Source organism: Pseudomonas sp. PvP028 (assembly GCF_017832255.1).
Taxonomy (GTDB): domain Bacteria; phylum Pseudomonadota; class Gammaproteobacteria; order Pseudomonadales; family Pseudomonadaceae; genus Aquipseudomonas; species Aquipseudomonas syringae.
In genome coordinates this window covers 3,179,468-3,236,778 of record NZ_JAFIBL010000001.1, presented here as the reverse complement: position 1 = coordinate 3,236,778, position 57,311 = coordinate 3,179,468, and the positions used below count along the sequence as shown (strand labels likewise).

Here is a 57,311-nt window from a genome sequence, read left to right as displayed (position 1 = left end):
CAGGCGCGCCGGATGCGGCCAGAAATCGCTCCAGCGTGCGCTGCGCGGCCCAATGAATCCCCACACCACGCGCACCGCCAGCCAGGCAACCGCGTAATAGCCCAGCCAGATGTGCCAGTCGCCACCTGCTTCATTGAAGAAATAATTGGCAACAAAAACACCCGCGATCGAGACGTGAAACAGCCTGACCAGCGGGTCCCACAGGCGCAGGGAAACACGGCTCATTACTTGGTCTCGGTCTTCACCGCTTTACCCGTCACCGGATCGTGATAGATCTCGACCTTGCGCTTGTCCTTGTCGAAACCATAGATTTCGTAGCAGTTGCCGTCAGTCACCTTGAACTTGCTGATCTCGTAACCCTGAGCCTTGAGCTGCTCCTGGAATTTGGCCTGATCCTGCCATTGGGACTTGTCAGCCGTGGTGCATTGCGGCCCGGCAAGTGCCAGCGGGCTGGCCAGACACAGGGAAATCAGCAGGACTTTACGCATGACAGATACTCGCAAGCAGTTAAGGAGCGCCTACTGTGCGAAACGAATCTTAGGAAAAGCTTAATACGTAATAGCTCGTAACATCTTCCCGGACACACGGCACTTCGCGCTGCTGCCTGCTGACGGCATCATGGCGCCCTTCTTCCCACACTCACCGGTCAAACCCTATGCGCCTGCTTCTCGTCGAGGATGATCGAGCCATTGGTCAAGGCATCCGCGTGGCCCTGAATACCGAGGGCTACACCCTTGACTGGCTGGAGGACGGACTGAGCGCGCTGCACGCCTTGCGCAGCGAGCCATTCGACCTGTTGCTGCTCGACCTCGGATTGCCACGCATGGATGGCCTGGACCTGCTGCGCCAGTTGCGCGCCGAAGCACTCACCCTGCCGGTGCTGATCCTGACTGCACGCGACGGGACTGCCGACCGTATTGCCGGTCTGGATGCCGGTGCGGACGACTACCTGATCAAGCCCTTCGACGTCGATGAATTGAAAGCCCGGGTCCGCGCCCTGCTCAGGCGCAGCCAGGGCCGTGCGCAACCGCTGCTGGAGCACGCGGGCATCAGCCTCGACCCGACGTCGCAACAGGTCAGCTTTAAGGGCAGCGAAGTACCGATGACGCCGATGGAGTACCAGCTGCTGCATCAACTGATGATCCGCCCCGGCAAAGTGGTCACCCGCGAGCGTTTGTCCAATACCCTGTACGGCTGGCAGGACAAGGTCGAAAGCAACACCTTGGAAGTGCTGATTCACAACCTGCGCAAGAAACTGTCTACCGAGCTGATCCGTACCGTGCGCGGCGTCGGCTACCTGCTGGAGCTCAAGGCATGACCTCGGTACGCGCGCGCATTCTGATCCCGGTACTGATGCTGCTGCTGCTCGGCGACCTGACCATCAGCCTGCTCGCCCTGCGCGACAGCCATCACGAAATCGAAGAAGTCTACGATGCACAGCTGGCCCAGAGCGCGCGCCTGCTGCAAGGTGTGCTGCGTCAGCGCGCAGCGGGTGAGCAGGACCTCGACAAGCTGTATCAGGCGTTCGATCAGGCCATGAGCCGGGTCGGCACCAGCGGCGTAGCCCATCCCTACGAAACCCGGCTGACCTTTCAGGTCTGGCGTACCTCGGGCGAGCTGCTGGTGCGCTCGGCCGAAGCGCCGCTGCTCAGTGCACCTCCGGCAACCGAAGGCTCCCATGATCTGGTCGAGAACGGGCACGAGTGGTGCGGCTTTCTCCTCGCCGATCCACAGCAGGGTTTTCTGATCTGGGTGGGTGAGCGCGATGACGTGCGCCAGGACCTGATTCAGCGCATTGTCAGTCACACGCTGTGGCCAACGCTGATCGGTGTGCCACTGCTGGTGGTCGCGATCTGGCTGGCCATCGGTTGGGGCCTGCGCCCGCTGCAAGCGATGGCCAGGGTCATCCGCAAGCGCGATGCCGAAAGCCTCGAACCGCTTGATGTAACGCCCCTGCCCAAAGAACTGGAGCCCATGCAGTACGCGCTCAACCGCCTGCTGACCCAGATCGAGAGTGTGCTGGAGCGCGAGCGACGCTTCATCGCCGACGCGGCCCACGAACTGCGTACACCGCTGACCATTCTGCGCATCCACGCGCAGAACGCACGCCAGGCCGAAACCCCGGAGCAACGCCTGGAAGCACTGGATTTCCTCGTGCATGGCGTCGACCGCGCCGCCCGCCTGGCCAGTCAGTTATTGACCATGGCACGCCTGGAACCGCGTCTTGAAGTCAGCCAGTTACAGACCTTCGAGCTGAACACGCTGGTACGCGAGGAAATGGCCGAACTCACGCCGCTGGCCCTGGAGAAGCGCGTCGATCTGGTGTTCGAGGAAGGCGAGGATTGCGTGATCCGCAGCGACCCGGCAGCCATCACCATTGCCCTGCAGAACCTGCTGACCAATGCGCTGAATTTCGCCCCGACCGCCAGCGAGATTCGCGTCGCCCTGCACGCTCAGGAAGATGGCAGCGCGCACCTGTCAGTCGAAGACGCAGGGCCGGGTATCGACGAACAACAGAAGGCGCGCCTGTTCGAACGCTTTTACAGTCAGGGTCACAGCAATGGCGCAGGGCTGGGGCTGGCGATCGTCGACATGATCGTGCGCAAACTTGAAAGCAGTCTGCACCTGCGCAACTCGGCGCAGGGTGGACTGTGTGCAGAGCTGCGCATCAAGAGCAGGACGAGCTGAACCCTGCTCGGCTCAAAGCACCACGCGCAGGCATTGCCCGGCGTGATACAGGGTGAAGCCCGCGTCGTAGGCCAGGCTGCGCAACGAACTGCCCGAGACCTTTTTGCCGCTTGAAAAACTCATCGGCAACGCAGTTGCATCGTTAGTCAGCAGGTAATCGGCAAAGCACTTGCCCACCAGCGTCCCGGTGGTCACCCCCCGACCATTGAAACCGGTCGCCGCCAGCAAGCCTGGCGCTGGTTCGAAGAGGCGCAACAAGTGGTCCGGCGTGAAGCCGATGCGCCCGGTCCAGGTGCTCTGCCACTCGACCCGGCCCAGTTGCGGGAAGTAATGCTGCTGGACGCGATCCGCCCACTGACGAATGAACCACAGCGGATAATTGCCGGCGTTACCCAGGCTGCCCAGTAGCAGGCGCCCATGGGCATCACGACGAATGTTGCTGAGCACCGTGCGCGTATCCCACGAACCCTGCCCGCCGCGCAGAATCTGCGCCTGCTCGGCACCGCTGAGTGGCTGCGAAGCGACCTGATAGTAGTAACCCGTGAAGATGTGATCCTTGATATCGGTCCACTCGCCTTCGGTGTAGGCATTGGACGCGATGATCACTTTCTCGGCGCTCACACTGCCCGCAGCAGTAGAGACCTTCCAGCCGTCAGCGGTGCGTTGCAAGCCGTTGACAGGAGAATCACCGAACACTTGCCCACCCTGCGCCACCACGTTAAGCGCCATGCCCGAGACATAGGCCATCGGGTTCACCGTGCCGGCGCGGTGATCGAGCAAGGCACCGCTGACCTTGTCGGTACCACAGGCATCTTCGCAGGGTTTGCCGGTCAGTAATTCGACGTTGGCACCGCGCCGCTGCCACTGTGCGGCGCGGCTGCGCAGGTCAGCCAGGCCCTTGGCGTTATGCGCCATGTGCAGGTTGCCGGTGCGCGTGTCCTGGCAATCGATGCGGTACTGGTCGATGGTCGCGAACACCAGTGCCGGTGCCGCGCCCAATGCGCCATTCAGTCGGCTGGCCTCGACGCTGCCCAGTGCCTTGTCCAACTGATCGGGCGCCACCCAGGTCCCGGCATTCACCAGACCGACGTTGCGTCCGGAACCGCCATTCCCGACCTGGTGCGCTTCGACCACGCACACCGACTTGCCGCCTTCCAGCAAGCGCAACGCCGCTGACAGACCGGTGAAACCGGCGCCGATGATGCATACATCGGCGCTCCGCTCGCCGCTCAGGGCCGGGCTGACCGGACGTTGCGGAGTCAATTGTTCCCACAGACAGCCTTCAGCAAACTGCACCATCGAAAAACTCCAGCAATGTCGGCGATAAGCGCCCGGTTCACATCAGTCGAAAACGATGCCCTGAGCCAGCGGCAACTCGCGGGAGTAGTTGACGGTGTTGGTCTGCCGGCGCATGTAGGCGCGCCACGAATCGGAGCCGGACTCGCGGCCGCCACCGGTTTCCTTCTCGCCGCCAAATGCCCCGCCGATTTCCGCACCGCTGGTGCCGATATTGACGTTGGCAATCCCGCAATCGCTGCCCGCGGCGCTCTGGAAAGCCTCGGCCTCGCGCAGGTCGGTAGTGAAAATGCACGACGACAGGCCCTGCGGCACTTCGTTGTTCAGGCGCAGGGCCTCTTCGAAGTCGTCGTAGGCCAGCACGTAGAGAATCGGCGCGAAGGTTTCGTGACGCACGACGTCGCTCTGGCCAGGCATTTCGGCAATGGCCGGCGTGACGTAGTAGCCGTTCGGGTATTTGTCCTGCAACTGACGCTCGCCACCGAACACCTGTCCGCCTTCGTCACGGGCCTTGGTCAGCGCGTTCTGCATGGCCGAAAACGCTTGCTGGTCAATCAGCGGACCGATCAGATTGCCTTCGCGCGGATCACCGACGCGCACCTTGGCGTAGGCCGCCTTGACGCGGGCGACCACTTCGTCCTTGATCGAACGGTGCACAATCAGGCGGCGCAACGTGGTGCAACGCTGACCGGCGGTGCCTACCGCACTGAACAGAATGCCGCGCACGGCCAGGTCCAGATCGGCGCTCGGGGCCAGAATCATCGCGTTGTTGCCACCCAACTCCAGAATGCTGCGCCCGAAACGGGCGGCGACACGCGGACCGACTTCACGGCCCATGCGGGTGCTGCCGGTGGCGCTGATCAGCGGCACGCGCGGGTCATCGACCAGCGCTTCGCCTGCGTCACGATCACCAATCACCAATTGCGCCAGTGCTGCGGGTGCATCACCGAAAATCTTCAGCGCCTTGTCGAACAGCGCCTGACAGGCCAGTGCCGTCAGCGGGGTCTTTTCCGAAGGCTTCCAGATCACCGGATTGCCGCAGACCAGCGCCAGCGTGGTGTTCCAGGCCCAGACCGCGACCGGGAAGTTGAACGCGCTGATTACACCGACCACACCCAGCGGGTGCCAGGTTTCGCGCATATGATGACCGGGGCGCTCGGAGGCGATGGTCAGACCGTACAGCTGACGCGACAGACCGACGGCAAAGTCGCAGATGTCGATCATTTCCTGCACTTCACCCAGACCTTCCTGAGTGATCTTGCCGGCCTCGACCGACACCAGTTCGCCCAGATCAGCCTTATGCTCACGCAGCACATCACCAAAGATCCGCACCAGCTCGCCACGCCGTGGGGCCGGCACTGTGCGCCACTTCAGAAACGCGCTGTGGGCGCTGTCGATACGCGCCACGACCTGTGCCTTGTCTTCAAGCGTGACCGAGGCAATGCGGCTGCCATCAATCGGGGTGTAAACCGGATAGTCCCCTTGTGTGTGGGCACTGTTCGCCACGCCCAGACGTGCTAGTAACTCGGCAACCATGTTGATTCTCCTGTCATGAAACCACGGTGGAAATCATCGATGACCTCAGTATCAAGCCACTCAGGGTCGGGCTACAAACGACGTTTTTGAAAAACATGATTCCTTTTAGGAATGAACTTCTGATCATTAGCAGCCAGAAAAGCCATTACATCGGGAATTATTGGAATGACCCGGTGATTTTATTTCGTTTGCGAGCGCTGCCCGATGTTTGTTTGGATAAGGCCATCATGATCACCCGGAGTCAGGGCCAGGCCGATGAGCGAACACATCAGCGAATCCATTTCGTTTGTCCACAACATCACGCTGTCCCACGGCCGCAACGCTGAAGTCTGGGACACCGCCGGCAAACGCTATATCGACTTCGTCGGCGGCATCGGGGTGCTCAATCTGGGGCATTGCAACCCGCAGGTGGTCACGGCCATTCAGGATCAGGCGGCAAAGCTGACCCACTACTGCTTCAACGCCACGCCTCATGACCCGTACATCCGCTTCATGGAGCAGCTCACGCAGTTCGTGCCGGTCAGTTATCCCCTCAGCGGCATGCTCACCAACAGCGGTGCGGAAGCGGCCGAAAATGCCCTGAAGATCGTACGTGGCGCCACCGGCCGCACGGCGGTCATCGCCTTCGACGGTGGCTTTCATGGCCGAACGCTGGCGACCCTGAACCTCAACGGCAAGGTAGCGCCCTATAAACAGAAAGTCGGCGTGCTGCCCGGTCCGGTCTTTCACGTTCCGTTCCCCAGCAAGGATAACGGCGTGTCCACCGAGCAGGCACTCAAGGCCATGGACCGGCTGTTCAGCGTCGAGATCGACGTCAACGACGTGGGCTGCATCATCTTCGAACCAGTTCAGGGCGAAGGCGGTTTTCTGGCCATGCAGCCGGACTTTGCCCAGGTATTACGAGCGTTCTGCGATAAGCACGGGATCGTGCTGATCGCCGATGAAATCCAGTCCGGCTTCGGCCGTACCGGGCAGCGTTTTGCGTTCAGTCGTCTGGGCATCGAGCCCGATCTGATTCTGCTGGGCAAAAGCATTGCGGGCGGCATCCCGCTGGGCGCAGTGGTAGGTCGCAAGCCGTTGCTGGACAACCTGCCCAAGGGCGGCCTGGGCGGTACCTATTCCGGTAACCCGATTGGCTGCGCAGCGGGCCTTGCGTCACTGGCGCAGATGACCGATGCCAACCTGTCCAGTTGGGGCGAGCAGCAGGAACACGCCATCGTTTCACGCTATGAAGCCTGGCAGGCGAGCAGACTGTCGCCGTACCTGGGCAGGCTGACCGGTGTTGGCTGCATGCGCGGTATCGAATTGATCACGGCGGAGGGCGAGCCCGGCACCCGACAGCTCGCCGAGCTGCTGAGCTCAGCCAGGGACGCCGGGCTGCTGCTGATGCCCAGCGGCAAGTCACGGCACATTATCCGCCTGCTGATTCCGCTGACCATTGAGCCCGATGTGCTGCACGAAGGGCTGGATATTTTCGAGCGCTGCCTGGCGGCGCTGGCTTGAACCCGTACGGAGAAAACACCCTGATGAGCACAGCACGCTTTGCCGACCCGGATCAGATCCGCGCGGGTTTTTCTCGCGCCATGTCGCAGATGTACAAGCACGAAGTGCCGCTGTACGGCACGCTGATGGCGCTGGTGAGTGAAGTCAACGAACAGGTCATGAGCCATGACAGCAGTGTGCTGGACAGCCTGCGCCAGACCGGTGAAATCCAGCGCCTGGACATGGAACGGCACGGTGCGATCCGCGTCGGCACGGCACAGGAACTGGCCACCCTCGCCCGCCTGTTCGCGGTCATGGGCATGCAGCCGGTGGGTTACTACGACCTGAGCGCGGCCGGCGTGCCGGTTCACTCCACCGCCTTTCGCGCCGTGCATGAGCAGGCGCTGCAGGTCAGTCCGTTTCGGGTGTTCACCTCGTTGCTGCGCCTGGAGCTGATCGAAAGCGACGGCCTGCGTGAGTTCGCCAGTCAGGTGCTGGGCAAGCGTAGTATCTTCACGCCCGGCGCCCTGGCGTTAATCGACAAGCATGAAGCAGACGGCGGTTTGAGCGAAGCCGATGCGTCCGAGTTCATCCAGCAGGCGCTGGAAACCTTTCGCTGGCACAACACAGCGACGGTTTCGCTGGACGACTATCAGAAGCTGAACACTCAGCATCGCCTTATCGCTGATGTGGTGGCGTTTCGAGGTCCGCATATCAACCACCTGACGCCACGTACGCTGGACATCGATGCGGTTCAGGCCGGCATGCCTGGCAAGGGCATCACACCCAAAGCGGTGGTTGAAGGACCACCGCGTCGTCAGTGCCCGGTTCTGCTTCGCCAGACCAGTTTCAAGGCGCTGGAAGAACCGATTACTTTCATCGGCCAAGGGAGCATTCAGTCGGGCAGCCACTCGGCACGCTTCGGCGAGATAGAACAGCGTGGCGCTGCACTGACGCCCAAAGGCCGCGAGCTGTATGACCGGCTGCTGAACGATGCCCGCGAAGCGCTGGGCGAATTCCCCAGTGAGGCTAATGCCGTTCGCTATGCCGGGCTGCTGGAAGAAACGTTCAAAGCGTTTCCGGACAGCCACGCTGAAATGCGCAGGCAGGGTCTGGCCTACTTTCGCTATTTCCCGACCGAGTCAGGCATTGCCGCGCGCGCATCCGGCAGTCTGGAGCAGCTTGTCGAAGCCGGTCATGTGCGCTTCGAGCCACTGGTGTACGAAGACTTTTTGCCGGTCAGTGCGGCGGGCATCTTCCAGTCCAATCTGGGCGATAACGCACAGGCGCATTACGCGACGAATTCGAATCAGCAGGATTTCGAGCGGGCGCTGGGACGCGGGACGCTCAACGAACTGGACCTGTATGCCGACACCCAACGGCGTTCCCTGGAGAAATGCGCCAGGGAACTGGAACTGAGCAGTCCCGCCTGCTAATTAGTGGGAGCTTGCTCGCGAAGACGATGTTTCAGGCGATGCTTTTTGGCGCCCATACCGAATCTTTCGCGAACAAGTTCGCTCCTACGGCCTTCGGCCAGAATCAAAAGCGCACTTGCGCATAATGATGAGCGCGCTGCGTCACATTCCCGGTTCGCTACCCCTTGGGCAAAAGGCCGTTTTGATTCTGCCCAACGGGCGTAGGAGCGGACTTGTCCGCGAAGGGGCCGCAAGCCTTCCCGAGAATGTATCGCCTGAAACATCGTCTTCGCGAACAAGTTCGCTTGTATGGTAAGACTTGAAGGGAGGAGGAGGGACTTAGTTCGCTTCTGACTGTTCGCGCAGTACAGACCCGTAGGAGATTTCACCCCTCCTCCTTTCACCCAAGCGCCGATAAAGAATGCTTAAGGCTCACAACCTACGATAGAAACAAGCCTGCGCCTCTGGGTGGCCCCTTCAAGTCTGTAAACCTTATCCCCGAGGAGGCGTTATGGCAATGCGGGTTACTCTGGAAAAACCGATCATCGGTGTAGATGTCGCCAAGAATGAGTTGGTGATCTACCACGATCAATATGATCGACTTGAGGCAATCCCCAATACCAAAGTCGCCATCACACAATGGCTGAAGGCCTTGGCGAGCAGCTGCGCCATCGCCATCGAAGCCACTAACGTCTATCACGTCCTGTTCGCGGATGCGGCCCACGAAGCAGGCTGTGACGTTTATATGGTGGATGGCTATCAGCTCAGTCATTACCGTAAAGGCGTCAACATACGCGCCAAAACCGATGCCCAAGATGCTCGTTTGTTGGCCCGATACCTGAAAAACGAGCTTGATGAGTTGCGGCCCTGGATACCTGCGAGCCCGCTTTATCGGCAGCTTCTGAGCCTGTTCCGACGTCGTGCAGCCTTGGTTCAGGCTCGTACTGGCCTGGTGCAAAGCTGGACCAACGAGCCTTTTCTGAGAACAGCGTTCGCCAATCAGGTCAACTCGATGAAACGATTTGAGGCGCTCGTTGAAAAGAAGATTCGCGATGTACTGCAGGAAGCCGGTCTGATGAGGCAGGTCAACCGCTGTATGAAAGTAGAAGGGATCGGCTTTCTGACTGCAGCTCGCTTGGTCACTTCTTTTCAGCGAGGCGAGTTCAGCGGAGCGAACGCCTTTATCGCGTTTCTTGGGCTGGACCTGAAAGTATCCAAATCAGGGCAAAGTGATGGACCTCGTCGATTGACCAAACGCGGCGATCCAGAAGCCCGACGGTTGCTGCACAACGCGGCTATGTCCGGGAGCCGTACGCCGGCCTGGAAGCCTTTTTATGAAGAGCAGAGAAAGCGTGGCTTTAGTACAACTCAAGCGCTGGTCATGCTCTCCCGAAAGTTGGCTCGAGTAGTCTTCGCTCTGTTAAAGAACCAGAGCGAATATCAAACAAAAGTGGCTTGAGGGCTTTGCCAAAACCATAGAATCTCCTACGGCCTTCGGCCAGAATCAAAAGCGCACTTGCGCATAATGATGAGCGCTCTGCATCACATTCCCGGTTCGCTACCCCTTGTCCAGAAGGCCGTCTTGGTTCTGCCCAACGGGCGTAGGAGCGGACTTGTCCGCGAAGGGGCCGCAAGCCTTCCCGAAAATATATCGCCTGAAACATCGTCTTCGCGAACAAGTTCGCTCCTACGGCCTTCGGCCAGAATCAAAAGCGGACTTGTGCATAATGATGAGCGCGCTGCGTCACATTCCCGGTTCGCTACCCCTTGCCCAGAAGGCCGTTTTGATTCTGCCCAACGGGCGTTGGAGCGGACTTGTCCGCGAAGGGGCCGCAAGCCTTCCCGAAAATATATCGCCTGAAACATCGTTTTCGCGAACAAGTTCGCTCCTACGGCCTTCGGCCAGAATCAAACGCGCACTTGTGTATAACGATGAGCGCGCTGCGTCACATTCCCGGTTCGCTACCCCTTGTCCAGAAGGCCGTCTTGGTTCTGCACAACGGGCGTAGGAGCGGACTTGTCCGCGAAGGGGCCGCAAGCCTTCCCGAGAATGTATCGCCTGAAACATCGTTTTCGCGAACAAGTTCGCTTGTATGGTAAGACTTGAAGGGAGGAGGAGGGACTTAGTTCGCTTCTGACTGTTCGCGCAGTACAGACCCGTAGGAGATTTCACCCCTCCTCCTTTCACCCAAGCGCCGATAAAGAATGCTTAAGGCTCACAACCTACGATAGAAACAAGCCTGCGCCTCTGGGTGGCCCCTTCAAGTCTGTAAACCTTATCCCCGAGGAGGCGTTATGGCAATGCGGGTTACTCTGGAAAAACCGATCATCGGTGTAGATGTCGCCAAGAATGAGTTGGTGATCTACCACGATCAATATGATCGACTTGAGGCAATCCCCAATACCAAAGTCGCCATCACACAATGGCTGAAGGCCTTGGCGAGCAGCTGCGCCATCGCCATCGAAGCCACTAACGTCTATCACGTCCTGTTCGCGGATGCGGCCCACGAAGCAGGCTGTGACGTTTATATGGTGGATGGCTATCAGCTCAGTCATTACCGTAAAGGCGTCAACATACGCGCCAAAACCGATGCCCAAGATGCTCGTTTGTTGGCCCGATACCTGAAAAACGAGCTTGATGAGTTGCGGCCCTGGATACCTGCGAGCCCGCTTTATCGGCAGCTTCTGAGCCTGTTCCGACGTCGTGCAGCCTTGGTTCAGGCTCGTACTGGCCTGGTGCAAAGCTGGACCAACGAGCCTTTTCTGAGAACAGCGTTCGCCAATCAGGTCAACTCGATGAAACGATTTGAGGCGCTCGTTGAAAAGAAGATTCGCGATGTACTGCAGGAAGCCGGTCTGATGAGGCAGGTCAACCGCTGTATGAAAGTAGAAGGGATCGGCTTTCTGACTGCAGCTCGCTTGGTCACTTCTTTTCAGCGAGGCGAGTTCAGCGGAGCGAACGCCTTTATCGCGTTTCTTGGGCTGGACCTGAAAGTATCCAAATCAGGGCAAAGTGATGGACCTCGTCGATTGACCAAACGCGGCGATCCAGAAGCCCGACGGTTGCTGCACAACGCGGCTATGTCCGGGAGCCGTACGCCGGCCTGGAAGCCTTTTTATGAAGAGCAGAGAAAGCGTGGCTTTAGTACAACTCAAGCGCTGGTCATGCTCTCCCGAAAGTTGGCTCGAGTAGTCTTCGCTCTGTTAAAGAACCAGAGCGAATATCAAACAAAAGTGGCTTGAGGGCTTTGCCAAAACCATAGAATCTCCTACGGCCTTCGGCCAGAATCAAAAGCGCACTTGCGCATAATGATGAGCGCTCTGCATCACATTCCCAGTGCGTTCTGTGTTCTGTTTAAAGCAACGATAAATAAAATTCGCAATATTGGTGTGCAACCTCGTGCTATGCATACTGCGGTTGCGTGTGGACAGCAAAGTGCCGTATTCAAAGGCTCATCCCTTCAAATAGCGCACCCTGTGATCCCCTTGCAAAGGCTCGAAGCAGCCTGGGTCTGGATCACATTCAGACCTCATAAAAAATACCTGGCCGGATAACGGTCTCCATGACTTCATGGACTTTTCAACGCTGCCCTGGCGCTTTACCGCGCCTACCTGAAAAACAGAATAACGATTGATAAGGCCTGAAAAAGGCCATTCAGCAGGCAAGGGGATCATCATGCAAAACTCACACGCTGCAGTGTCGGGTGACAATCAGGCCGTTTCATCGACGGTGAAACTGTATGTCTGGGCCGCCGTTATCCTCACCATTGCCGAAATGATCGGTGCCGTCAGTATCGCGCTGGGCCCCGGCAAGGTGGTGTTGTTGCCGATGGTGTGGGCGCTGCTGCTGGGCGCGATGATCGGCCTTGCCAGCCGCCGTATGCCAGGCACCATTGGCATCGATCACGGCACACAACTGCGCTCGGCCTCCATCCTGCAACCTGCCCTGCTGCTTTTCATTGCCAAGCTCGGCCTGGTGGTCGGTGGCTCGCTGCCGGTGGTGTTCGCCTCCGGGTGGGCGCTGATGTTTCAGGAGTTCGGCCACTTCGTCGGCACCGTGATGCTCGGTCTGCCGGTCGCACTGATGCTCGGTATCAAGCGCGAAGCCATTGGTGCGACCTTCTCGGTCGGCCGTGAGCCGAGCCTGGCAATCATCGGCGAGCGCTATGGCATGGACTCTCCGGAAGGTCGCGGCGTATTGGCCGAGTACCTGACGGGCACCCTGTTCGGCGCGCTGTTCATTGCCATCGTCGCCGGGTTTATCGCCAGCCTGGGGATCTTCCATCCCAACTCGCTGGCGATGGGCTCAGGCATCGGTTCGGGCAGCATGATGGCTGCCGCTGCCGGGGCGATTGCCGCGCAACAAACACCGGAAGTCGCCAAGGAAGTCATGACGCTGGCGGCAGCCTCGAACCTGATCACCACCACCATCGGCACCTACTTCACCCTGTTCATCTCCCTGCCACTGGCAGTCTGGGGCTATCGTGTGCTCGAGCCGCTGATCGGCCGCACCACCAAGGCATCGATGAGCGAGGAAGGCCTGCGCCACAGCGACGTGTCGCTGGAGGTGCCGGAACTGGGCTGGTCGGGCAAGATCAGTGCGTGGCTGGCTGCGGGTGCACTGGCACTGATTGCCAACTATGTCGGCTACAAGACACTGTCAGGCGATGCCTTCACCGGCATGGGCATCATGATTTTCTGTGCCTTCGTGGGTGAGGTGTTTTGCAACCTGCTTCGCCGCAAGATCCCTGCGGTGTGCATGGTGTCGCTGGTGGCAATGTTCCTGACCTCGCCAGCTTGCCCCTGGGCCGCCGAGATTGCGCGGATCACCAGCTCGATCAACCTGCTGGCGGTCATTACTCCGATGCTGACCTTCGCCGGTCTGTCGATTGCCAAGGACCTCCCAGCCTTCCGCCGTTTGGGCTGGAGGATTGTACTGGTGTCGTTCCTCGCCAACTTCGGTACGTTCATCGGTGCGGTATTGATCGCCGAGCTGTTCCATTGATCCACACTGCCTGATTCGGCGCGAGTCAGCCCAGCGCCTCGTTCACCAGCCAGTCATGCACTGCGCGACGTGACGGGGTGCTCAGCGCCCCTTCGCGATAGGCCAGCACGTATTTCTTTCTGGCCTTGATCGGATGGCCGAAGGGCACGATCAGCAAGCCCTGCTCCAGCTCATCGGTGATCAGCGCCTTACGCGCAATGGCCACGCCCATGCCCATGCGCGCGGCGTCGATGGTCAGGTGATTACGATTGAACGTGTGACCGCGACGCACATCGATGCCATCGGCACCGATGGCCGTCAGGTAGAACTCCCACTCCGCATATTCATAGCTGCCGCGCCAGGCGGTGATGTCGTGCAGCAACGGGAAGTGCACCAGCTGACTGGGCGTATCCAACGGCGGCTTGCCCACTAGCAGGTCAGGCGAGCAGACCGCAAACAGCTCTTCCTCCAGCAAGGGCGTAGTCGACAACCCCGGATAGCTGCCGTCGTTCAGGTCGATGGCCAGATCGAAATCGTCATCACGCAACGACCCGCTGCTGTCCTCGGCAATGATCCGCAACTGAATGTCGGGAAACGCCGCCTGCAAGCGTGGCAGGCGCGGCATCAGCCATTTGCTCAGGAATGATGGAATGCAGCGCAGCTTGAACACCCCGCCGATACGCCCGGAATACAGCAGGCGCAGTTCTTCGCTGATACGGCTCTGCACTTCGTTGGCGACCACCGCCAGACGCTGACCTTCAGCGGTCAGCTCAAGCCCGCGCCCGACCCGGTGAAACAGCGCAAAGCCCAGGCGCTCTTCGAGCTGGCGCATCTGCTGACTGATCGCGCCGGGGGTGACGTGCAATTCTTCCGCGCAGCGGGTGAAGGACAGGTGACGGGCCGCGCAGGCGAACACCTGTAGCCAGGCGTGCATCTGTGCGTTGAAGATTCTGCTCATTGAAGAGTTCCGCTAAAGCGTTGCATAGCAACAATCGTTTGTCGTTTCGACAGCCGAAGCCAAAGATGAGTAACAGAAAAAGGGGAATACCAAATTCCCGTGCATCATCTCACCTGAAGGACCTTCGTGATGGCTATCAGCGTCTTCGACATGTTCAAAATCGGCATCGGGCCGTCCAGTTCGCACACCGTCGGGCCAATGCGCGCCGGCGCACTGTTTGTGACCGAGCTGCGCAACCACAACCGTTTGCCCAACGTGGAAAGGATTGAGGTGCGATTGTACGGTTCTCTGTCGGCCACGGGCATCGGTCACGGCAGCGATCGCGCAACAGTCATGGGCCTGATGGGTGAGTGGCCTGACCAGATCGACCCTAGCCAGGTCAACCAGCGCATCGACGCGCTGCGTGCCGATAACCAGCTGATGCTGGCGGGCGAACAGGCCATCACCTTCGTCTGGGAGCGGGACATGTGCCTGCTCGATGAAAGCCTCCCCTACCATCCCAATGGCATGACGCTGTGCGCCTATGGCAAGAACGGCGAACTCCACGAGCAAACCTACTATTCGGTGGGCGGCGGTTTTGTGATCGACGCCGAACAGGCCGCCAGCGGCGTGCTGGACAACGACACAACCGTCCTGCCCTATGATTTTTTCAGCGGCGCGCAGTTGCTCAAGCTGTGCAAAACCCACGGCATGAGCATTTCCGAATTGATGATGGCCAACGAAAAGGTCTGGCGCAGCGAGGAAGAAATCCGCGAGAAAATCATGGTGATCTGGGCCGCGATGCGTGCCTGCGTCGACAAGGGCCTGGTGGAAACCGGCATCCTGCCCGGTGGCCTGAACGTGCGGCGACGTGCCTACCGCCTGCATCAGAACCTGCAGAACCTGGACAACCCCAACGTGATCGGCTCGACGCTGAGCGCCATGGAATGGGTCAACCTGTTCGCCCTCGCGGTCAACGAAGAAAACGCCGCAGGCGGGCGCATGGTGACGGCGCCCACCAACGGCGCGGCTGGCATCGTGCCCGCCGTGCTGCACTACTTCATGAAATTCAAACCCACGGCCAATGACGATGACGTTGTACGGTTTTTCCTGAGCGCCGCTGCAGTCGGCATTCTGTGCAAGAAAAACGCCTCGATTTCCGGTGCCGAGGTCGGTTGTCAGGGTGAGGTAGGATCGGCCTGCGCGATGGCCGCCGCGGGCCTGGCAGAGATCCTCGGCGCGACGCCCGAGCAGGTAGAGAACGCTGCCGAGATTGGCCTGGAGCATAATCTGGGGCTGACCTGCGATCCGGTCGGCGGGCTGGTGCAGATCCCCTGCATCGAGCGCAATGCGATTGCTGCCGTGAAGGCCATCAATGCCGCCCAGATGGCCCTGCGCGGCGACGGCGAGCACCACATCTCGCTGGACCACGCCATCCGCACGATGCGCGACACCGGCGCCGACATGCACGACAAATACAAGGAAACCTCACGCGGCGGCCTGGCGGTCAACCTGATCGAGTGCTGACAGGCACTCATCGGCGTCGCGACGTATTCGAGAGCGTCAGGGACGGTACATTCCCTGCGGATGTACCGTCCTTTTCGCGAACCGGTTAGCTCTATGGCCTACGGCCAGAATCAAAGGCTGGCGTAAGCGCGCGAGCCATTCAAGCCACCGGCAAGCACTGCTCCACCAGCGAGGTCCACACCGCAACGCCGGGTTCGATGACCTGGTCGTTGAAGTCGTAGTACGGGTTGTGCAACGCCGCCGACGGCTTCTCGCCGTCGACGCCCATCCAGATGTAGGCTCCCGGACAGGCGTGCAGCATGAAGGCGAAGTCTTCGGAGGCCATCGACGGGTTGCAGCCCCACTGCACGTTGGCCTCGCCCACTGCAGCGACCGCTGCACGACGGATCGTGGCTGCCGCTTCGACGTGGTTTTCGGTCACCGGGTAGCCGACGTTGTAGACCAGTTCGCCGCGCACGCCGAAGGCCGTCGGCAAACGCTCGACGAACTCGCCGATCAGGCGCTGGACCTTTTCCCGCACAGGGGTTTGCAGGCAACGCGCGGTGCCACGCAGCGTGGCGGTTTCCGGGATCACGTTGATCGCCTCGCCGGCATTGAACTGAGTGATGCTGACCACCGCCGAATCAAGCGGCGACAGGCGCCGGGAGACGATGGTTTGCAGGCCCAGGACCAGTTCGGCAGCGGCAACGATCGGATCGTTGCCCTTGTCCGGCATGGCCGCATGGCTGCCTTTGCCGGTCAGGGTGATTTCAAAGGTGTCGAGCGACGCCATCATCGGCCCCGGATTGATCACCACCTTGCCCGCAGGCACGCCCGGCCAGTTGTGCAAGCCGTAGATGGCTTCCATCGGAAAGCGCTCGAACAGCCCGTCTTCGATCATTCGCTGTGCGCCGCCGAGGTTCTCCTCGGCAGGCTGGAAGACGAAATGCACCGTGCCGCGAAAGCGCCGAGTCTCGGCCAGATGCCTGGCGGTGGCCAGCAGGATCGCGGTATGGCCATCGTGACCGCAGGCGTGCATGCAGCCCTTGTGGGTCGACTTGTGAACGCTGTCGCCCAGCTCCTGAATCGGCAAGGCATCCATGTCGGCACGCAGGCCGATGGTCGGGCCGTCGCCGTTACGCAGGGTGCCGACCACGCCAGTGCCGCCCAGACCACGGTGAATCTCGATGCCGAAACTGCTCAGCAGCTCAGCCACCTTGTCAGAGGTTTTCAGCTCCTGAAAGCCCAGTTCCGGCGCGGCATGAAGGGTGCGGCGCCACACGGTTGCTTCGTCAATCAACGTTTTTGAAATGGACATGTGCTTACTCCAGACTCGCGCCGTAGCCAAAGCTGGCGGCTGGCTTGGCGGCGGTTTCAACCCAGACGCTTTTCACTTCACTGTACTCGCGCAGGGCATCCAGACCGGAAGACCGGCCATAACCACTCTCACCATAGCCGCCGAACGGCGAACTGACGTGAATAGTCTTGTAACCGTTGACCCAGAAGGTCCCGGCCCGCACTTGTCTGGCAACGCGGTGAGCGCGGCCGACATCGCGGGTCCAGACACCACCGGCCAGGCCGAAACGGCTGTCGTTGGCGATGCGGATCGCATCCTCTTCGTCCTTGAATGGAATCGCCACGACCACCGGGCCGAAGATTTCTTCCTGCGCGCAATAAAGCTCGTTTGAGCCTGCCAGAACGGTCGGGTTGATGTAGTAACCGGGCTTTTTCGGGATCGGATCAGCACGCTCGCCCACCAGCTTCGCGCCGTCTTTGAGCGCTTGCTCGACCATGTTTTTCACGTGATTGTATTGCTTGGCGTTGTTGATCGGGCCGATCTGGGTTTCAGGGTCGCTCGGATCACCGACCTTGAACTGCGTCGCAGCCACCGCCAGGGCATTGGTGAACTTCTCGAAGATCGACTCCTGCACCAGCAGGCGCGAACCGGAAACACAGCTCTGCCCGGCTCCGGAAAAGATCGCAGCCTGGGCACCGCGCAAGGCGACTTCCAGATCGGCGTCGTCGAACACAATGTTGGCCGACTTGCCGCCCAGTTCCAGCACCGCAGGAATGCAACGCTGCGCTGCCGCCACGGCGATATGCCGGCCAGTGGCGGGTGAGCCGACGAACACCACCTTGCGAATGTCAGCCTTGGCAATGAACGCCTGGCCGATGGAATGACCGAAACCGGCAATCACGTTGACCAGCCCTTTCGGCACGCCGGCCCGCTCGATCAGCACGCCGACCATCAGCGAGCTGAGCGGGGTCAGTTCCGACGGTTTGAGAATGACCGCGTTGCCCGCTGCAATTGCCGGGGCGATCTGCCAGCCGCAAGTGAAGATCGGCGCATTCCAGGGGGTGATCTGCAACACCGTGCCCAGTGGTTCGTAGGTCACGTAGTTCAGGTGCGTGGTCGGCACCGGGATGATCTCGCCGTGCAGCTTGTCCGCCCAGCCGGCGTAATACTCGAACATCTCGGCCACTTTGAGTACTTCGACACGGGCATCGCGGATCGGCTTGTTGGCGGTCAGGGATTCGATCTGCGCGAGGTTTTCCAGCTCGTCACGAATCAGATTGCCCACCTGATACATGGCGCGGCCACGTGCCTGAGCGGTCAGTGCCCACCATTGTTGTTGAGCAGCCCTGGCGGCCTTGTCGGCCACTTCGACCAACGACTCGTCGGCGTCCGGAAAACTCAGCAGCAGGCTGTCGTCATGGGCATTGCGCACTTCGACGGGCGCGCCGTGACCTTCGATGAACTGGCCGCCGACGTAGCTGGCGATGACACTGCGATCGCCCCAGTAAGGACGCATCAGTTCGAGGATTTTTACAGTGCTCATCGCTTATTCTCCATGACCGTAAAGTTTGCCATCGGTGCGTTGCACGATGGCGCAGAAGTCTTCGTTGTCCGCCAGGGTTTCACTGCTGGCCTGCCACAACTGGGCGACGACGCGCGAAAGCGGCAGGTCCATGTCCAGGCTGTCCGCCAGATCGCTGGCCAGGCCGACGTCCTTGCGCATCAGGCCCATGGTGAAACCGGAGTCATACGCTTTGTTGAGTACCCAGGTCGGGAACATGACTTGCGTGGCACCACTGCGCCCGGAACCGGCATTCAGGCCCTGCAGAAGTTTTTCCGGATCGACCCCTGCACGCGCGGCCATCGCCACGGCTTCGGCAGTGCTGATCAGGTGACAGGCGGCGAGCATGTTGTTGGCGATCTTGGCGACGTTGCCTGCGCCACATTGCCCGACATGCACGCGTGTCCCGCTCATGCCTTCCAGGACCGGCATGGCGCGCGCCAGGTCAGCGTCCTCGGCACCGATCACCATCGACATGGTGCCGGTGGCAGCGCCTTTCGGGCCGCCAGACACCGGCGCGTCGATGAATGCGATGCCGTTTTTCGCCAGTTCGGCGGCGACCTTGCGGCTCATTTCCGGCGTCGACGTCGTGGTATCGACAACGATAAGGCCCTTGCGCCCCATCTCGTTGATGCCACCCGCGCCGAGGCACACCGATTCCACGTGCTCGGCCTTGGGCAGCGAGAGGATCAGAATGTCCACGCCTTGAATCAGTTGCGTGCGGTCGGCAACCGGCTTGACGCCCTTGCTTTCGGCCAGGGCCAGCGCGGCCTGCGACAGGTCGAAGCCGCTGACATCAAAGCCCTTGCCCGCCAGGGTGGCAGCCATGCCGCCACCCATGTTGCCCAATCCGATCACACCTGCTTTCAAAGTCATGTCTGCATCCCGATCAAAGATTTTGTACGAATTAGAGGATGACGCTGCGAGCCCTATCGGCCTGCAATGCGCTGATGATTCGAGTATGGACAGCGCTCTCCCCTCTCAGCAATAATCCAAAAATCGAATTTATGTTGCCTTTAGCGCAACACTGGAAGCCCATGAGCCTCGTTCAAGATCGACGCATCCTGTATTTTTTCGAAGCCGTCCGATTGGGCAGCGTCCGGGCTGCCGCCGACTTCCTCAACGTTGCGCCTTCGGCGGTGAGCCGTCAGATCGCGCAACTGGAACAGGAGCTGGGCTCTCCCCTGCTGGAGCGTCATCGACGCGGCGTCAAACCGACCGAGGCGGGCGACAAGGTGCTGGCCTACTACCGCCAGCGATTGACGCAGCAGGAGGTTTTGCTGGATTCGATTCAGGCCTTGAAAGGCTTGCACAGCGGCTCGGTGACACTGGTCTCCGGGGAGGGTTTTCTGGAAAGTCTCGCGCAGCCGCTGGCCCGGTTTTCCGAGCTGTACCCCAGGATCGAACTGATCGTGAACGTCTGTGGCAGCAACGAAGTGATTCGCCAGGTGGTCGAGGATGAAGCGCACATCGGTCTGGTCTTCAACCCGGCTGCCGACCCGAAAATCCGCTCGCATGCGCATCAGCGTCAACCGGTCTGTGTGATCACTGCGCCAGATCATCCGCTCGCCGAAGAACCTGGCCCGATACAGCTGCGGGCACTTGAAGACTACCGTGTCGCCCTGCCAGCCGTGTCTTACGGTATCCGCCAGATTCTGCTGCAAGCCGAGCATCAGTTGGGCATCACCGTGCAGCCGACGCTGACCTGCAGCACCTTCGCGATGCTCAAGCATTTCGCCATGCAGGGTGGCGTCACGCTGCTGCCGACCTTTGTCGTGGAGGAAGAAATAAAGGCCGGAAGATTGCGTGCCCTGCCCTTGCAGCATGAGGTGTTCAGCAGCCCGCAGACTCACCTGATCAGCCGATTGGGCCGTCAACTGAGCGTCGGCGCCAATCGCCTGATGGGCATGCTGTTGCAGGATATGACAGCATTCCGCAACTGACCTACCGTTAGTCCCCACGTCAAGCAATCGCGCTGAACCAACAAAAACCTCATGGTTCATCTTCAGTAACGGATCGGAATTTTCTGCTACCACTGAGGATTAACCATGAGAGCTTTGACTTACCACGGCGCGAACAGTGTGAAGGTCGATACAGTGCCGGACCCTGTGATCGAGCAAGCGGATGACATCATTCTGCGCGTCACGGCGACCGCTATCTGCGGTTCCGACCTGCACTTGTATCGCGGCAAAATCCCTACGGTTGAACACGGCGACATTTTTGGTCACGAGTTCATGGGCGTCGTGGAAGAAACCGGCTCGGCCGTCACGGCTGTGGCCAAAGGCGATCGCGTGGTGATCCCGTTTGTCATCGCCTGCGGCAGCTGCTTTTTCTGCAACCTCGACCAGTTCGCGGCCTGCGAAACCACCAACACCGGACGTGGCGCGATTATCAACAAAAAGTCGATTCCACCAGGAGCGGCGCTGTTCGGCTTCAGCCACCTGTATGGCGGCGTCCCGGGCGGCCAGGCTGAATATGTGCGAGTGCCCAAGGCCAACGTCGGCCCGTTCAAGGTGCCAGGCACGCTGGCTGACGAGAAGGTTCTGTTCCTCTCCGATATTCTTCCCACCGCCTGGCAGGCTGTACTCAACGCCGGGATTGGCCAGGGCTCGACGGTTGCCATTTACGGCGCTGGCCCGGTCGGCCTGATGAGCGCAGCGTGCGCAAAAATGCTCGGTGCCGAGAAGATCTTCATGGTCGATCACCACCCGTATCGTCTGGCTTATGCGCAGAAAACCTACGGCGTGATCCCGATCAATTTTGATGACGACGATGACCCGGCCGACACGATTATTCGCCAGACCGCCGGCATGCGCGGTGTGGATGGGGTAGTGGACGCAGTGGGTTTCGAGGCCAAGGGCAGCACCACTGAAACCATTCTCGCCACGCTGAAACTGGAAGGCAGCAGCGGCAAGGCGTTGCGTCAGTGCATCGCGGCGGTAAGACGCGGTGGCGTAGTCAGTGTGCCAGGGGTTTATGCCGGGTTCATCCACGGCTTCATGTTCGGCGATGCGTTCGACAAGGGCCTGACCTTCAAAATGGGCCAGACCCACGTGCATCGCTTCATGCCTGAATTACTGGAGCATATCGAGGCCGGCCGCCTGGAACCCGAAGCCATCATCACGCACCGGATGTCACTGGAAGATGCGGCGAAGGGCTACAAGCTGTTCGACAAGAAGGAAGAGGATTGCCGCAAGGTCATCCTGACGCCTGGCAACAACACCATTGTGGTGCCGGATGACACGACCGAAGCCTTGGTCGGGGGTGGCGTGCCGGCTATGTAAGTTACGGGCTCGCCTTTGATTCTAGCTTAAGGCCGCAGGAGCGAACGTGTTCGAGAACGGTATTGCAGACGATGTATGTTCATCGTTCACACTGCCCCCTTCGCGAACAAGTTCGCTTGTATGGTAAGACTTGAAGGGAGGAGGAGGGACTTAGTTCGCTTCTGACTGTTCGCGCAGTACAGACCCGTAGGAGATTTCACCCCTCCTCCTTTCACCCAAGCGCCGGTAAAGAATGCTTAAGGCTCACAACCTACGATAGAAACAAGCCTGCGCCTCTGGGTGGCCCCTTCAAGTCTGTAAACCTTATCCCCGAGGAGGCGTTATGGCAATGCGGGTTACTCTGGAAAAACCGATCATCGGTGTAGATGTCGCCAAGAATGAGCTGGTGATCTACCACGATCAATATGATCGACTTGAGGCAATCCCCAATACCAAAGTCGCCATCACACAATGGCTGAAGGCCTTGGCGAGCAGCTGCGCCATCGCCATCGAAGCCACTAACGTCTATCACGTCCTGTTCGCGGATGCGGCCCACGAAGCAGGCTGTGACGTTTATATGGTGGATGGCTATCAGCTCAGTCATTACCGTAAAGGCGTCAACATACGCGCCAAAACCGATGCCCAAGATGCTCGTTTGTTGGCCCGATACCTGAAAAACGAGCTTGATGAGTTGCGGCCCTGGATACCTGCGAGCCCGCTTTATCGGCAGCTTCTGAGCCTGTTCCGACGTCGTGCAGCCTTGGTTCAGGCTCGTACTGGCCTGGTGCAAAGCTGGACCAACGAGCCTTTTCTGAGAACAGCGTTCGCCAATCAGGTCAACTCGATGAAACGATTTGAGGCGCTCGTTGAAAAGAAGATTCGCGATGTACTGCAGGAAGCCGGTCTGATGAGGCAGGTCAACCGCTGTATGAAAGTAGAAGGGATCGGCTTTCTGACTGCAGCTCGCTTGGTCACTTCTTTTCAGCGAGGCGAGTTCAGCGGAGCGAACGCCTTTATCGCGTTTCTTGGGCTGGACCTGAAAGTATCCAAATCAGGGCAAAGTGATGGACCTCGTCGATTGACCAAACGCGGCGATCCAGAAGCCCGACGGTTGCTGCACAACGCGGCTATGTCCGGGAGCCGTACGCCGGCCTGGAAGCCTTTTTATGAAGAGCAGAGAAAGCGTGGCTTTACTACAACTCAAGCGCTGGTCATGCTCTCCCGAAAGTTGGCTCGAGTAGTCTTCGCTCTGTTAAAGAACCAGAGCGAATATCAAACAAAAGTGGCTTGAGGGCTTTCCCAAAACCATAGAATCTCCTACGCCCTGCGGGCAGAAGCCTGAAAACGGTGTTTCAGACGATGTATGTTCATCGTTCATGCCACCCCTTTCGCGAACAAGTTCGCTCCTACGCCCTGCGGGCAGAAGCCTGAAAACGGTGTTTCAGACGATGTATGTTCATCGTTCATGCCGCCCCCTTTCGCGAACACGTTCGCTCCTGCGCCCTGCGGGCAAACGCCATCACCGACTCATGTAGGCAAACCGGCCTTTGAACGGTTTGCCGATGGGGTCGGCCAGGTCGCCGTGTTTGCTGGTGGTCAGGCCCAGATCCACCAGTGATTCGGCCAGTTTCACCGCCGCTGCCACGCCGTCGATGACCGGCAGGCCGATCGCTTCACTCAACTGCCTGCCCAGATCCGCCATGCCGCCGCAACCCAACACAATGGCTCCCGCCCCTTCTTCGTCACGGGCGCGCCAGGCCTGTTCGGCCATGCATTCGATGAGCTCCGGTCCGCTTTCCTCCAGCGCCAGCACCGGCAGATCGATACAACGCACCGATGTGCACAACTCACTGAAGCCATAACGCTGCAACAGATGCTCGGCAATGATCCGCGTGCGGGTCAGCGTGGTGACCACGGCGAAACGGGTGGAAATCAGGCTGGCCATATGAAAGGCCGCTTCAGCGATGCCGATCACCGGGGCGCTGGCGTACTCGCGTGCCGCCAGCAGGCCAGGGTCGCCGAAACAGGCGATGATGTGCGCGTCGACCTGTTGCTCGCGCCCCTTGCGCACTTCTTCGAGCACGCCCAGCGTCGCTATCGCCTCATCGAAATGGCCTTCGATGGACACCGGGCCATCCGCCGGACTGCAGGCGATGATCTGCGTGCCTGGGCGCGCCACGGCTTGCGCGGCCAAGCCGATCTTGTGGGTCATGGCTTCGCTGGTGTTGGGGTTGATCACTTGAATACGCACCGGGACTCCTTCAGCGCCGTTTGAAAATGCTATGAAAATCCACTGTCTCGCTGACCGGCGCATCCACATTCAGGCTGGCACGGATGCGGCGCAAATGCTCGGCCATCCAATCGCGCGCCTGTTCGCCCTGTCCGCTTTCGAGCAAGGCCAGCAAGTCGACATGCTGGCCACAATCACAGCCGACACTGCGTCGCGAGCCGTAGACCGCCACAATCAACGACGACCGCGTGGTGAGCTGCGCGACTTGTTCGGTCAACACCTGATTGCCCGCCAGCGCGCTCAACTGCACATGAAAGCGCGCCGACAGTTGAATCGCTTCGCTGTGGCGCCCGGCGTGTTGCGCCTCATGCTCCTGATCGCAAAGCGCGCGCAGTGCCTCCAGACGCTGGCCGCCGACTCGCGTGGCGATATCGGCCATCAGCGCGGGCTCAATCAGTTGCCTGGCACCCAATACGTCCTGTGCTTCCTGAGCCGAAGGTTGCGCAACCTCTGCGCCGCGCTTGGGCCGTAGGGTAACCAGTCGCTCCAGCGCCAGACGCTGCAAGACCTTGCGAATACCGGTGCGGCTGATCTCGAATACGTCGGCCAGGGCGTCCTCGGGCAGGCGTGTTCCCGGAGCGAGCCGGTGTTCGACGATGGCTTCCAGGACATGCTGGTAAATCTGTTCATCACGGCCCTTTTCATCGGTAGAAGGCGTGAGAAACAACGGGGCACTGTCAGGTCGGATCATGGCTTCACATCACATTGGCATTACAGATCGTATACAAGAATAGTGCCTGATGCGGAACATGATGAGTAGCGCAATTTGATTAACAGGCCAGATAGCCACTCAACTGAAAACGAATTAATCGCACCGTAAATGAGCAAAAGCGCCCTGTTTACGTGCACTTCAAGCACCTGCTCGGACTTTCCTGATTTACCCGCCCGCCTGAGTAGAAACGTCCTAAAACAAGACTCGCAGCCATTCCCTACCAACGAGAAAATCGTATGGCACATGTTTTGCGTACACGATCGTATACAAAAAAATCATCGATCGTACTCCGATCCCGTCACGACACACCGAGGGAGTCACGCAATGACAGATCAACGCCCAGCCGGGTACAGCCCGCGTCTGCACAACCACGATCTGGGGCCGGTGCCGCAGAAGTGGACCTGGTACAACATTCTGGCGTTCTGGATGAGCGACGTGCACAGCGTTGGCGGCTACGTTTTCGCTGCCAGTCTGTTCGCCTTGGGACTGGCCAGTTGGCAGGTGCTGATCGCGCTGCTGGTGGGGATCTGCATCATTCAGGTGATCGCCAATCTGGTCGCCAAACCCAGTCAGCAAGCCGCCGTGCCCTACCCGGTCATCTGCCGCCTGGCCTTCGGCGTCTTCGGAGCCAACATTCCCGCCATCATTCGCGGGCTCATCGCCGTGGCGTGGTACGGCATTCAAACTTACCTGGCGTCCAGCGCACTGGTGATCGTGGTGCTGCGTTTCTTCCCGGAACTGGCCGCGTATCAAAGCGTGATGTTTCTCGGTCTGTCCTGGCTCGGCTGGTTCGGCTTTCTCGCGTTGTGGGTGGTGCAAGCCGCGGTGTTCTGGACAGGTATGGAATCGATAAGGCGCTTCATCGACTGGGCCGGCCCGGCCGTGTACGCGGTGATGTTCGCGCTGGCAGGCTGGATTGTCTGGCGCGCGGGCTGGGACAACATCAGTTTTACCCTGGCTGAAAAGGAGTTGTCCGGCTGGGCGGCGTTCGGCCAGGTGGTCATGGCCATTGCTCTGGTAGTCTCGTATTTCTCCGGGCCGACGCTAAACTTCGGTGATTTCAGCCGCTATTGCCGCAGCATGGCCGACGTGCGCCGCGGCAATTTCTGGGGTTTGCCGGTGAATTTTCTGGCGTTCTCACTGGTAACGGTGGTGATTGTTTCAGGCACGTTGCCGATTTTCGGTGAGATGATTCACGACCCGATCGCGACCGTCGCGCGCATCGACAACACCACGGCCGTGCTGCTCGGTGCCTTTACTTTTGTGACCGCGACGGTCGGCATCAACATCGTCGCCAACTTCGTTTCCCCCGCCTTCGACTTCGCCAACGTGGCGCCCAGCCGCATCAGCTGGCGTGCAGGCGGCATGATCGCTGCGGTGGCGTCGATCTTCATCACACCCTGGAACCTGTTCAACAACCCGGAAGTGATTCACTACACCCTGGACGTGCTGGCGGCCTGCATCGGCCCGCTGTTCGGCATCCTGCTGGTGGATTACTACCTGATCAAGAAGCAGCAGATCGATGTCGACGCCCTGTTCAATGACACGCCGAGCGGGCGCTACTGGTACACCAACGGCGTGAACTGGATCGCGGTCAAGGCATTGCTGCTCACCGCACTGGTCGGTCTGTGCTTCACCTTTGTCGAGTGGTTCAAGCCGATTGCCAACTTCGCCTGGTTTACCGGCTGCATCTTGGGCGGCGCAGTGTTTTATGCGCTGACTCGCTGGTCACCGGTACAGGCTGCCAACCTGCCTGCGCCTGTCGGACAGCATTGAGGTGTTGGCAAGACGCTAAGTACTTGAATGAAACCAGCGCTTTCAGGTGATTCGCCAGCCCCGGCATGACCTGGAAGCGTTGCCCTGCCTGCTCCGCTGAAGCTTGCGCGCGCCTCAAATGATATTATTTTAATATCACCCCTACCTGAATCATGAAATGATCGAGTGTCACTGATCGCTTTGTCAGGCATCAGGCACAAAATAGAATAAATTTTGTACAACTTTCAGGCCGCTGCGCTGCCCTATGACTGAGTCTTTGTGAACCAGGCGTTCAAGTGGGTCGATAGTGATGAGCAATGATGTTTATGGCGGCAGGCCATTCGCCCCCCAGCCCCCCCTATCCTCGGCGCAGGACGCGGCCGAGCGGCTGCAACTCACCCTCGATTCTGGGGCAGTTGTCGGCACTTGGGTGTGGGACATCATTGCCGATCAACTGACCGGCGATGAGCGTTTTGCCCGGACCTTCGGCTTGTGCCCGAAGCTGTGCGCCAAAGGTTTGCCACTGGAACTGGTGATTGCCTCCATTCATCCTGACGATTCGGCCAGAGTCGACAAGTCGATCGAGGAGGCGCTGCAGAGCAGCGAAACCTATCGATGCGAATACCGGGTTCTGCATGAAGACGGCATTTATCGCTGGATCGAAGCCAGCGGAAAAATCGAGCGCGACAGTCGCGGTAAACCTGTCCGCAGTCCGGGTGTATTGCTCGATATAGACAGCCGTCGTACTGCCGAAGAAGAGCGCGACCGGCTCAACGAGTTGTTGAGAATATTCACCGCTGCCGTTCCCGGCGTGGTCTACGCCAAGGATCTTGAGGGCCGCATGCTCGTTGCCAATCGTGGCACCGCTGACCTGATCGGCAAACCGCCCGAGTTTTTCATTGGCAAGACGGACCTCGATTTCCTGGATGACCAGCAACAGGCGCGGATCCTCATGGAAACCGACCGCCGGATCATGCAGAACAATGTCAGCGAACAGATCGAAGAACAGGTCAATCTGGCTGATGGCTCTGCAGCGATATGGCTCTCGACCAAAGCGCCCCTGCTCGATGAAAACGGCGAGGTGATCGGTCTGATCGGCTCATCCATCGATGTCACCGCCAGAAAAAAAGCCGAAGAGGCGGTCAGAGAGCTCAACCAGACACTTGAACAGCGCATCGAACAGGCGGTTTTCGAACGCGAGCAAATTGAAGATGCCCTGCGCCACTCGCAGAAGATGGATGCCGTCGGGCAACTGACGGGGGGCATTGCCCATGACTTCAATAATTTGCTGGCTGGCATTTCCGGCAGCCTGGAACTGATCACCAAACGCTTGGCCCAGGGCCGCGTTGGTGACGTCGACCGTTACGTGTCGGTCGCCCAGGGCGCGGTACGCCGCGCGGCGTCGCTGACTCACCGCCTGCTGGCGTTCTCTCGACGCCAGACACTGTCGCCGAGAGTCACCGACGTCAACGGCTTGATTCATGACATGGAAGAGCTGATCGCTCGTACCGTCGGCCCGGAGATAGACATAAAGGTCGTTGCGCAGAATGACCTGTGGCCCGCGCTGATCGATCATGCCCAGCTTGAAAGCTCGCTGCTGAACCTGTGCCTGAACGCCCGTGACGCGATGCCCAACGGCGGACGCATTATCATCGAGACCGCCAATGCGTCCCTTGAAGAGTGCACCGACCCGGACCACGGTATTCCCGCCGGCGAGCACCTGAGCATCCGCGTGACCGACACGGGCATCGGCATGAGCCCGGACATCGCCGCCAAAGCCTTTGAACCGTTCTTCACCACCAAGGCCATAGGTGCCGGCACCGGTCTCGGGCTGTCGATGGTGTATGGCTTTGTGCGCCAGTCCGGGGGGCAGATTCGCGTCGAGTCGATCGAAGGCCAGGGCACCAGCGTGGTCATGCACCTGCCCCGCCACACCGCTGAAAACGCTCCCCGCCCCGTCGAGCCGGAAGTTATCGAAGAACCGCCGCATCACACCGGCGAAACCGTTCTGATCGTGGACGACGAACCCTCGGTGAGGATGCTCGTCGCCGAAGTCATCAGCGGTCTGGGCTACAACTGCCTGGAAGCGGCAGACGCACAATCAGGCTTGCAGATCCTGCAGTCGGACACACGCATCGACCTGCTGATCAGTGACATAGGTTTGCCAGGCGGCATGAATGGCCGGGAAATGGCCGATGCGGCCGGTGACTGTCGACCAGGCCTGCCGACCCTGTTCATCACCGGTTACGCCAAGACGTCGGTGCTGGACGATTGCCACCTGCGACCTTGCACGCAAGTGCTGACCAAGCCGTTCGGGCTGGACGCACTGGCCGGACGGGTGACAGGCCTGATCGGCGCTGACGCGGTCGCCCGCGGATATTCGTAGGGTGAATCCGACCACGCCAGATGGTCGGTATTTTGTGGTCAAGGGGCAACTCTGGCGATGCTCCAATCCCTTTTTGAGCGACGACGTCCGCCAGCATCTGGTGGATGAGCTGATGGCTGCGCGTCGTGCAGTCAAAGCCGCCAAGGCATCCGAAGACCCCGCAGCCCTGAAGGTGGCTCGTGCCAGTGTCGACAAGGCCAAAGTTGCACTGGGCGAGCGCGGTGAAGTCTGGTGGACCGATGGCGCTGAGGATTTCAATCGGCGCAAGGTTAAAAACACGCCTTATGCACAGTGGTATGCAGAGCATGAGGCGTCGGAAAAACAGGCAAGCGGTGAGTCCGCACTTTCGCGCCACAACACGTGATGATCAACATCATTGTGCTGCTCGCTCACTCGCTTATTTGACACGCCTTTTCTCTGCAGAGGGGCGATAGCCGAAGTAGGAGCTGTAACACTTGCTGAAATGGCTCGGCGATACAAAGCCGCACGCCACCAGCACTTCGGTTTGAGACAACTCGGTGTGCTGTAGCAACCGCCGAGCTTCGGTGATGCGAAGTTCCAGATAATAGCGCTGTGGTGTAGTGCCTAATTGCTCTTTGAACAATCGCTCGAGCTGACGTCGCGAACGCCCTCCATAAACGGCCAGTTCTTCCATTTCCAGAGGCTCCTCCAGATTGGACTCCATGAGTCCAATCACTTCGCGCAAAGGAGCGCTTACGGACAGTAACGGCGAGGTTTTGATACGCCGGTATCTGGACTCTTCGAATGAGAGGATGTCTTCGATACCTTCTACCAGCGCCTTGCCATGCAGACCTTTGATCCACTCCAACGCCATATGATAAGCGCCTGTCGGACTTGATGCGGTCAGTCGGTCCCGGTCTGCGACATGCGCTTCACTGGTGACCTGGCCCACGCTGGCAATTTCCGCAAGAGCGGGTCGATGCTCCGGGTGAATCGCGCATCGGTAGCCATCCAGCAAGCCGGCCCGCCCCAGGAACCAGGCACCATTCCATAATCCTGCCAAGGTTACACCCTGAGCAGCAGCGTCGCGCAATAAGCGGATCAGGTTATCGCTTGCCTTCAACTCGGTGCGATAGCCTCCGCAGATGACCAACAGGTCCAGTCCTGCAAGGCTGTCACGCCCAAACAGATCGTCCGGGCGAATCACCAGCCCAAGATCGCTGACCACCTCGCCTTCGCCAAGACCCAGCGTGATGGTCGAAAACAGATCTCGTCGCAGCAGATTGGCCGTGACAATGGCGTCCAGCACCTGGGTGAAAGCAGGTAACGAAAAATGCTCCAGCAGAAGAAAACCGGCACACGTTTGCCGTGTGGACTCAGGCTGTTCCTCTTTCAGAAAGCGAAGGTTTTTCCCTTGCATTGCGTCGCTGAATTTACGCCTGGCGATCACTTGAAACCTCGCTTGATTCACGCCAATTGAGAACCACTCTTGCCGATGTACCCGCAGGCCGCAGTAAATGCGAGACGTCGGAGAGAGGTATACATTGAAACGCGCTCTGGATGCGTTCCATGCACTTCATTTTTGTTTTCGTGACGTTATCAAAACCTGATGAAAAACGCTGCGTTGCATAAATATCGGGGAATAGCGCCAATCTCTCGTTTTGCCGGTATGGTTAGGCTTTCCTATGAGGGTGATCCATGGCCGTCCAAAACCCCAACAGTTCTCAAAAGCATCTGGCGGTGCTGATCGATGCCGACAATGCGCCAGCAGCGATCGTAGAAGGCCTTTTCGAAGAGATCGCCAAATATGGCGTGGCCAGCGTCAAGCGCATCTATGGTGACTGGACCGGCCCGCAACTCGGCGGCTGGAAGAAAGTTCTGCTCGACTACTCCATCCAGCCCATCCAGCAGTTCGCCTACACCAAAGGCAAGAATGCCACTGACAGCTCATTGATAATCGACGCTATGGACTTGCTCTACACGCGTCGTTTCGACGGGTTCTGCCTGGTATCCAGCGACAGTGACTTCACACGCCTGGCCTCGCGCTTGCGTGAGGAAGGTCTGACCGTTTATGGCTTTGGCGAAGAAAAGACACCCAAACCCTTCGTCGCGGCCTGCGACAAGTTCATCTACATCGAATTGCTTCGTGAAGAGATCACCACACCGGCCACCGGAGACTCTACGCCGGATGCAGCTGCAACACCGAGCAACGTGAAATCAGTGGCAACCGAGCCGAGCAAGAAACCCAAAGCCCCTGTGGGCTTCATTGCAAAGATAATGGACGATATTGCTGATGAAGACGGCTGGGCGCCCTTGGGCGCCATTGGCACGAACATCACCAAACTGCGGCCTGAGTTCGATCCTCGTACCCATGGCTACAAGAAACTGAGCGATTTGATCAAAGGCTATCCACAAACGTTCGAGCTACAGTCCCGTCCGGCCTCTGGTGGAACGGCAGTGCTTTATGCGCGGCATAAACTGCAGGGCAAGTGAGGTTCGTCAGTCCGGGACTGACAGTTGCGACTGTCAGTTCTTTCCTGACGCTGTAGCTGGAACGGCACCGTCGAACACATGTAAAAAAGGTCAGCCTGAAAACTCCGGTCTTCCAGTACGGCCGCACCTGTTTCGGTAACACCAAGAACAATGTGCTGGACATAGGGAAACGAGATGTCGTGCTCCAGCACAGCGGCGGAAACCAGCAGACCCTCTTTGACCAGTTCATCAATCATGGCCATAAAATCCCCGGCCGCCGGAACGTCTGATTGAAGACGTATCAGCGCGAGATAAATTTGACCAGACGTCAACTTTCCAGGGCGGACGAAGTTCGCGCTGCGGACAATTTCAAGCACCGCCAATTCATCGGAAAAATTATTAAAACCCATAGCGGCCTCCCACTTCTGAAGACACTGACCCGCCTGTCCGGCTACGTCAGGACTTTTAAAAGAAGCTCAGCTCGTGATGAGCGGAAACGCATCTGGCTTCCGTTATTCATCTTGCAATTAAACGAGCCAGATCCAACTGGCACATACGGATTTCATGACGCTGCGTGTAGACGCTTTAGAGTGGAAGCGTTGGAAAAGCCATCCGTTGCGGATGCCGTTAACGATGATCCGGTGTCAGAAATTTCATCGCTTCTGTAATCACCGAAGGATGATCAATCAGCCGATTGTGGCCAAGCCCTTCAGTGGTAAACAGACGCGCTCCCGGCCATAACTCTGCAAAACGAGCGCCCTTTTCCCACGGTGTTTCACGGTCACGGCGGTCATGAATGACCAAGGCGGGACGATCAAGCAGCGGCAGTCGCGAACTGGCGTCGTAGTCTGCAAAGCGGCGACCGGTCAGCGAATGCAGGACGCCCTCGAAAGGTTTGAATACTGTGTGGGCAACACCGACTGAATCGAACAGTTGAAGGACGCTGTCCGTAGGTGCCAGGAACGGCGCAATCAGAATAAAACGATCAGGGCACCACGACTGCTCCTGAGCGAAAACAATCGATGAAGCGCCGAGTGAATGCGCTATCACCGCCGAAGGCTTTCCGAAATGGCGCCCCACGTGCTGCTGCACAGCCACGAACTGGGTCATATGACTGATGCTGCCCGCGCTCAACCCATGCGCGGGCTGATCGAACCCCACCACGGCGTAGCCCATGGAGCGCAGTAACGGCACCCATCCGATAAACCGCATCGCGTAACTTGACCAGCCGTGGGCCAGCAACACATACGGCTGGCTGGAGGGATCGCCCCAGACATAGGTGGCAATTCTGATGCCGTCCAGCTCAAGGCTACCGGTTTGCACATCCGTCGCTGTACTCAGAATTTCAGCAGCCTTGGCACGTCCGGACGCCTGCGGAGTCACAAAACGTCGAGCGAGATATCTTCCAGTGATGCCCGGTAGAATACGGCTGGTCAGCGTGAACGTGCCGCGCAGCGTCAATAGTCGAAGCCTGTTGATGATGTCGCTCATCGGTATTCCCCACGCCCGTCAGATGATCTGGCGCCATTAGAACAGCCTATCTTGTCACTGACAAGATAGGCTGAACCGATGGGAATATAACTTTTGTTTCATGATAGGGAGCCTTACATGTCGACTTCAGACGCCCCACGGACCTACCACCACGGCAATCTGCCCGCCGTCCTGCGTCAGGCCGCCTGGGATATCGTGGGGGAAGCGGGAGTCCGCGGCATGTCACTGCGCGAGTGCGCCAGACGGGCGAATGTCTCTCATGCCGCCCCCGCCCACCATTTCGGCTCTCTGGAAAATCTGCTGGCAGAGGTGGTGGCCGATGGATATGAGCGCATGGCCGACGTCATCATTGCCGTCCAAGAGGAACTTGACGACACCCTCCTGGGTTGCGGTATTGGTTATGTAAGTTTCGCCAAAAGTTACCCGGAGCACTTCCGATTGATGTTTGGCGCGGGTGTAAACCGCACGTTGCCCAGGCTTCTAAAATCGGGGGAACGTGCGCTGCAAGTGCTCCGCCAGTCGATACGCAATGCCTGGATAGCGAAATACGGTAGCGAGCCCGAGCCGGAACTGCTTGAACAGCGCACCTTCCTCGCCTGGAGCACCGCGCACGGCTACGCTTCCCTGACCATCGACAGAAAGACGAATAACCCCCCTATTCCCTCTGCCGAGTCGGTACTGCAATTGATGACATGCTCCGTGCTTATGCCCTCAGGCTGAAAACAGGCGCACTGCCGCCATCCGATTGATAAACAACCGCCGTCGTGACTGCGCTTGCACAGAAGCGGTTTCGACGGTGTGCATGCCATTTGCCCGCACGTCTTGCGACGATGTTCCCCACGTCCCCTTCCGAAAACCGAGCAAGATCGGCATCGAGCATTTTTGATGTCGATCAACATCAATACGTTGACATTTTAGATTTGGATCGTAATCATAAGTGCGACTTCCTCAACGCACATTACGAGTACCTCCTCCATGACAACGCCATCCACTGTTCTCATTACCGGTGCTTCCAGCGGCATCGGCGCGGTATATGCCGAACGCTTTGCCCGTCGCGGTCACAATCTCGTGATGGTCGCTCGTGACAAGGCACGTCTTGATGCCCTGGCAACACGCCTTCGTGAAGAAAACGGCGTTGCCGTTGAAGTCATCCAGGCGGATTTGACTCAATCTGCCGATCTCACAGCTCTGGAAACCCGTCTGCGTGAGGACGCCAGCATCGGTGTGCTGATCAACAACGCGGGCATTGCCCAATCCGGAGGGTTCGTTCAACAGAGCGCCGAGTCCATCGACAAGCTTGTCGCACTCAATATCGTCGCCCTGACACGCCTTGCGGCCGCCGTGGCCCCGCGTTTCGCGCAGTCCGGCTCGGGCTCGATCGTCAACCTCGGATCGGTGGTGGGTTTTGCGCCAGAGTTCGGCATGTCGGTCTACGGTGCGACCAAGGCCTACGTACTGTTCCTTTCCCAAGGAATGAACGTGGAATTGGCGCCCAAGGGCGTATACGTCCAGGCGGTGCTTCCGGCAGCCACGCGCACAGAAATCTGGGAGCGTGCGGGGATCGATCTGAACACTATTGCAGAGGTGATGGACGTCGAAGAGCTGGTTGATGCAGCACTGGTGGGTTTCGACCGCCGCGAACAGGTGACCATTCCACCGCTGCATGTGGCGGGGCGTTGGGACTCGCTGGATGAGGCGCGACTAGGGCTGATGTCGGACATTCGACAGGCTCAGGCGGCCGAGCGCTATCGCCCGCAAGCCTGAAGCGGATCAAGCCGCGGCAGATGCACATCCTTGTTCGACGACACTGGAATCAGAGCGTCATGAAAGCACTGACATTTGAGAATTACGGCAAGTCGCCTGAGATTGCGATTACCCACGTACCCATACCCGCCATCAAACCTGACGAACTGTTGGTGGAAGTTCACGCGGCCGGATTGAACCCGATCGACAACATCATCACTACGGGTGTCTTCAAGTCGGTGGTGAAGTTGCAACTACCGGCCACCATGGGCAGCGATCTGGCGGGCGTGGTCATTCAAGTGGGCAGCGCAGTCACTCGATTCAAGGCAGGCGACGCGGTATTCGCGAGCCTGTTCGAACTGGGTGGGGGCGCCATCGCCGAGTTCGCCGCCGTACCGGAACACGCTGCCGCCCTGAAACCCGCCAACCTGAACTTTGTTCAGGCAGCCTCCATCCCGATGGTCGGGCTTACGTCGTGGCAGGCATTCAAAGATCGCGCCCCTCTTCAAGCCGGCCAGAAGGTGTTCATACCGGCCGGGGCTGGAGGTATCGGCACCTTCGCCATCCAGCTGGCCAAACACCTGGGCGCCACAGTGGCCACGACCACCAGCACAGGAAATATGGCGCTGGTTCGTAGCCTGGGCGCAGATGAAGTGGTGAATTACAAAGAGCAGGCATTCGAACAGGTGCTACACGACGCTGACCTGGTGCTTGGCACCACCCGGGGAGACGACCTTGAAAGAGCTGTCGACATCCTCAAGCCCGGTGGCAGGATCGTATCCCTGGTCGGCCCGCTGGATACGGCATTCGCCAGGGCTCGGCGGATGAATGCCTTCTTCGCCTTCGTATTCGGGTTGATGAGCCGCAGAATCACGCGCCTGGCCAGAAAGAAGAGTGTGTCGTACTCGTTTCTGTTTGTCCGCGCGGATGGCGCTCAACTTGGCGACATTGCCAGGTTGCTCGAAAGTGGCCAGATAAAACCGGTGATTGACAGCGTCTTTGCGTTTGAACAGGCCCGCGAAGGGCTTGAATACCTGGGTCGGGGCCGCGCCAAAGGCAAGGTCGTTGTGAAGATCAGATAGGCACCTATTCGACGCCCCGCTCAACCACCCTTCAGGCCCGCACCTGTCGAGCATTGGAGTATCAAATGAACACCTCTTCCGAAAGAACCGCCATCGTCACGGGTGCATCATCGGGCATCGGTCGCGCCACCGCCGAGGCCTTGGCGCGCTCGGGGTACACCGTGTTTGGCACCAGCCGCAAAGCCGGTGACAGTGAGGCACAGGTCTCCATGCTGACCTGCGATGTCACGGATGACGATTCTGTCCGCGCGCTCGTTGCCACCGTCCTCGCGCAAACCGGGCGTATCGACCTGCTGGTCAACAATGCCGGCATCGGTATGCTGGGCGGCGCCGAGGAGTTCTCGATCCCGCAAGTGCAGGCACTGTTCGACGTCAATCTGTTTGGCGTCATGCGCATGACCAACGCAGTACTGCCATCAATGCGCCAACGAGGTCAGGGGCGCATTATCAATATCGGCTCGGTCCTGGGGCTGATACCGGCGCCCTACTCGGCTCATTATTCGGCGGTCAAGCATGCCCTGGAAGGCTATTCGGAATCGCTCGATCATGAAATTCGTGCCTTCAACGTCCGGGTCTCGGTCATTGAGCCAGCCTACGTACGCACCGTCTTCGATCAAAACGGCATCGAGCCTGACTCGCAGTTGCAAGCGTACGATCAGGCGCGAGCCAGTGTCCGTGCATTGCTCGCCGATGTCATGCCGACAGCCGACCTGCCCGAGGTTGTCGCAGCGGTGGTGCTGAAAGCGGCGAGCGATGTTCGTCCCCGGCATCGATACACCGCCGGCAAGACCGCCCGACAAATCAGCTTGCTACGGCGCTTCGCGCCTGCCGGGGCGTTCGATAAGAGCTTGCGCAAGCAGTTTCGCTTGCCGGAGTGAATGGCGTGGGTCGGGTTGGCAGCTTCTCGAATTCGAGTGTCAGCGCCGTTCCACACTCACTTGGTTCGGCAACGGCCCACAGGCACGATAGGTGTCGATCAACGTGTCAAACAGGGAAATGTCCGACCTGCTTCTGGCAACCAGTTGAGCGCCCGCCACAGCGGAAAAAATGGCCTGCGCCCGCACCTCGCTGTCCGAGGGCGTGCAAATGTTCGCGGCCACCAGGAGCTTGCTCAGCCAGGCAATGTTGACCTGGGCAAACAGCTGCATTTCCTCAGTCATCTCCGGCGGCAGGTTGTCGGTTTCAGCGCCGACGAAAGTGCCCAGACAAAGGCGGTTTTCAACCTCCAGCGAACGCCGGAAAATTTCCGGGAAACGCTGTAACGCTTCGCCGGGATCGGGGGTTTCTGCGGAGATCGTCTCGAGTGCAGCGGCACCGTCCTGCCAGTATCGCCTGGCAACCGCGACACCCAGATCAGCCTTGCTGGGGAAGTGGTAGTAAATACTGGCCGGCTTGATTCCGACCTGGGCGGCCAGATCGCGAAAGTTCAGGCCGTTGTAGCCCTGCGACTGGGCAATGTTTCTCGCAGCAAGCAGAATCGCCTCACGGGCGTTGATGGTCATCGTAGTGCCTTGTACTTCGGACGCGTTTCTGGAGACCGACACATGCTAATTCAAAAACCTGCCTTTTGTTAGGTAGAAAGACGGTGTAGCGCATGGCTGCTGAACGGCCATCGTCGGTTTCTCTCAAGCTGCAACGGCTATCGCCGGGAACATCCTGCTTGACGTTCCCGGCGATAAGGTGCGCGTACAACAGCTCAATCATTCGGCCGGCGAGTCCAGCTCAGGAATACCGCTGCTGCGATCAGCATAGGCCGCCTGGAAAGCCGGACGCTTCTGCCAGCGCTGCCAGTACAGGTCCAGGAACTCGAAACGCTCATCCAGTGGCGTGGCGTTGACCGGGAACTTGGAGAAGGCAATGGCGGTTGCAAGCGTGATGTCCGCGAACGTTGGCGCATCGCCGCCCAGCAGCCACTCGCGACCATCGGACAAATGACGATTGACCAATGCCGCATGGCTCAGCGCCTCTTTGCGGCAGTGCTCGCCCCATGCTTCGTTCTTGGTCAGTTCAAGTTTGAAACCGAGGCCGGTGTGCAGCACGTGAAAGGCCGTAACGATCCGATAGAGGATATGCACCCAGATGCGGTTATCCCACATGTTGTCGAGGCCCTGCTGCAGAGCGCCCTCGCCCATGATCTTGCGGCCCGGATAAGCCTGATCCAGATAGCGAGCGATAGCGGCTGTCTCGGAAATGAAGCTGCCGTCTGCCAGTTCCAGGGTCGGTGTTTCACCCCACGGGTTCATATTCAGGTGACGCCAGCCACGCTGCTCTCCGCCCGGCGTCATGTCATAAATGGTTTCGTCGAACTGATCGGCAATGCCTTTTTCGTGGATGAACAAACGCAGGCGTTGAGGATTCGGAAAAGCCGAAGGAGAGGTGAAAAGTCGCAATTTGGAGGTCATGGTCGGGCCTGTGAGGTAGGGTAAAAAAACCTACCTAACTATCGTTAGGTAGCCATAACTTAGCGGTACTCCCTCACCAAGTCAACGCCTACCTAACATTTGTTAGGTGAAAGTATTTGGCTCGGCTGATCAGCAAGCCTAGCAACCGGGCAGGATTCTGCTGAAAATGCAGCCTTCAGGCATGGGTTGGCCCGCATTGACAGCGCTCAAACGTGAGCGCCTTGATATCCTGTGCGCCGATCTCGGGCGGCCAGTGAATGCTGCTCAAAAACGTACAAGACCCAGGCTCGAACCACAGGCCTTGCCAGGCCGCATCGCGCAGAGAAAGAAGGAGAAAGAATGCAGCACGCTTCGCTGAACCGTTTTCGTACCGGGTTGCTCGCCTTGCTCTTGCTGTGCGTGACCTTGCCGGTCCTGGCCCAGAATGCCCCCGCGCCCCAGGCCGATAGCGCCAGCAGCGCATCGCCTGCCGTGGTTGTCCCGAGCCTGGATGATCTGAACCAACAGCTCGATCAGATCCGTCAGAAAGTGACGGGCAGCGCCAACGATGACCTGCTTTCAAGCCTGCGTCAGGCGGCTTTGCAGGTTCAGAAACAAGCCGACAATCTGGTTGCGCAGCAAGCTGTCGACATCGAACACCTGAATGATCAGCTCAACATTCTCGGGCCGGTGCAACCGGACGAAGCGCAAAGCCTGACCAGTCAGCGCAAGACGTTGACCGCGCAGAAAAACGCGCTGGTCAATGATGAACGGCAGACCAATGAGCTAAGCCAGTCAGCCCGGGATCTGGCCACGCAGATATTCAACCTGCGCCGCAGCCTCTTCGATTCACAGATCAGCACGCGCACGGCGAGCCCGCTCAGTTCGGCATTCTGGTCCACGCTGATTCGCCCGACCGATGACGATCTGGGACGCCTGAACAGGCTTCTGGTGGATGTGCGTCAGGTGCTCAACAACGCGATGGCACCGGACAACCGTGTGCAATTCATCAGCGTGGTGCTGGGCGCGTTGTTCATCTGGGTGGTTGTCCGGCGCCTGCTGGAGCGCCTGCTGATCTGGGCGATGATTCGCTGGCTGCCCGAAGGCCGCCTGCGCCGCAGTGCTCTGGCCCTGGCTGTCGGGCTGTCGACCATTCTTACCATTACCATTGCCACTTCCTTGCTGCGCTGGGGAATCGTCCACAACGCGGTGCTCAGCAATGACGTAGTCAATCTGCTCGATCAGGTGCAGACGCTGATTACCTTCTGCGCCTTCATCGTCGGTCTGGGCCGTGCGTTGTTGATGCTGGCACACGCCTCGTGGCGCCTGCCGCAAATTCCTGACCAGATCGCCACCGCACTGGGCCGCTTCCCCCCTGCCCTGGCGCTGGCATTGATGGTCATCGGTACGCAGGAACGAATCAACAGTGTGATTGCCAGCAGCCTGGCCCTGACGGTTGCGGTCAATGGCCTGACGGCACTGGCGGTTTCGCTGGTGTTTTTCTACGCCCTGCTGCGTTATCGCCGTACCCGCCGCCGCTTTGAGCTGGAGCGCCCGGCAGGCTTCGCCGGGCTGATTCCGTTTATCGTTACGGTGTGGGTCGGCCTGAGTTTGTTGGCGTTGTTGAGCGGCTACCTGACGCTGGCTTACTTTCTGGCAGTGAAACTGCTCTGGGTCAGCGTAGTGGCGTCCACTGCGTACCTGCTGATCGCCTGCTTCGGTGACATCTGCGAAACCCTCCTGTCGCCCAAACAACCTGGCGGCCTGGCGCTGGGCTCAGCGCTGGGTTTGTCCACTCGCCATCAGGCGCAGGCAAGTACCGTGCTGGCCGGCATAGGCCGCACTTTGCTGCTGCTCACCGCTGTCCTGCTGGCGTTCCTGCCCTCAGGATCGAGCCCGGGCGACCTGCTCGCCAGCTTTACTCAGCTGGATGTCACGTCCAAATCCATGGGTAACCTGAACATCGTCCCCAGCGACATTCTGGTGGCATTGGTCTGCCTGGTCGTCGGCCTGCTGAGTGTGCGTGTACTCAAGGAGTGGTTTGGAGAACGCCTGCTGCCCGAAACCAACATGGACGCAGGCATGCAGGCCTCGCTGGTGACCCTGATCGGTTACATCGGCTTTGTGCTGGTGGTGGCCGTGGTGATGTCCACGCTCAACATCAGCCTCACCAATCTGACCTGGGTGGTCAGTGCGCTGTCGGTGGGGATAGGTTTCGGCCTGCAAGCCATTGTGCAGAACTTCATCTCCGGCCTGATTCTGCTGACCGAGCGTCCGGTCAAAGTCGGCGACTGGGTGAGCCTGGCGGGGGTCGAAGGCGATATTCGCCGGATCAACGTCCGCGCGACCGAAATCCAGATGGGCGACCGCTCGACAGTGATCGTGCCGAACTCGCAGTTCATCACGCAGAACGTGCGCAACGTCACCATGGGCAATGCGCTGGGCGTAGTCGGAATCACCCTTACCCTGCCCCTGGAAACAGACGTCCTGCAAATACGCGAACTGCTGTTGCAGGCCTTCACCGAACACGAAGCGATACTCGATGCACCAGCGCCTTCAGTCACCTTCAAGGACCTGACCAATACCGGCTTGATCATCAGCGCCAGCGGCTACGTGAACAGCCCACGCTCGGTGGGTGGCGCACGGAGTGATCTGTTGTTTACGGTCTTGGGGCGTCTGAGGGAATTGGGTGTAGCGCTGTCTGCACCGCAGAGCATGGTGTTGATTAATGAGGGGGCTGGGAAGGATGCGGCGGCGGAGAGTCAGTGATGCTTGTTTGTGTGGTGTCCAAGGCGGGGTTCGAACCTGCACCTAGGGGGCAATTTTAGCCCTGCGGTTACAGCCACAAGCCCAATATTACCGGGCGTTTTAGTCTCATTGGGCCCGTGAACTTCGCGAGGAAAGCTACGTCAATCCGAATGAGTACGGCAGGTTGCGGCAGCGTAAGGGATGCTGCGGCCATGAGCAGGTTTCTGCACCTGTAGGCTCGAGGGGCACCTGTGGATGATAAACAGTACCTGCTATGCGCATGGTTAGCGGCTTTCAATGCAGATGACGGAACTTGCATCAGGCAACCCGCCTGCCTCAAAGATCTTCCCCTGAAGGCTCTTCGTACAAAGGATCCATATCAACATTCGTGAAGCCCCAGAAATAAGCCACATTCTGAGCCTGCTCTGGAGACATCTTTAGCGCAGTACGGCCTGATGGGAAAAGCTCCGCGTAAAACGCTACCGCTCGAGCCATCACATGGATGCTGGTTTGCAAGGCGACTAAGCCAAGCATTCGCTGATCGTCGATTAACTGAGCTTGCCCCATTTGCATTGAGCTGATGTAGGACGTGTGCGCGTACCCGCAAAAATGGGAGTACACGTTCTGAAAATACTTTTTGCTGAAGCCAGCCCTTACTGCTTCGTCCGTCCATGACCAGCCAGCTCTCCAGTCTCCCTTCATCAAACGCTTAACCTGATCCGGACTGTAGCCGCCGAGAAAAGGAGATGGCTCAATTTCTGCAATCTGGTCGGCGGCTTGAAGCCGTGCCACCTTTAGTGCCTCACTAGCCTGATCGGTAGATGGATGTAGCTTGAGTCTGTCCATCAATCCGCCTAATCGCCAAACACCGTATCGAAATTGCCGCAAAGCGGGATCTTGGCATTGGAATATCCAGTGGAAGACAATGAAAGTTTCCAAGCAGGCACGAGCCAAGATTGTTGCCGAAGAGTGATCGACGAAGACGATTTGCGAGCCGTCGTGGAAGTCTAACTGCGTCGGATCGAGTATTAGCCTGACCGAACAGGCTTGCTTGAAAAGCTTTACTGCCAATATCTGGGCGTGATTCATCCAAGCATCCTCGGAACTCAATGCATGACTTCGCTGAGCTTCGATCATTCTTGCAAACAGTTCGGTCAACGTTCCGAAATCTTCTTCGGGATCGCGATGGGAGGTTGGGCGTGGAGTCGATGACATTAGGTAGGCTCTGGTCGTCCATGGTGATCTAGAACTCTAGATCACCATTTTACCTACCCACGATGCCGCCCGGAAAATAAGTGTATCGCCATGGAATTGATTCATTTCTCAAAGGGTTGAACATGATCATTTGCGAGTTGAGAGTCTGGTTTTAGATTTTTCCGAGTTTGCCCCCCTGACTGCAATCGGAAGGCTACGTAAAGTCGATTGCAGCGCTCAGGCGTTCAACCCGAACCTCAAGGAAAATGACATGACCAAAAAATCTTCAAGCACTAAATCACAACCTATGACTAAAGAAGCCAAAGCCCGCATCTACTCCGCGACTTCTCGAGAGAATGACGGCATTATCCCTCCGGATAGCTTCGCTTCCCGAGCCGCGAGGGCGGCAGATAAAGCAAAAAAATAAAAGGATTTAGCATCCCGAGGGGGCCTTCCCCCTTGGGCAGGTGACCGCATGAAACTCCCAGTCTCACCCTATCCATCTATAGGCGAAGTCGTTTACGAGATTGCGACCCGTAGCGGCCTTGTACTCTCTACAGAGGGTACTGGCTTGTATGATGATTTGAAGGCATTCAAGGACGAGCGCAGACGCCCTGGCCTTGACCCAATCGAAATACCAACCACCATTCTGTTCAAGCTTGAGAACAGGTTGGCCACCTTTATCGGAGATGAGGTCTTTGCCAACTCGATATTCGTAGCATGGCGTCGCTGGCTCGAATACTACGCGTCGATTATTCCTAGGCATGATGCAGGCCTACTCCACCGTCGAGACATGATGTACCTGCTATGGCCAACGATATTCGCGTTTGGCGGCAGTCTGGTGCTGAAGATGATTCACCACATTTTGCCAATCGTTCCTTTGGGCAAACTGCTGTCTGCCACTGCGCCCTTTGGCTTTCTCGTTGAGGCCTTCTGTACTTGGGGAACTAAGGACTACACCAAAATCTGTGAATATCGGGCAGAGGTGAATGCAATCGACCTCGACAATTGCCGAGATACTCTCGACGATTGGCTGAGAGGCTCAGCGGTTCCAAACCTAGACCGAGCGCGAGAGATTCTTCAAGCGCTAGGGCTCGGCGAAGAATTTGCACCGAAACTGTGGATGGTAGCCGCTAGACTCCTAGCTCGGACGCCACTTAAATATCGCGAAGCGATTTTAAATCACCTGGATCTACCCGAAGACGCTGACTCCGCTCTAGAAGCCTATTACTGGCGTAAACGGCAGTTAGCCATAGAGAGGGCTGAAAGTTTGAATATCGGCCCGGATCGCCCATTTTCGGCGATTCGCGAAGCACTTTACAATCCAGCTACACCAAGAGATGCGCACGCCGTCGAAGATATGCTGAGACGCCTTGAAAAGACGTGGGAGCCCATTTCTGAAGAGACTTATCACATCATTGATTGGCTACGCGGACGCTTTCTAGTTCTATCTGGGCAGGAAGAACAAGCCCTGAAATACTATCAGAATGCCTACATCCACGGAGTTGGTAGAGAAGCTGATGTATTCAACCACGTCCTCCCTGAAGCCCTTGCACTTGCAGGTAAGCTGGGAAAGAAAAAATGGGTAGCGCGGTTCGACTCGTTGCTTGGCCTTCACCGGAAGGGAGACTGGAATGGTGACCCTGAGTCGTTCAAGGCGCTTTTCGAAAAGCATTTCGATAGCCGGTTGCTGTATGGAAAACCTGATCCCACGCGGGACTGACGGCGACCGTTGTTCTGGATAATGGCAGCGGAGATTATCACTGGTCTACGCTGGATACCGTTCCGGCGCATCTAATGAACTTCAGGGCGCTATGTCGCTGCGATAGTCTAGTAGACTATAGATCTGTGCAAGGAAGCTTAAGTGAAATTTTATCGCTTTGATCCCCAAAAACTTGTCATGCCCGTGATGCACGACGTGCAGGTGGATTCCGATTTAGTCGGCCTGATTCTTCAGGCGCGTCCCAAGGACTGCATTGTGCTGGCCGGTTGGGACGCGAGAGCCCAAATTGGTAATGTGAGCGCATTTGGCATCGTCATGACAGTTGATCAAGCATCAGGTCGTGCAAAGATCCTGTGGCGCGAAACTGATATCACGCTTCGGCCTAGCTCGAGCGGAAGACGTTACTGGGAGCAAACCAAACACTGGTTTGCTTTTGCCCCTGACGTGGTCAACCGGTACGGTCTTCCAGATCTACATGCCGAATATTTTCCAGACATCGCCGGATTCGACATCCCGGTGCCGCCACCGCCCGTGAGAAGCGTGAGTCAACCCTCTAGTTCGCCCACAGGTGGCTACGTCTATGTCATTCGATCTAAGCTGGGTTTCAAGATAGGCAAGACAATTCACCTGAAGGCTCGCACCCGGCTCTTCGAGGTCAAGCTCCCCTTTCCGATAAGTCTTGAGCATTACGCCTGGTTTGATGACTACACCTATGCAGAGCGGAGTTTGCATCTTGCCTATCAAGCAAAGCGCCTTGAGGGTGAGTGGTTTGATCTCGACGCCTCCGATCTTAAGCAGATTAAGACTCTTGGTAAGTCTGTGCCAGTAGCAGGGCTTTGAGTGGAAGATCAAATGGAAGTGACTAGGTACTTGCGTATCGAAGAGTCAGTAGAGGCTAGCCTCGAGAGTTCAGGAAGACATCCTACAGTCACCGAGAAGGCGCGCTGACAGGATAATACCTTGAAAGGCTTTATTTATATGGTGTCCCAGGCGGGGTTCGAACCTGCAACCTTCCCCTTAGGAGGGGGATGCTCTATCCAATTGAGCTACTGAGACACTGCGTGCCGACACACCGATCGGTGCCAGCGAGGACGGCGTGCATCTTAGCGGCATGTGGCGCTTTTGTCATGTCGTCATTGCCCTTCGACCCTGTAGCCGATGTCGCCTGGAAACACGGCCTGATAAACCGATCATGCAATTTGCAATACCCCAAAAAGCCATCATTGCAAAACGCACTGCAGAGCACTTTTTTTAATTTAATAAGCCATTGATTAGAAAGGATTTTTTATCATTTCACGATTGGCATGCAGACTGCATTATTGATATCTGTGGAACACATCTCATCCCAAACGGTCGGGCACAGGTACTGGAAAATGAACAAGACTCTCTCAGTGTTGAATGCGGCAGCTCTGGTGGCTCTGGTGGCATTTCATTTCCAGGATTCTGGTATCAAGGACGCTCAGGCCGCTATGCCTGCTCCAGTCCACCACCAGATCAGTCAGGCGCCAAAACTGGCAATCATGACTGAACGCGTTGCAAGCGCAGCGGTGCTGGCCAATGACGATGATGAGTCACTTCAGTTTCCACGCGCCGAACAGCGCTGGGTTTTCTGATAACGCCCGCAACGACCCTTTCAAGAGAGAGTAGCCATGTCAAAATCCGCGTTGTCGTTTCTGGTCCTGGCGATCATGGCTTTCGTCGTCGACCTTTTGCTTCCTGTTAATGCACAAGCCATGAGTATCGCTGCAAACATCGCCGCCGGCGTGTTTGCCAGTCTCTTCGTGGTTGCGTTGTTCGTCGGTCGTCGCTTCAAATTCGACCCGGTGCTTCGCTGACAGCGAAGCTACTTGCAGCAATTTGCCCGGTCGTCTGACCGTTCGCATCCAGAATCTCCCCTCCTCCAAAAGAACCTTCCTGCACCGAAGCCAACCCTTTGTCGGCTAACCTCGCTCACGCTGAATTTAGACGCATACTTGGAGTCAAATGGCCATGACAGGAAAAAAGCTCGGTGGCGTGCCCTTTTATCCCGGGACAAATGCGAAGACTTTGCAAATTCGCTCGCATTTCTGATAATTGGTGCTGGCAATACGCCTCTACCTGAGTCAATATTTGTCACAGAATTGACGCCAAGGATTCGACGGAATACGGCATTATGTCGGCCCCTTGGAACCCCGGTTGAACATTTGGCCAAAATGACTGTCTGACTGTGACAATCTTGCGGCCACTTGCTAGAACCGCTTCCCCTGAACTAACCGGTTAAATATATGAGCCCTATGAAACAGGCTACTTATTCCAGCCGCACGGCTGACAAGTTCGTCGTTCGCCTACCAGACGGCATGCGTAATCGCGTGCAAGAGGTAGCCAAGAATCATCACCGCAGCATGAACTCGGAAATCATCGCTCGTCTCGAACAAAGCCTGATTCAGGAAGGCGCTCTTGGTGATGAACCAAGCCTGCGTCTCGATAGTCCTGAGCTGTCCTTGCACGAACGCGAGCTGCTGCAGCGCTTTCGTCAGCTTTCACATCGTCAACAGAACGCTCTTGTTTCGCTGATTGCTCATGACACGGAACTCGCTTCCGAAGAGTCCTGAGATTTCACTTAACAGACAAAGGCCAGCGAAAGCTGGCCTTTTTCGTTATAGCCTTCTTGTAGTCTTTTTCTTTATTAGTCGTCGGCTTATTGCGTTACACAACGAGATGAAGACCTGGCCGAAGCATAAAAAAACCGCCTGATCACGGCGGTTTTTTATTTCAAAAGACTGTAAGAGTCGCGAGGCTTAGAGCAGAAAGATCGTCGCCAGTCCAAGGAAGATGAAGAAGCCGCCGCTGTCGGTCATCGCCGTAATCATGACGCTTGCCCCCATCGCGGGATCTCGTCCAAGGCGAGCAAGCGCCATGGGAATGGAAACGCCCATCAGCGCTGCCAGCAACAGGTTGAGCGTCATGGCTGCGGTCATGACCACACCTAATGACCAACTGCCATACAGCATGTAGGCGACCACGCCGATCACACCCCCCCAGAGCAGCCCGTTGATCAGGCCGACAGCCAGCTCCTTGCGCAGCAAGCGCGCCGTATTACCGGTATTGACCTGATCCAGCGCCATCGCGCGGACGATCATGGTGATGGTCTGATTACCGGAGTTGCCACCGATACCGGCCACGATAGGCATCAGCGCAGCGAGCGCCACCAGCTTCTCGATGGAGCCTTCGAACAGGCCGATCACGCGCGAGGCCAGGAACGCAGTTACCAGGTTGACTGCCAGCCAGGCCCAACGGTTGCGCAGCGAACGCCATACCGACGCGAAGATGTCTTCTTCTTCACGCAGACCCGCCATGTTGAGGACTTCGCTTTCGCTTTCCTCACGGATCAGGTCGACCATTTCATCGATGGTCAGACGGCCGATCAGCTTGCCGTTCTTGTCCACGACCGGCGTGGAAATAAGGTCGTAACGCTCGAATGCCTGTGCCGCATCGTAGGCATCGTCTTCCGGGTGAAAGCTGACCGGGTCGTTGGCCATGACTTCGCCAACCTGCTTCTCCGGATCATTGACCAGCAGACGCTTGATCGGCAGCACACCCTTGAGCACGCCCTCGGAATCGACTACGAACAGTTTGTCGGTGTGACCGGGCAGCTCTTTGAGCCTGCGCAGGTAGCGCAGCACGACTTCAAGGCTGACATCCTCACGGATCGTCACCATCTCGAAGTCCATCAGCGCACCGACCTGATCCTCGTCATAGGACAGGGCCGACCGCACGCGCTCACGCTGTTGTGAATCCAGTGTTTCCATGAGTTCGTGAACGACGTCGCGGGGCAACTCGGGAGCAAGGTCGGCCAGTTCGTCGGCGTCCATGTCCCGTGCCGCCGCGAGCAACTCATGATCGTCCATGTCGGCGATCAGGGTTTCACGAACGGAATCGGATACTTCGAGAAGAATATCGCCGTCGCGATCGGCCTTGACCAGCTGCCAGACGGTCAGACGGTCTTCCAGGGGCAAGGCTTCAAGGATATAAGCGACGTCGGCAGAGTGAAGGTCTTCGAGCTTGCGTTGCAACTCGACGAGGTTCTGCCGGTGAACCAGGTTTTCTACACGGTCCTGATGCTGACCTTCCTGACGATGGGTCAGGTCCTCAACAATACGCTGGCGCTGCAGCAGATCGACGACCTGAGCCAGGCGATCCTGCAAGCTTTCCTGCGTTTTTTTTACTTCTCTTTCGGTCATAGGCGAACTCCACTCCCAGCAGCGGAGCACGCCGGGAGATCAATCAGTTAATTCATGATTGTTGAAAAACATTATCGAGTAACGACTGGGTATGTCCATGGAGGTGTTCCACAAGCCCCGGCGGAGCTGACGGGCGCAATGATACACCGCTTTGAGCGAAGCGCACGCGAGAAAATTCAGCTCAGAACAACCGTTTGCAGTGCAAACCTGCACAACTCCGTAAGCCAGCCAGGGTTCGACGTCACATTCAGCCAACAAAACACGCTCGCCCCTTGCAAAGGCGGGAGTTAGCCTTTGCTGACACCCGTCACGGAGGACCTTGGGCATGCGACCTGCCAATCACCTGCTACTGTGGAGCGCCCTGCTCTGCCTGCCTGCGACTGCAACCGCCAGCAACGTTCATCGCTGCGAGGATGCATCCGGAAAGATTACGTTTACCACCCTGGGATGCCCGGATGGGCACAGCACCCGCCTGCAAAGCGCCTTCAATGCACCGCCGGGAACCCGTATCGATGTGCTACCGCCCGCCAGCACTGCGCAAACCGCGCGCGGAAAGCCGGCAGACCAGACAGTTGTCGTGGTGGGCACACGCGATGATGGCTGCGGCAACCGCTTGAGCGCCGAACAGCGCCGGGCTGCGATCATCAACCAGCGTACCCCTCCCGGCATGACGCAGCGTGATGTCGAGAGCCTGCTGGGGCGTCCCGACAAGGTCACCAACCGCAATGGAGAATTGCATTACGTGTACAACCAGAAAAAAGGCCGCAGCAATAAGGTGACATTTGACGAGCACGGATGCGTTAAAGGAAAACGCTAGAAAGCAAAAAGCCCACATCTTTCGATGTGGGCTTTTCGTTTGTATGGTGCACTCGACAGGATTCGAACCTGTGACCGCTCGGTTCGTAGCCGAGTACTCTATCCAGCTGAGCTACGAGTGCATTGGTGTTTTTAGACCAGATCACCTCTGGTTGGAGCCAGTTATCGGAAACCTTGTAATTGCTTACAACACTTCAAACAACTTTAAATGGTGCACTCGACAGGATTCGAACCTGTGACCGCTCGGTTCGTAGCCGAGTACTCTATCCAGCTGAGCTACGAGTGCATGTGTTGGTGCCGCGCATTATAGGTCGTAAAACTGTTTAGTCAAGCACTTTTTCTAGTAAATTCAACAACTTACAGATCAAGCCCAGTTTTACGCACTACATAAATAATGGCGGAGAACGGGGGATTCGAACCCCCGACACCCTTTTGAGGTGTACTCCCTTAGCAGGGGAGCGCCTTCGGCCACTCGGCCAGCTCTCCGCAACACGGGGCGTATAATAACCACCCTTTTCCCCGTTTGCAAACCAAAAATTCAATAAAAATTAATGGCTTGGTTCTTCGTCCTTCTCTTTCTTGATACGCAGGTAAATCTCTTCACGGTGGACAGCGACTTCCTTGGGCGCATTGACACCAATACGCACCTGATTACCCTTCACTCCGAGCACGGTGACGGTGATTTCACCATCCCCAATGATCAGGCTTTCCGCGCACCGACGAGTCAGAATCAGCATACTTTTCTCCTTACGCCTTTATTCAGGGACAACAGTCTGCAACCTATAGGCAGTGACACTAGCAAAACGCCATGACCACTACCTGTATATCGACTAACGCAAAGAAAACAAAAGCCCTTCTGCGCAGCACCCGAAAGACGCGGTCACGCCGCGCCTTTCGATGACAGGGTCATTCACCCTGCCGCGGAGCATCCAGCTCAAAGGCCGTGTGCAATGCGCGCACAGCCAACTCCAGGTATTTCTCTTCGATGACCACGGAAACCTTGATTTCCGATGTGGAGATCATCTGGATATTGATGCTCTCCTTGGCCAGCGCTTCGAACATGCGACTGGCAACGCCGGCATGCGAGCGCATGCCGACGCCAACGATCGACACCTTGGCGATCTTGGTATCGCCGGACACTTCACGCGCGCTGATTTCACGCGCGGTGGCCTCAAGCACCTGCAAGGCCGCCTGATAGTCGTTGCGATGGATCGTGAAGGTAAAATCGGTGGTGTTATCGTGCGAGACGTTCTGCACGATCATGTCCACTTCAATATTGGCCGCGCTGATCGGGCCGAGAATCTTGAACGCCACGCCGGGGGTGTCTGGCACGCCACGGATGGTCAGCTTGGCTTCATCGCGGTTGAAGGCGATGCCGGAAATGATCGGCTGTTCCATGGATTCCTCTTCATCGATTGTAATAAGGGTGCCCGGCCCCTCTTTGAAGCTGTGCAGAACGCGCAGCGGGACATTGTATTTGCCGGCGAATTCGACCGCACGGATCTGCAGCACCTTGGAACCGAGGCTGGCCATTTCCAGCATCTCTTCAAAGGTGATCTTGTCGAGGCGCTGGGCCTGCGACACGACGCGCGGATCAGTGGTGTAGACGCCATCGACGTCGGTGTAGATCTGGCACTCGTCCGCTTTCAGCGCCGCCGCCAGGGCAACACCGGTCGTGTCCGAGCCACCACGCCCGAGGGTCGTGATGTTGCCGTGTTCGTCGACACCCTGGAAACCGGCGACCACTACCACACGACCCGCTTTCAGGTCGGAGCGGATCTTCTGGTCGTCGATCTGCAGGATGCGCGCCTTGTTGTGCGCGCTGTCGGTGAGAATACGCACCTGATTGCCGGTGTAGGACACCGCAGGAACGCCACGCTTCATCAAGGCCATCGCCAGCAGCGCGATGGTGACCTGCTCGCCCGTGGAGACAATGACATCCAGCTCGCGAGGAACCGGCTGATCACTGATCTGCCTGGCCAGCTCGATCAGACGATTGGTTTCACCGCTCATGGCCGACAGCACGACCACCAGGTCGTCACCCGCCTCACGGAATTTCTTGACCTTGTCGGCAACCTGCTCGATGCGCTCTACAGAGCCCACGGAGGTGCCGCCAAATTTCTGTACGATTAAAGCCATCTCAAAGCCGCCTCAAATCCCGTTAAGAGCACCCATTAACATTCGAGTCCCAGTAAGGCCTGCCGGTGTGCGGCAGGCACGCTGACCCGACTCAGATACCCTGCTCTACAAAAGGAACGGCCAGTGCCAGCGCTGAATCCAGCGCGCCGGCATCGACACCACCGCCTTGAGCCATATCAGGACGGCCACCACCTTTACCACCTACGGCGGCAGCTGCCTGCTTCATCAAATCACCGGCTTTGAGTTGGCCAGTCAGGTCCTTGGTCACGCCTGCGACCAAGACAACCTTGTCCTCATGAACACTGCCGAGCAGGATCACTGCGCGGCCGAGCTTGTTCTTCAACTGATCGACAAGCGCCAACAGCGCCTTGCCGTCCTGACCATCCAGGCGCGTGGCCAGAACCTTGACCCCTTTGACATCCAGCGCAGCTGACGACAGGTCGTCACCGGCGGCACTGGCTGCCTTGGCTTGCAGTTGTTCCAGTTGTTTTTCCAGCAGACGGTTGCGTTCAATCACCGCCGTCAGCTTGTCCAGCAGGTTGTCGCGATTGCCTTTGACCAGCGTCGCAGCTTCCTTAAGTTGATCTTCGGCCGAATTCAGCCAGGCCAGCGCCGCAGCGCCAGTGACGGCCTCGATACGGCGCACGCCTGCTGCAACACCGCCTTCACTGACGATCTTGAACAACGCGATGTCACCGGTGCGGCTGGCGTGAATGCCACCACACAGCTCGACAGAGAACTCGCCGCCCATGCTCAGTACGCGAACGCTGTCGCCGTACTTCTCGCCGAACAGCGCCATGGCACCCTTTTTCTTCGCCGTGTCGATATCGGTTTCTTCGGTCATTACCTCGGTGTTCTTGCGAATCTCGGCGTTGACGATATCTTCCAGCGCGCGCAGTTGCTCGGGCTTGATCGCTTCGAAGTGGCTGAAGTCGAAGCGCAGACGCTGACTGTCGACCAGCGAGCCTTTCTGCTGAACGTGCTCACCCAGCACCTGACGCAATGCGGCGTGCAGCAAGTGAGTGGCCGAATGGTTCAATTTGGTTGCATCGCGAACTTCATCAGCCACTTGTGTTTCAACCTGCGCGCCAACGCTCAGGCTGCCGGACGCCACAACGCCGTGGTGCAGGAACGCACCACCGGTCTTGGTGGTATCACTGACGTCAAAGCGCGCGTCACCGGCCTGCAGGAAACCGCTGTCACCGATCTGACCGCCCGACTCGGCGTAGAACGGGGTGATGTCGAGAATCACCACGCCCTCTTCGCCTTCATTCAGGTGAGAAACCGACTGGCCTTCCTTATAGAGGGCCACGACGCTGGCGCTGCCAGTGGTCGCCGAGTAACCGGTGAACTGCGTGGCCACATCGACCTTCACCAGGCTGTTGTAATCCATGCCGAACGAGCTGGCCGAACGGGCGCGCACGCGCTGGGCGTCCATTTCACGCTCGAAGCCTGCTTCGTCCAGGGTCAGGTTGCGCTCGCGGGCGATGTCGCCGGTCAGGTCCATCGGGAAACCGTAGGTGTCGTACAGCTTGAACACCACTTCGCCCGGAACCACGGTGCCTTTTAGGTCGGCCAGATCCTGCTCGAGGATTTTCAGACCTTGCTCGAGGGTCTTGGCGAACTGCTCTTCTTCGCCTTTCAGTACGCGTTCGATGTGCGACTGCTGTTGCACCAGCTCAGGGAACGCAGACCCCATCTCGGCAACCAGCGCGGCAACGATCTGGTAGAAGAAGCTGCCCTTGGCACCCAGTTTGTTGCCGTGACGGCAGGCGCGACGAATGATGCGGCGCAGCACATAACCACGTCCTTCGTTGGACGGCAGCACGCCGTCGGCGATCAGAAAGCCGCACGAGCGAATGTGGTCAGCCACGACTTTCAGCGAAGCCTGGTTGTCATTGCTGCAACCAATGGCCTTGGCCGACGCAGCCAGCAGGCTCTGAAACAAGTCGATTTCATAGTTGGAATGCACGTGCTGCAGGACCGCACTGACGCGCTCCAGGCCCATGCCGGTATCGACCGATGGCGCTGGCAGCGGGTGCAGCACGCCATCTGCAGTCCGGTTGAACTGCATGAATACGTTGTTCCAGATCTCGATGTAACGGTCGCCGTCTTCTTCCGGCGAGCCCGGCGGGCCGCCCCAGATTTCCGGGCCGTGATCGAAGAAAATCTCGCTGCAAGGGCCGCATGGGCCGGTATCGCCCATGGTCCAGAAGTTATCGGAGGCGTACGGTGCGCCTTTGTTGTCGCCAATACGGACCATGCGCTCGGCAGGTACGCCGATCTCCTTGGTCCAGATGTCGTAGGCTTCGTCGTCAGTGGCGTACACCGTGACCCAGAGCTTTTCCTTGGGCAGGTTGAGCCATTTTTCGGAGGTCAGGAAGGTCCAGGCGTAGGTGATGGCATCACGCTTGAAATAGTCACCGAAGCTGAAGTTGCCCAGCATTTCGAAAAAAGTATGGTGACGAGCGGTGTAGCCGACGTTTTCCAGGTCGTTGTGCTTGCCACCGGCACGCACGCATTTCTGACTGGTAACGGCGCGGGTGTAGGCGCGCTTTTCCTGGCCCAGGAAGCAATCCTTGAACTGGTTCATGCCTGCGTTGGTGAACAGCAGGGTTGGGTCATTGCCCGGAATCAAGGAGCTTGAAGCGACACGGGTGTGGCCTTGCTCTTCGAAGAAGCCAAGGAAGGCTTCACGGATTTCTGCGCTTTTCATAGGTTCTTCCACGGAGACTGCGGCCAGAGGCAAGTGCAAAACGTCAAATGACGTAGCGACGGCAAAGGGCCGCATTATATAGGCGTTGCGCCCTCGGTACAGTGTGTTTGTGCGATAGAAACAAGTAACTGGATTATCGGCATGTCATGAGTGTTCAAAGGCTGCGAATGCGGCGATGACCTGTTCGATCTGAGCGCGCGACACGTTCAGGTTGGTCACCATGCGCAGCCGCGACGAGGCCGTGAGTACGATGCCACGCTCGGCGCAGAACGCTTTGAGCGATGCCGCGCGCTCGCCGATCTGCACATAGACCATATTGGTCTGCACCGGCTCGACAGCGTAGCCGAGCCCGCTCAGGCCTTCAGCCAGAAACGCCGCGTTGGCATGGTCGTCTGCCAACCGCTCGACCTGATGATCCAGCGCGTAGAGCCCTGCCGCCGCCAGCCCTCCAGCCTGACGCATGCCACCGCCGAGCATCTTGCGCAAGCGGCGGGCCTTGGCGATCAATGGCTGCGAACCGCACAGCACCGAGCCGATCGGCGCGCCCAGCCCCTTGGAAAGGCAGACCGAAACCGAATCGAAGTGCCGGGTGATCTCGCGGACATCGACACCCAGCCTGACCGAGGCGTTGTACAGCCGTGCGCCGTCCAGATGGAGAGCGAGCCCCTTTTCCAGAGTCAGGGTACGCGCGGCAGCCAGGTAGTCCAAGGGCAGCACTTTGCCCTGCATGGTGTTTTCCAGGGCCAGCAGGCGCGTGCGGGCAAAATGAAAATCATCGGGCTTGATGGCGTCGAGCACCTGCTGCAGGTCCAGAGAACCGTCGGCCTGTACCTCCAGCGGCTGTGGCTGAATGGAGCCCAGCACTGCCGCACCGCCACCTTCGTATTTATAGATGTGGGCCTGCTGACCGACGATGTACTCGTCGCCGCGTTCACAGTGCGCCATCAGCGCCAGCAGATTGCTCATGGTGCCCGACGGCACGAACAGCGCGGCATCGAACCCGAGGCGCCCGGCAAGCGTCGCTTCGAGCAGATTGACGGTAGGGTCCTCGCCGTAGACGTCATCGCCAACGGGCGCACGTGCCATGGCATCAAGCATGCCGGCCGTGGGCAGAGTCACTGTGTCGCTGCGCAGATCGATGACAGTCACGAAAAAGCTCCCTGAAGTTGAAGATCGATAATGCATGCAACCTTTGGCTTGCAACAAGGCATTACTGACGACCCGGTACATGATAATCAAGCGCGGCCGCTCTCGATACTCCGACTCCTTATAAGAAAAAGGCAGGTATACCGTACGAAAGTGTCCATGCATGATCCAGCGAACTATGATAAAAATCTCGCGCCGGCCACGTAAAGTGACGGCAACGTTCTCAGGGCGGGGTGTAATTCCCCACCGGCGGTAATGACGCGCAATGCGTCTAGCCCGCGAGCGCTTGGGGGTCGTGGCGTTGGCCGCGATCTGCAAGGTCAGCAGACCCGGTGTGATTCCGGGGCCGACGGTCATAGTCCGGATGAAGAGAGAGCGGGATTGGTGTCAACAAGAACGTCTGTAAAACCTATCCATGAACGACATCGTTCAGGAGGCTTTCCTACGCAGCTTGAATCCCTTTCGATCCAAATGCCCTGTTTTTTCCATAAACAGGAGTCAGAACACGTGCAACCAACCGCAATCGACAGCAAAAGCAAAAGCCACGCAAACGAGCGTGTCGCGTTCATCCAGGCCTGCTGGCACAAGGATATCGTCGACCAGAGCCGCAAAGGTTTTATCGCCGAGATGGCCAATCAGGGCTACGCCGAAAGCGATATCGACATCTTTGAAGTGGGCGGCGCCTTTGAAATCCCGCTGCATGCAAAACTGCTGGCCAACACCGGCCGCTACGCTGGCATCGTCGGCGCCGCACTGGTAGTGGACGGCGGCATCTATCGTCACGAATTCGTCGCGCAGTCAGTGGTCAGCGCGCTGATGCAGGTCCAGCTGGAAACCGAAGTACCGGTGTTTTCCGTGGTCCTGACACCGCATCACTTCCATGCCGGCGAAGAGCATCAGAAGTTCTTCTTCGATCACTTTGTGCACAAGGGCGAAGAAGCAGCCAAGACCTGCGCCGACACCCTGAACAAGGTACGCAGCCTGCGCCGTCTGGATGCACAGCAGAAAGCGGCCTGCTGAGACGCAGCATCGGTAGGTGTTCTCCCGGACACCTATCGTTCTGGACGCTCTGCGTCCGGTCCTGAGGGTGCCGAGCGATCAGCCGAGGCTATCCGCATCAGTGGGTACGATCAGAATCCCCGCCCGCAGGCCGTTTTTGACCTTGGGGTTGGGGAAGATGATCCTCGCGCCCTCTTCTTCCACTACCCAGCGTGAACCACCCGCGTCTTCGGCCAGCACGTAGCCCTTTTCCAGCGGGGAGAAGTTCTCGACGTCATCGGCCAGGTTGAAGGTGAACGCATCGGTGCGCTTGATCACTTCCCGCGCCACGCTGAACAGTTGCAAGCCTTCAAGATTGTCATCCCGCTCGGGCTCGGTGCCCTCGATGAGCTGCTCGATACACAAGCGCAGCGGCCCGAGATTGACCTGCTGGTTATGCCCGAACGGCCGCGCCTTGCCCAGTTCCAGAGTGAAAGCCTCGGCCCCCAATTGATCGTAGGTGTAGGCGCTGAACACAATGGACGGCTTGTTCTGCAGCAGCACCGCACTCATGCCCGCGGCCCGCAGCCGGGCCAGCTCAAGCCGGGAATGCTGACGTCCTTCCTTCCACGGGTACAGCGCGAACTGTTCGATCGTCGAGCCGCGAATGGCGGTGTGCAGATCGTAATGCAGCCGATAACGCTCCGGCAGACTGAAAAAGCTGGCGGCCAGTCGTTCCAGCTCGCAGGCCCGCAACGCCTCGGCGCCACCGCTTTGCAGATGACGGCCGTTGAACAGCCGATTGACGTCCTGCTCGACAAAACGCGCCCCGCGTCGCATAGCGTCGGGATTGCCGAACAGGAACAGAATTCGTGCGCGCGGTTTCAGGTCGCTGCGCGCAATGCTGCGGATCAATTCATCCAGCAGCTCGATGGGCGCAGTCTCGTTGCCATGGATACCGGCAGACAGCAGCAGGTCAGTGCCATTGTCACGAGCCTGTGGCGGGCGGACTTCCAGTGCGCCCTCGCCCATCCAGCGCATGCGCACGCCTGCGACGGTCAGTTGAGTCTTTTCCGCCGGCTCACGTCCAGCCAGGGTCAGTTCAAGCAGTTTGCCGAGGGCGAGCATGGCGCGCTTCCTTAGTGGTTGCAGTCAGGACCGTGAACGTGACCGTCTTCCTCGACGCCCATGTCGGCCGGCTCCATTTCCAGTTGCAGGCTGACCAGGTTGGTCGCCAACGGACGCAGCAGCAGGTTGGCGTATTCGGCATCGTCCTCTTCGACGTCAACGCCGATCAGCAACTGGCCACGGCCATCCTGCTGAATCCACAATTCCTTGCCCTGCCAGATGACGGCAACGCGGGTGCAGGACGTTTCCAACTGGGTGCCATCAG

General features: G+C 58.3%; 51 protein-coding genes, 4 tRNA genes and 1 riboswitch (2 of these 56 running past the window's edge). Of the genes, 28 read left to right on the top strand and 27 right to left on the bottom strand.

Features of this window, described 5'->3' with window-relative positions:
* Positions 1-225, bottom strand: the 5' portion of a protein-coding gene (locus JOE34_RS14375) for a cytochrome b/b6 domain-containing protein (protein ID WP_017279184.1). It extends 321 nt beyond the left edge of the window; 225 of the gene's 546 nt are visible here — the first part of the coding sequence; it begins with the start codon at positions 223-225; the stop codon falls past the left edge of the window.
* Positions 225-488 (bottom strand): PepSY domain-containing protein, encoded by a 264-nt coding sequence (locus JOE34_RS14370; RefSeq protein WP_003349279.1) that lies wholly within the window; start codon positions 486-488, stop codon positions 225-227. Before JOE34_RS14370 ends, JOE34_RS14375 begins: the two co-directional genes overlap by 1 nt.
* Before the next feature lie 167 nt (positions 489-655).
* Between JOE34_RS14370 and JOE34_RS14365 the strand changes: the two genes are divergently transcribed.
* Positions 656-1,318 (top strand): response regulator, encoded by a 663-nt coding sequence (locus JOE34_RS14365; protein ID WP_010413251.1) that lies wholly within the window; start codon positions 656-658, stop codon positions 1,316-1,318.
* Positions 1,315-2,688, top strand: coding sequence for a sensor histidine kinase (locus JOE34_RS14360; RefSeq protein ID WP_010413249.1), 1,374 nt, complete (start codon positions 1,315-1,317; stop codon positions 2,686-2,688). The genes JOE34_RS14365 and JOE34_RS14360 overlap by 4 nt, the downstream gene beginning before the upstream one ends.
* A 12-nt stretch (positions 2,689-2,700) precedes the next feature.
* Here JOE34_RS14360 and JOE34_RS14355 read toward each other — a convergent pair whose 3' ends face one another.
* Together JOE34_RS14355 and JOE34_RS14350 are read right to left on the bottom strand one after the other, a co-directional pair.
* The gene (locus JOE34_RS14355; protein ID WP_209996010.1) at positions 2,701-3,987 is read right to left on the bottom strand and encodes an FAD-binding oxidoreductase; all 1,287 of its coding nucleotides are present in this window, start codon (positions 3,985-3,987) and stop codon (positions 2,701-2,703) included.
* 42 nt (positions 3,988-4,029) lie between these two features.
* Positions 4,030-5,520 (bottom strand): aldehyde dehydrogenase family protein, encoded by a 1,491-nt coding sequence (locus JOE34_RS14350; RefSeq protein ID WP_046266505.1) that lies wholly within the window; start codon positions 5,518-5,520, stop codon positions 4,030-4,032.
* A 255-nt stretch (positions 5,521-5,775) separates the two neighbouring features.
* Between JOE34_RS14350 and JOE34_RS14345 the strand changes: the two genes are divergently transcribed.
* The 5 genes from JOE34_RS14345 to JOE34_RS14325 all read left to right on the top strand — a co-directional run bounded on the left by JOE34_RS14345 (position 5,776) and on the right by JOE34_RS14325 (position 13,422).
* On the top strand, positions 5,776-7,023 hold the full coding sequence (locus JOE34_RS14345) for an aspartate aminotransferase family protein (protein WP_010413235.1): 1,248 nt from the start codon (positions 5,776-5,778) through the stop codon (positions 7,021-7,023).
* Between the two features lie 23 nt (positions 7,024-7,046).
* The gene (locus tag JOE34_RS14340; protein WP_046266506.1) at positions 7,047-8,438 is read left to right on the top strand and encodes a VOC family protein; all 1,392 of its coding nucleotides are present in this window, start codon (positions 7,047-7,049) and stop codon (positions 8,436-8,438) included.
* A gap of 490 nt (positions 8,439-8,928) precedes the next feature.
* A complete protein-coding gene (locus JOE34_RS14335; RefSeq protein WP_209995143.1) occupies positions 8,929-9,876 on the top strand; it encodes an IS110 family transposase in 948 nt (315 codons plus the stop codon).
* An 836-nt stretch (positions 9,877-10,712) separates the two neighbouring features.
* Entirely contained in the window at positions 10,713-11,660 is a 948-nt protein-coding gene (locus JOE34_RS14330) for an IS110 family transposase (protein ID WP_209995143.1), read from the top strand.
* A gap of 433 nt (positions 11,661-12,093) precedes the next feature.
* The gene (locus JOE34_RS14325) at positions 12,094-13,422 is read left to right on the top strand and encodes a DUF3100 domain-containing protein (protein ID WP_046267015.1); all 1,329 of its coding nucleotides are present in this window, start codon (positions 12,094-12,096) and stop codon (positions 13,420-13,422) included.
* A gap of 25 nt (positions 13,423-13,447) precedes the next feature.
* On the opposite strand, the gene JOE34_RS14320 is transcribed toward JOE34_RS14325, so the two are convergent.
* Positions 13,448-14,359, bottom strand: a complete 912-nt coding sequence (locus JOE34_RS14320) for a LysR substrate-binding domain-containing protein (protein WP_003314779.1) — start codon at positions 14,357-14,359, stop codon at positions 13,448-13,450.
* Positions 14,360-14,488: 129 nt separating this feature from the next.
* On the opposite strand from JOE34_RS14320, the gene JOE34_RS14315 reads away from it, so the two are divergent.
* Positions 14,489-15,865: an L-serine ammonia-lyase gene (locus JOE34_RS14315; RefSeq protein WP_046267014.1), complete on the top strand. Its 1,377-nt coding sequence runs from the start codon at positions 14,489-14,491 to the stop codon at positions 15,863-15,865.
* A gap of 139 nt (positions 15,866-16,004) precedes the next feature.
* Here the strand turns inward: JOE34_RS14315 and JOE34_RS14310 are convergent, their stop codons facing one another.
* From JOE34_RS14310 to JOE34_RS14300, 3 genes are read right to left on the bottom strand one after another with little or no spacing between them, the layout of a single operon-like run.
* Entirely contained in the window at positions 16,005-17,162 is a 1,158-nt protein-coding gene (locus tag JOE34_RS14310) for a M20 aminoacylase family protein (RefSeq protein ID WP_209996008.1), read from the bottom strand.
* A 4-nt stretch (positions 17,163-17,166) separates the two neighbouring features.
* Entirely contained in the window at positions 17,167-18,684 is a 1,518-nt protein-coding gene (locus JOE34_RS14305) for an aldehyde dehydrogenase family protein (protein WP_003424894.1), read from the bottom strand.
* A gap of 3 nt (positions 18,685-18,687) precedes the next feature.
* Complete coding sequence (locus JOE34_RS14300) at positions 18,688-19,578, bottom strand: NAD(P)-dependent oxidoreductase (protein WP_122242824.1); 891 nt, start codon at positions 19,576-19,578, stop codon at positions 18,688-18,690.
* Positions 19,579-19,739: 161 nt separating this feature from the next.
* Here JOE34_RS14300 and JOE34_RS14295 point away from each other — a divergent pair, with 161 nt between their 5' ends.
* The 3 genes from JOE34_RS14295 to JOE34_RS14285 all read left to right on the top strand — a co-directional run bounded on the left by JOE34_RS14295 (position 19,740) and on the right by JOE34_RS14285 (position 23,256).
* The gene (locus tag JOE34_RS14295; RefSeq protein ID WP_003314770.1) at positions 19,740-20,645 is read left to right on the top strand and encodes a LysR family transcriptional regulator; all 906 of its coding nucleotides are present in this window, start codon (positions 19,740-19,742) and stop codon (positions 20,643-20,645) included.
* Positions 20,646-20,750: 105 nt separating this feature from the next.
* Positions 20,751-21,986 carry a zinc-dependent alcohol dehydrogenase gene (locus JOE34_RS14290; RefSeq protein ID WP_024663545.1) on the top strand — a complete coding sequence of 412 codons (1,236 nt, stop codon included), beginning with the start codon at positions 20,751-20,753 and terminating at the stop codon, positions 21,984-21,986.
* A gap of 322 nt (positions 21,987-22,308) precedes the next feature.
* A complete protein-coding gene (locus JOE34_RS14285; RefSeq protein WP_209996005.1) occupies positions 22,309-23,256 on the top strand; it encodes an IS110 family transposase in 948 nt (315 codons plus the stop codon).
* A gap of 228 nt (positions 23,257-23,484) precedes the next feature.
* Here JOE34_RS14285 and JOE34_RS14280 read toward each other — a convergent pair whose 3' ends face one another.
* Entirely contained in the window at positions 23,485-24,216 is a 732-nt protein-coding gene (locus tag JOE34_RS14280; protein WP_122242826.1) for an aspartate/glutamate racemase family protein, read from the bottom strand.
* A gap of 10 nt (positions 24,217-24,226) precedes the next feature.
* Positions 24,227-24,946 (bottom strand): GntR family transcriptional regulator, encoded by a 720-nt coding sequence (locus JOE34_RS14275; protein ID WP_029572137.1) that lies wholly within the window; start codon positions 24,944-24,946, stop codon positions 24,227-24,229.
* A gap of 345 nt (positions 24,947-25,291) precedes the next feature.
* On the opposite strand from JOE34_RS14275, the gene JOE34_RS14270 reads away from it, so the two are divergent.
* From JOE34_RS14270 to JOE34_RS14260, 3 genes are all read left to right on the top strand, one after another.
* Positions 25,292-26,743, top strand: coding sequence for an NCS1 family nucleobase:cation symporter-1 (locus JOE34_RS14270; RefSeq protein WP_017278369.1), 1,452 nt, complete (start codon positions 25,292-25,294; stop codon positions 26,741-26,743).
* 289 nt (positions 26,744-27,032) lie between these two features.
* Positions 27,033-29,108: a PAS domain-containing sensor histidine kinase gene (locus JOE34_RS14265; protein WP_029572136.1), complete on the top strand. Its 2,076-nt coding sequence runs from the start codon at positions 27,033-27,035 to the stop codon at positions 29,106-29,108.
* A gap of 1 nt (position 29,109) precedes the next feature.
* Positions 29,110-29,472 carry a hypothetical protein gene (locus JOE34_RS14260; RefSeq protein ID WP_080267332.1) on the top strand — a complete coding sequence of 121 codons (363 nt, stop codon included), beginning with the start codon at positions 29,110-29,112 and terminating at the stop codon, positions 29,470-29,472.
* Between the two features lie 33 nt (positions 29,473-29,505).
* Here JOE34_RS14260 and JOE34_RS14255 read toward each other — a convergent pair whose 3' ends face one another.
* Entirely contained in the window at positions 29,506-30,489 is a 984-nt protein-coding gene (locus JOE34_RS14255) for a GlxA family transcriptional regulator (protein WP_017278366.1), read from the bottom strand.
* 278 nt (positions 30,490-30,767) lie between these two features.
* Here JOE34_RS14255 and JOE34_RS14250 point away from each other — a divergent pair, with 278 nt between their 5' ends.
* Positions 30,768-31,562 (top strand): NYN domain-containing protein, encoded by a 795-nt coding sequence (locus tag JOE34_RS14250; protein ID WP_122242828.1) that lies wholly within the window; start codon positions 30,768-30,770, stop codon positions 31,560-31,562.
* Here JOE34_RS14250 and JOE34_RS14245 read toward each other — a convergent pair.
* Together JOE34_RS14245 and JOE34_RS14240 are read right to left on the bottom strand one after the other, a co-directional pair.
* Positions 31,532-31,951 carry a hypothetical protein gene (locus JOE34_RS14245; RefSeq protein WP_017278364.1) on the bottom strand — a complete coding sequence of 140 codons (420 nt, stop codon included), beginning with the start codon at positions 31,949-31,951 and terminating at the stop codon, positions 31,532-31,534. The genes JOE34_RS14250 and JOE34_RS14245 overlap by 31 nt on opposite strands.
* A gap of 217 nt (positions 31,952-32,168) precedes the next feature.
* Positions 32,169-33,032, bottom strand: coding sequence for an alpha/beta fold hydrolase (locus JOE34_RS14240; RefSeq protein ID WP_017278363.1), 864 nt, complete (start codon positions 33,030-33,032; stop codon positions 32,169-32,171).
* A gap of 117 nt (positions 33,033-33,149) precedes the next feature.
* Between JOE34_RS14240 and JOE34_RS14235 the strand changes: the two genes are divergently transcribed.
* From JOE34_RS14235 to JOE34_RS14220, 4 genes are all read left to right on the top strand, one after another.
* Positions 33,150-33,752 (top strand): TetR/AcrR family transcriptional regulator, encoded by a 603-nt coding sequence (locus JOE34_RS14235; RefSeq protein ID WP_017278362.1) that lies wholly within the window; start codon positions 33,150-33,152, stop codon positions 33,750-33,752.
* A gap of 255 nt (positions 33,753-34,007) precedes the next feature.
* Complete coding sequence (locus JOE34_RS14230) at positions 34,008-34,796, top strand: SDR family oxidoreductase (protein WP_003424862.1); 789 nt, start codon at positions 34,008-34,010, stop codon at positions 34,794-34,796.
* A 59-nt stretch (positions 34,797-34,855) separates the two neighbouring features.
* Positions 34,856-35,857, top strand: coding sequence for an NADP-dependent oxidoreductase (locus tag JOE34_RS14225; RefSeq protein ID WP_209996004.1), 1,002 nt, complete (start codon positions 34,856-34,858; stop codon positions 35,855-35,857).
* 65 nt (positions 35,858-35,922) lie between these two features.
* A complete protein-coding gene (locus tag JOE34_RS14220) occupies positions 35,923-36,735 on the top strand; it encodes an oxidoreductase (RefSeq protein WP_024692722.1) in 813 nt (270 codons plus the stop codon).
* Positions 36,736-36,774: 39 nt separating this feature from the next.
* Here the strand turns inward: JOE34_RS14220 and JOE34_RS14215 are convergent, their stop codons facing one another.
* Entirely contained in the window at positions 36,775-37,359 is a 585-nt protein-coding gene (locus JOE34_RS14215; RefSeq protein WP_016568644.1) for a TetR/AcrR family transcriptional regulator, read from the bottom strand.
* Positions 37,360-37,557: 198 nt separating this feature from the next.
* Positions 37,558-38,259 carry a glutathione S-transferase C-terminal domain-containing protein gene (locus JOE34_RS14210; RefSeq protein ID WP_057405921.1) on the bottom strand — a complete coding sequence of 234 codons (702 nt, stop codon included), beginning with the start codon at positions 38,257-38,259 and terminating at the stop codon, positions 37,558-37,560.
* A gap of 339 nt (positions 38,260-38,598) precedes the next feature.
* On the opposite strand from JOE34_RS14210, the gene JOE34_RS14205 reads away from it, so the two are divergent.
* The gene (locus JOE34_RS14205) at positions 38,599-41,007 is read left to right on the top strand and encodes a DUF3772 domain-containing protein (RefSeq protein ID WP_209995993.1); all 2,409 of its coding nucleotides are present in this window, start codon (positions 38,599-38,601) and stop codon (positions 41,005-41,007) included.
* 315 nt (positions 41,008-41,322) lie between these two features.
* Here JOE34_RS14205 and JOE34_RS14200 read toward each other — a convergent pair whose 3' ends face one another.
* On the bottom strand, positions 41,323-42,201 hold the full coding sequence (locus tag JOE34_RS14200; protein WP_153070748.1) for a DUF5677 domain-containing protein: 879 nt from the start codon (positions 42,199-42,201) through the stop codon (positions 41,323-41,325).
* 250 nt (positions 42,202-42,451) lie between these two features.
* Between JOE34_RS14200 and JOE34_RS14195 the strand changes: the two genes are divergently transcribed.
* The 3 genes from JOE34_RS14195 to JOE34_RS14185 all read left to right on the top strand — a co-directional run bounded on the left by JOE34_RS14195 (position 42,452) and on the right by JOE34_RS14185 (position 44,743).
* Positions 42,452-42,607, top strand: coding sequence for a hypothetical protein (locus JOE34_RS14195; protein ID WP_164490387.1), 156 nt, complete (start codon positions 42,452-42,454; stop codon positions 42,605-42,607).
* A gap of 48 nt (positions 42,608-42,655) precedes the next feature.
* Positions 42,656-43,903 carry a hypothetical protein gene (locus tag JOE34_RS14190; protein WP_029572379.1) on the top strand — a complete coding sequence of 416 codons (1,248 nt, stop codon included), beginning with the start codon at positions 42,656-42,658 and terminating at the stop codon, positions 43,901-43,903.
* A gap of 141 nt (positions 43,904-44,044) precedes the next feature.
* On the top strand, positions 44,045-44,743 hold the full coding sequence (locus JOE34_RS14185) for a GIY-YIG nuclease family protein (protein WP_029572378.1): 699 nt from the start codon (positions 44,045-44,047) through the stop codon (positions 44,741-44,743).
* Positions 44,744-44,882: 139 nt separating this feature from the next.
* Here JOE34_RS14185 and JOE34_RS14180 read toward each other — a convergent pair.
* A tRNA-Arg gene (locus JOE34_RS14180) sits at positions 44,883-44,959 on the bottom strand.
* A 317-nt stretch (positions 44,960-45,276) separates the two neighbouring features.
* On the opposite strand from JOE34_RS14180, the gene JOE34_RS14175 reads away from it, so the two are divergent.
* The 3 genes from JOE34_RS14175 to JOE34_RS14165 all read left to right on the top strand — a co-directional run bounded on the left by JOE34_RS14175 (position 45,277) and on the right by JOE34_RS14165 (position 46,494).
* Positions 45,277-45,516, top strand: a complete 240-nt coding sequence (locus tag JOE34_RS14175) for a hypothetical protein (RefSeq protein ID WP_029572377.1) — start codon at positions 45,277-45,279, stop codon at positions 45,514-45,516.
* Positions 45,517-45,552: 36 nt separating this feature from the next.
* Positions 45,553-45,738 carry a PA3371 family protein gene (locus JOE34_RS14170; RefSeq protein WP_003314749.1) on the top strand — a complete coding sequence of 62 codons (186 nt, stop codon included), beginning with the start codon at positions 45,553-45,555 and terminating at the stop codon, positions 45,736-45,738.
* A 429-nt stretch (positions 45,739-46,167) separates the two neighbouring features.
* Entirely contained in the window at positions 46,168-46,494 is a 327-nt protein-coding gene (locus tag JOE34_RS14165) for an Arc family DNA-binding protein (protein WP_002554423.1), read from the top strand.
* A gap of 186 nt (positions 46,495-46,680) precedes the next feature.
* Here JOE34_RS14165 and mgtE read toward each other — a convergent pair whose 3' ends face one another.
* Positions 46,681-48,123: a magnesium transporter gene (gene mgtE, locus JOE34_RS14160; RefSeq protein ID WP_003424840.1), complete on the bottom strand. Its 1,443-nt coding sequence runs from the start codon at positions 48,121-48,123 to the stop codon at positions 46,681-46,683.
* 325 nt (positions 48,124-48,448) lie between these two features.
* Between mgtE and bamE the strand changes: the two genes are divergently transcribed.
* Complete coding sequence (bamE, locus tag JOE34_RS14155; RefSeq protein ID WP_029572376.1) at positions 48,449-48,940, top strand: outer membrane protein assembly factor BamE; 492 nt, start codon at positions 48,449-48,451, stop codon at positions 48,938-48,940.
* 44 nt (positions 48,941-48,984) lie between these two features.
* Here the strand turns inward: bamE and JOE34_RS14150 are convergent.
* The 7 genes from JOE34_RS14150 to ltaE all read right to left on the bottom strand — a co-directional run bounded on the left by JOE34_RS14150 (position 48,985) and on the right by ltaE (position 54,943).
* Positions 48,985-49,061 (bottom strand) — tRNA-Arg (locus JOE34_RS14150).
* An 87-nt stretch (positions 49,062-49,148) separates the two neighbouring features.
* Positions 49,149-49,225: transfer RNA gene (locus JOE34_RS14145), tRNA-Arg, on the bottom strand.
* 109 nt (positions 49,226-49,334) lie between these two features.
* A tRNA-Ser gene (locus JOE34_RS14140) sits at positions 49,335-49,425 on the bottom strand.
* Positions 49,426-49,487: 62 nt separating this feature from the next.
* The gene (gene csrA / locus JOE34_RS14135; RefSeq protein ID WP_002554426.1) at positions 49,488-49,676 is read right to left on the bottom strand and encodes a carbon storage regulator CsrA; all 189 of its coding nucleotides are present in this window, start codon (positions 49,674-49,676) and stop codon (positions 49,488-49,490) included.
* 169 nt (positions 49,677-49,845) lie between these two features.
* Entirely contained in the window at positions 49,846-51,078 is a 1,233-nt protein-coding gene (locus JOE34_RS14130; protein WP_003369901.1) for an aspartate kinase, read from the bottom strand.
* Positions 51,079-51,169: 91 nt separating this feature from the next.
* Positions 51,170-53,794 (bottom strand): alanine--tRNA ligase, encoded by a 2,625-nt coding sequence (gene alaS, locus JOE34_RS14125; protein WP_004404395.1) that lies wholly within the window; start codon positions 53,792-53,794, stop codon positions 51,170-51,172.
* Between the two features lie 144 nt (positions 53,795-53,938).
* Positions 53,939-54,943, bottom strand: coding sequence for a low-specificity L-threonine aldolase (gene ltaE, locus JOE34_RS14120; RefSeq protein ID WP_209995991.1), 1,005 nt, complete (start codon positions 54,941-54,943; stop codon positions 53,939-53,941).
* 212 nt (positions 54,944-55,155) lie between these two features.
* Positions 55,156-55,321: riboswitch (FMN riboswitch) on the top strand.
* Between the two features lie 126 nt (positions 55,322-55,447).
* On the opposite strand from ltaE, the gene JOE34_RS14115 reads away from it, so the two are divergent.
* Entirely contained in the window at positions 55,448-55,960 is a 513-nt protein-coding gene (locus tag JOE34_RS14115) for a 6,7-dimethyl-8-ribityllumazine synthase (protein ID WP_003369893.1), read from the top strand.
* Between the two features lie 78 nt (positions 55,961-56,038).
* Here the strand turns inward: JOE34_RS14115 and astE are convergent, their stop codons facing one another.
* Positions 56,039-57,046 (bottom strand): succinylglutamate desuccinylase, encoded by a 1,008-nt coding sequence (gene astE, locus JOE34_RS14110; protein ID WP_057419708.1) that lies wholly within the window; start codon positions 57,044-57,046, stop codon positions 56,039-56,041.
* An 11-nt stretch (positions 57,047-57,057) separates the two neighbouring features.
* Positions 57,058-57,311: the 3' portion of a hypothetical protein gene (locus tag JOE34_RS14105; RefSeq protein ID WP_003314741.1), read on the bottom strand. Its footprint extends 34 nt past the window's final position; only the last 254 of its 288 coding nucleotides appear in the window; its start codon lies beyond the right edge, outside the window; its stop codon occupies positions 57,058-57,060.

Bases quoted from the DNA above. Each gene is read 5' to 3' on its own strand.
- JOE34_RS14370 (WP_003349279.1), bottom strand. From the start codon at position 488: ATGCGTAAAGTCCTGCTGATTTCCCTGTGTCTGGCCAGCCCGCTGGCA.
- JOE34_RS14365 (WP_010413251.1), top strand. From the start codon at position 656: ATGCGCCTGCTTCTCGTCGAGGATGATCGAGCCATTGGTCAAGGCATC.
- JOE34_RS14360 (WP_010413249.1), top strand. From the start codon at position 1,315: ATGACCTCGGTACGCGCGCGCATTCTGATCCCGGTACTGATGCTGCTG.
- JOE34_RS14355 (WP_209996010.1), bottom strand. From the start codon at position 3,987: ATGGTGCAGTTTGCTGAAGGCTGTCTGTGGGAACAATTGACTCCGCAA.
- JOE34_RS14350 (WP_046266505.1), bottom strand. From the start codon at position 5,520: ATGGTTGCCGAGTTACTAGCACGTCTGGGCGTGGCGAACAGTGCCCAC.
- JOE34_RS14345 (WP_010413235.1), top strand. From the start codon at position 5,776: ATGAGCGAACACATCAGCGAATCCATTTCGTTTGTCCACAACATCACG.
- JOE34_RS14340 (WP_046266506.1), top strand. From the start codon at position 7,047: ATGAGCACAGCACGCTTTGCCGACCCGGATCAGATCCGCGCGGGTTTT.
- JOE34_RS14335 (WP_209995143.1), top strand. From the start codon at position 8,929: ATGGCAATGCGGGTTACTCTGGAAAAACCGATCATCGGTGTAGATGTC.
- JOE34_RS14330 (WP_209995143.1), top strand. From the start codon at position 10,713: ATGGCAATGCGGGTTACTCTGGAAAAACCGATCATCGGTGTAGATGTC.
- JOE34_RS14325 (WP_046267015.1), top strand. From the start codon at position 12,094: ATGCAAAACTCACACGCTGCAGTGTCGGGTGACAATCAGGCCGTTTCA.
- JOE34_RS14320 (WP_003314779.1), bottom strand. From the start codon at position 14,359: ATGAGCAGAATCTTCAACGCACAGATGCACGCCTGGCTACAGGTGTTC.
- JOE34_RS14315 (WP_046267014.1), top strand. From the start codon at position 14,489: ATGGCTATCAGCGTCTTCGACATGTTCAAAATCGGCATCGGGCCGTCC.
- JOE34_RS14310 (WP_209996008.1), bottom strand. From the start codon at position 17,162: ATGTCCATTTCAAAAACGTTGATTGACGAAGCAACCGTGTGGCGCCGC.
- JOE34_RS14305 (WP_003424894.1), bottom strand. From the start codon at position 18,684: ATGAGCACTGTAAAAATCCTCGAACTGATGCGTCCTTACTGGGGCGAT.
- JOE34_RS14300 (WP_122242824.1), bottom strand. From the start codon at position 19,578: ATGACTTTGAAAGCAGGTGTGATCGGATTGGGCAACATGGGTGGCGGC.
- JOE34_RS14295 (WP_003314770.1), top strand. From the start codon at position 19,740: ATGAGCCTCGTTCAAGATCGACGCATCCTGTATTTTTTCGAAGCCGTC.
- JOE34_RS14290 (WP_024663545.1), top strand. From the start codon at position 20,751: ATGAGAGCTTTGACTTACCACGGCGCGAACAGTGTGAAGGTCGATACA.
- JOE34_RS14285 (WP_209996005.1), top strand. From the start codon at position 22,309: ATGGCAATGCGGGTTACTCTGGAAAAACCGATCATCGGTGTAGATGTC.
- JOE34_RS14275 (WP_029572137.1), bottom strand. From the start codon at position 24,946: ATGATCCGACCTGACAGTGCCCCGTTGTTTCTCACGCCTTCTACCGAT.
- JOE34_RS14270 (WP_017278369.1), top strand. From the start codon at position 25,292: ATGACAGATCAACGCCCAGCCGGGTACAGCCCGCGTCTGCACAACCAC.
- JOE34_RS14265 (WP_029572136.1), top strand. From the start codon at position 27,033: ATGAGCAATGATGTTTATGGCGGCAGGCCATTCGCCCCCCAGCCCCCC.
- JOE34_RS14255 (WP_017278366.1), bottom strand. From the start codon at position 30,489: ATGCAAGGGAAAAACCTTCGCTTTCTGAAAGAGGAACAGCCTGAGTCC.
- JOE34_RS14250 (WP_122242828.1), top strand. From the start codon at position 30,768: ATGGCCGTCCAAAACCCCAACAGTTCTCAAAAGCATCTGGCGGTGCTG.
- JOE34_RS14245 (WP_017278364.1), bottom strand. From the start codon at position 31,951: ATGGGTTTTAATAATTTTTCCGATGAATTGGCGGTGCTTGAAATTGTC.
- JOE34_RS14240 (WP_017278363.1), bottom strand. From the start codon at position 33,032: ATGAGCGACATCATCAACAGGCTTCGACTATTGACGCTGCGCGGCACG.
- JOE34_RS14235 (WP_017278362.1), top strand. From the start codon at position 33,150: ATGTCGACTTCAGACGCCCCACGGACCTACCACCACGGCAATCTGCCC.
- JOE34_RS14230 (WP_003424862.1), top strand. From the start codon at position 34,008: ATGACAACGCCATCCACTGTTCTCATTACCGGTGCTTCCAGCGGCATC.
- JOE34_RS14225 (WP_209996004.1), top strand. From the start codon at position 34,856: ATGAAAGCACTGACATTTGAGAATTACGGCAAGTCGCCTGAGATTGCG.
- JOE34_RS14220 (WP_024692722.1), top strand. From the start codon at position 35,923: ATGAACACCTCTTCCGAAAGAACCGCCATCGTCACGGGTGCATCATCG.
- JOE34_RS14215 (WP_016568644.1), bottom strand. From the start codon at position 37,359: ATGACCATCAACGCCCGTGAGGCGATTCTGCTTGCTGCGAGAAACATT.
- JOE34_RS14210 (WP_057405921.1), bottom strand. From the start codon at position 38,259: ATGACCTCCAAATTGCGACTTTTCACCTCTCCTTCGGCTTTTCCGAAT.
- JOE34_RS14205 (WP_209995993.1), top strand. From the start codon at position 38,599: ATGCAGCACGCTTCGCTGAACCGTTTTCGTACCGGGTTGCTCGCCTTG.
- JOE34_RS14200 (WP_153070748.1), bottom strand. From the start codon at position 42,201: ATGTCATCGACTCCACGCCCAACCTCCCATCGCGATCCCGAAGAAGAT.
- JOE34_RS14195 (WP_164490387.1), top strand. From the start codon at position 42,452: ATGACCAAAAAATCTTCAAGCACTAAATCACAACCTATGACTAAAGAA.
- JOE34_RS14190 (WP_029572379.1), top strand. From the start codon at position 42,656: ATGAAACTCCCAGTCTCACCCTATCCATCTATAGGCGAAGTCGTTTAC.
- JOE34_RS14175 (WP_029572377.1), top strand. From the start codon at position 45,277: ATGAACAAGACTCTCTCAGTGTTGAATGCGGCAGCTCTGGTGGCTCTG.
- JOE34_RS14170 (WP_003314749.1), top strand. From the start codon at position 45,553: ATGTCAAAATCCGCGTTGTCGTTTCTGGTCCTGGCGATCATGGCTTTC.
- JOE34_RS14165 (WP_002554423.1), top strand. From the start codon at position 46,168: ATGAGCCCTATGAAACAGGCTACTTATTCCAGCCGCACGGCTGACAAG.
- mgtE (WP_003424840.1), bottom strand. From the start codon at position 48,123: ATGACCGAAAGAGAAGTAAAAAAAACGCAGGAAAGCTTGCAGGATCGC.
- bamE (WP_029572376.1), top strand. From the start codon at position 48,449: ATGCGACCTGCCAATCACCTGCTACTGTGGAGCGCCCTGCTCTGCCTG.
- csrA (WP_002554426.1), bottom strand. From the start codon at position 49,676: ATGCTGATTCTGACTCGTCGGTGCGCGGAAAGCCTGATCATTGGGGAT.
- JOE34_RS14130 (WP_003369901.1), bottom strand. From the start codon at position 51,078: ATGGCTTTAATCGTACAGAAATTTGGCGGCACCTCCGTGGGCTCTGTA.
- alaS (WP_004404395.1), bottom strand. From the start codon at position 53,794: ATGAAAAGCGCAGAAATCCGTGAAGCCTTCCTTGGCTTCTTCGAAGAG.
- astE (WP_057419708.1), bottom strand. From the start codon at position 57,046: ATGCTCGCCCTCGGCAAACTGCTTGAACTGACCCTGGCTGGACGTGAG.